At 70.8% G+C, this 57,517-nt stretch carries 53 protein-coding genes, 3 rRNA genes and 1 riboswitch (2 of these 57 running past the window's edge); of the genes, 49 read left to right on the forward strand and 7 right to left on the reverse strand.

Annotation, left to right across the window (positions count from 1 at the left end; all coding sequences use genetic code 11):
• The 14 genes from coaBC to JNK12_24380 all read left to right on the forward strand — a co-directional run.
• A protein-coding gene (gene coaBC / locus JNK12_24315; protein ID MBL8779073.1) for a bifunctional phosphopantothenoylcysteine decarboxylase/phosphopantothenate--cysteine ligase CoaBC crosses the window boundary here: on the forward strand, positions 1-492 show its end. 738 nt of this gene lie to the left of the window's left edge; the window shows 492 of its 1,230 coding nt (coding positions 739-1,230); the start codon falls outside the window, past its left edge; the stop codon is at positions 490-492.
• Positions 493-504: 12 nt separating this feature from the next.
• Positions 505-1,707: a methionine adenosyltransferase gene (locus JNK12_24320; GenBank protein MBL8779074.1), complete on the forward strand. Its 1,203-nt coding sequence runs from the start codon at positions 505-507 to the stop codon at positions 1,705-1,707.
• Positions 1,708-2,075: 368 nt separating this feature from the next.
• Complete coding sequence (locus JNK12_24325) at positions 2,076-3,797, forward strand: hypothetical protein (protein MBL8779075.1); 1,722 nt, start codon at positions 2,076-2,078, stop codon at positions 3,795-3,797.
• Positions 3,798-3,917: 120 nt separating this feature from the next.
• The gene (rsmD, locus tag JNK12_24330) at positions 3,918-4,472 is read left to right on the forward strand and encodes a 16S rRNA (guanine(966)-N(2))-methyltransferase RsmD (protein ID MBL8779076.1); all 555 of its coding nucleotides are present in this window, start codon (positions 3,918-3,920) and stop codon (positions 4,470-4,472) included.
• 6 nt (positions 4,473-4,478) lie between these two features.
• Positions 4,479-5,021 (forward strand): peptide deformylase, encoded by a 543-nt coding sequence (gene def / locus JNK12_24335; GenBank protein ID MBL8779077.1) that lies wholly within the window; start codon positions 4,479-4,481, stop codon positions 5,019-5,021.
• Between the two features lie 25 nt (positions 5,022-5,046).
• A complete protein-coding gene (gene fmt, locus JNK12_24340) occupies positions 5,047-5,958 on the forward strand; it encodes a methionyl-tRNA formyltransferase (protein MBL8779078.1) in 912 nt (303 codons plus the stop codon).
• Positions 5,959-6,052: 94 nt separating this feature from the next.
• Positions 6,053-6,541 carry a MogA/MoaB family molybdenum cofactor biosynthesis protein gene (locus JNK12_24345; protein MBL8779079.1) on the forward strand — a complete coding sequence of 163 codons (489 nt, stop codon included), beginning with the start codon at positions 6,053-6,055 and terminating at the stop codon, positions 6,539-6,541.
• Positions 6,542-6,628: 87 nt separating this feature from the next.
• Positions 6,629-6,757, forward strand: a riboswitch (FMN riboswitch).
• A gap of 91 nt (positions 6,758-6,848) precedes the next feature.
• A complete protein-coding gene (gene ribD, locus JNK12_24350; protein ID MBL8779080.1) occupies positions 6,849-7,823 on the forward strand; it encodes a bifunctional diaminohydroxyphosphoribosylaminopyrimidine deaminase/5-amino-6-(5-phosphoribosylamino)uracil reductase RibD in 975 nt (324 codons plus the stop codon).
• On the forward strand, positions 7,823-8,464 hold the full coding sequence (locus JNK12_24355) for a riboflavin synthase (GenBank protein ID MBL8779081.1): 642 nt from the start codon (positions 7,823-7,825) through the stop codon (positions 8,462-8,464). The genes ribD and JNK12_24355 overlap by 1 nt, the downstream gene beginning before the upstream one ends.
• Positions 8,464-9,693 (forward strand): bifunctional 3,4-dihydroxy-2-butanone-4-phosphate synthase/GTP cyclohydrolase II, encoded by a 1,230-nt coding sequence (locus JNK12_24360; GenBank protein ID MBL8779082.1) that lies wholly within the window; start codon positions 8,464-8,466, stop codon positions 9,691-9,693. Before JNK12_24355 ends, JNK12_24360 begins: the two co-directional genes overlap by 1 nt.
• A gap of 39 nt (positions 9,694-9,732) precedes the next feature.
• On the forward strand, positions 9,733-10,203 hold the full coding sequence (locus JNK12_24365) for a 6,7-dimethyl-8-ribityllumazine synthase (GenBank protein ID MBL8779083.1): 471 nt from the start codon (positions 9,733-9,735) through the stop codon (positions 10,201-10,203).
• Between the two features lie 11 nt (positions 10,204-10,214).
• Positions 10,215-10,430 (forward strand): cold shock domain-containing protein, encoded by a 216-nt coding sequence (locus tag JNK12_24370; protein MBL8779084.1) that lies wholly within the window; start codon positions 10,215-10,217, stop codon positions 10,428-10,430.
• A gap of 25 nt (positions 10,431-10,455) precedes the next feature.
• Positions 10,456-10,947 carry a GNAT family N-acetyltransferase gene (locus tag JNK12_24375; GenBank protein ID MBL8779085.1) on the forward strand — a complete coding sequence of 164 codons (492 nt, stop codon included), beginning with the start codon at positions 10,456-10,458 and terminating at the stop codon, positions 10,945-10,947.
• 37 nt (positions 10,948-10,984) lie between these two features.
• Complete coding sequence (locus tag JNK12_24380; protein ID MBL8779086.1) at positions 10,985-13,120, forward strand: sulfatase-like hydrolase/transferase; 2,136 nt, start codon at positions 10,985-10,987, stop codon at positions 13,118-13,120.
• A gap of 1 nt (position 13,121) precedes the next feature.
• Here JNK12_24380 and JNK12_24385 read toward each other — a convergent pair whose 3' ends face one another.
• Entirely contained in the window at positions 13,122-13,577 is a 456-nt protein-coding gene (locus tag JNK12_24385) for a hypothetical protein (GenBank protein MBL8779087.1), read from the reverse strand.
• Positions 13,546-14,049 carry a hypothetical protein gene (locus JNK12_24390; protein ID MBL8779088.1) on the reverse strand — a complete coding sequence of 168 codons (504 nt, stop codon included), beginning with the start codon at positions 14,047-14,049 and terminating at the stop codon, positions 13,546-13,548. Before JNK12_24390 ends, JNK12_24385 begins: the two co-directional genes overlap by 32 nt.
• A 318-nt stretch (positions 14,050-14,367) precedes the next feature.
• Between JNK12_24390 and JNK12_24395 the strand changes: the two genes are divergently transcribed.
• The 17 genes from JNK12_24395 (at position 14,368) to JNK12_24475 (ending at position 30,630) form a co-directional block, all read left to right on the forward strand.
• Positions 14,368-15,018: a translation initiation factor IF-3 gene (locus tag JNK12_24395; GenBank protein MBL8779089.1), complete on the forward strand. Its 651-nt coding sequence runs from the start codon at positions 14,368-14,370 to the stop codon at positions 15,016-15,018.
• Between the two features lie 26 nt (positions 15,019-15,044).
• The gene (gene rpmI, locus JNK12_24400; GenBank protein MBL8779090.1) at positions 15,045-15,239 is read left to right on the forward strand and encodes a 50S ribosomal protein L35; all 195 of its coding nucleotides are present in this window, start codon (positions 15,045-15,047) and stop codon (positions 15,237-15,239) included.
• A gap of 58 nt (positions 15,240-15,297) precedes the next feature.
• The gene (gene rplT / locus JNK12_24405) at positions 15,298-15,663 is read left to right on the forward strand and encodes a 50S ribosomal protein L20 (GenBank protein MBL8779091.1); all 366 of its coding nucleotides are present in this window, start codon (positions 15,298-15,300) and stop codon (positions 15,661-15,663) included.
• 58 nt (positions 15,664-15,721) lie between these two features.
• Positions 15,722-16,561 carry an RNA methyltransferase gene (locus tag JNK12_24410; GenBank protein ID MBL8779092.1) on the forward strand — a complete coding sequence of 280 codons (840 nt, stop codon included), beginning with the start codon at positions 15,722-15,724 and terminating at the stop codon, positions 16,559-16,561.
• An 82-nt stretch (positions 16,562-16,643) separates the two neighbouring features.
• Positions 16,644-17,675, forward strand: a complete 1,032-nt coding sequence (gene pheS / locus JNK12_24415; GenBank protein ID MBL8779093.1) for a phenylalanine--tRNA ligase subunit alpha — start codon at positions 16,644-16,646, stop codon at positions 17,673-17,675.
• 115 nt (positions 17,676-17,790) lie between these two features.
• Positions 17,791-20,157, forward strand: a complete 2,367-nt coding sequence (locus JNK12_24420) for a phenylalanine--tRNA ligase subunit beta (protein MBL8779094.1) — start codon at positions 17,791-17,793, stop codon at positions 20,155-20,157.
• 113 nt (positions 20,158-20,270) lie between these two features.
• On the forward strand, positions 20,271-21,287 hold the full coding sequence (locus JNK12_24425) for an N-acetyl-gamma-glutamyl-phosphate reductase (protein MBL8779095.1): 1,017 nt from the start codon (positions 20,271-20,273) through the stop codon (positions 21,285-21,287).
• A gap of 40 nt (positions 21,288-21,327) precedes the next feature.
• On the forward strand, positions 21,328-22,494 hold the full coding sequence (argJ, locus tag JNK12_24430) for a bifunctional glutamate N-acetyltransferase/amino-acid acetyltransferase ArgJ (GenBank protein MBL8779096.1): 1,167 nt from the start codon (positions 21,328-21,330) through the stop codon (positions 22,492-22,494).
• Positions 22,491-23,402 (forward strand): acetylglutamate kinase, encoded by a 912-nt coding sequence (gene argB / locus JNK12_24435; protein MBL8779097.1) that lies wholly within the window; start codon positions 22,491-22,493, stop codon positions 23,400-23,402. Before argJ ends, argB begins: the two co-directional genes overlap by 4 nt.
• 17 nt (positions 23,403-23,419) lie before the next feature.
• Entirely contained in the window at positions 23,420-24,544 is a 1,125-nt protein-coding gene (locus JNK12_24440) for an acetylornithine/succinylornithine family transaminase (GenBank protein ID MBL8779098.1), read from the forward strand.
• 97 nt (positions 24,545-24,641) lie between these two features.
• Positions 24,642-25,556, forward strand: coding sequence for an ornithine carbamoyltransferase (gene argF, locus JNK12_24445; protein ID MBL8779099.1), 915 nt, complete (start codon positions 24,642-24,644; stop codon positions 25,554-25,556).
• A 2-nt stretch (positions 25,557-25,558) separates the two neighbouring features.
• Positions 25,559-26,041, forward strand: a complete 483-nt coding sequence (gene argR / locus JNK12_24450) for an arginine repressor (protein MBL8779100.1) — start codon at positions 25,559-25,561, stop codon at positions 26,039-26,041.
• A gap of 115 nt (positions 26,042-26,156) precedes the next feature.
• Positions 26,157-27,359: an argininosuccinate synthase gene (locus JNK12_24455; protein MBL8779101.1), complete on the forward strand. Its 1,203-nt coding sequence runs from the start codon at positions 26,157-26,159 to the stop codon at positions 27,357-27,359.
• Entirely contained in the window at positions 27,359-28,741 is a 1,383-nt protein-coding gene (gene argH / locus JNK12_24460; GenBank protein ID MBL8779102.1) for an argininosuccinate lyase, read from the forward strand. The genes JNK12_24455 and argH overlap by 1 nt, the downstream gene beginning before the upstream one ends.
• 4 nt (positions 28,742-28,745) lie before the next feature.
• Positions 28,746-29,261 carry a GNAT family N-acetyltransferase gene (locus tag JNK12_24465; GenBank protein MBL8779103.1) on the forward strand — a complete coding sequence of 172 codons (516 nt, stop codon included), beginning with the start codon at positions 28,746-28,748 and terminating at the stop codon, positions 29,259-29,261.
• Positions 29,262-29,263: 2 nt separating this feature from the next.
• The gene (locus JNK12_24470; protein ID MBL8779104.1) at positions 29,264-29,878 is read left to right on the forward strand and encodes a DNA-3-methyladenine glycosylase; all 615 of its coding nucleotides are present in this window, start codon (positions 29,264-29,266) and stop codon (positions 29,876-29,878) included.
• A gap of 68 nt (positions 29,879-29,946) precedes the next feature.
• Positions 29,947-30,630 carry a DUF2071 domain-containing protein gene (locus JNK12_24475; GenBank protein MBL8779105.1) on the forward strand — a complete coding sequence of 228 codons (684 nt, stop codon included), beginning with the start codon at positions 29,947-29,949 and terminating at the stop codon, positions 30,628-30,630.
• 8 nt (positions 30,631-30,638) lie between these two features.
• Here the strand turns inward: JNK12_24475 and JNK12_24480 are convergent, their stop codons facing one another.
• Both JNK12_24480 and JNK12_24485 read right to left on the reverse strand, forming a co-directional pair.
• Positions 30,639-31,580, reverse strand: coding sequence for an LLM class F420-dependent oxidoreductase (locus JNK12_24480; protein MBL8779106.1), 942 nt, complete (start codon positions 31,578-31,580; stop codon positions 30,639-30,641).
• 49 nt (positions 31,581-31,629) lie between these two features.
• Complete coding sequence (locus JNK12_24485; GenBank protein ID MBL8779107.1) at positions 31,630-32,181, reverse strand: hypothetical protein; 552 nt, start codon at positions 32,179-32,181, stop codon at positions 31,630-31,632.
• A gap of 93 nt (positions 32,182-32,274) precedes the next feature.
• Between JNK12_24485 and JNK12_24490 the strand changes: the two genes are divergently transcribed.
• From JNK12_24490 to JNK12_24510, 5 genes are all read left to right on the forward strand, one after another.
• Entirely contained in the window at positions 32,275-33,543 is a 1,269-nt protein-coding gene (locus JNK12_24490; GenBank protein MBL8779108.1) for a tyrosine--tRNA ligase, read from the forward strand.
• Positions 33,544-33,949: 406 nt separating this feature from the next.
• Positions 33,950-35,476, forward strand: a 16S ribosomal RNA gene (locus JNK12_24495).
• A gap of 245 nt (positions 35,477-35,721) precedes the next feature.
• Positions 35,722-38,789, forward strand: a 23S ribosomal RNA gene (locus JNK12_24500).
• Positions 38,790-38,886: 97 nt separating this feature from the next.
• Positions 38,887-39,003: ribosomal RNA gene (gene rrf, locus JNK12_24505) — 5S ribosomal RNA — on the forward strand.
• The 16S, 23S and 5S rRNA genes sit together here, the layout of an rRNA operon.
• Positions 39,004-39,564: 561 nt before the next feature.
• Positions 39,565-40,470: a tetratricopeptide repeat protein gene (locus JNK12_24510; protein MBL8779109.1), complete on the forward strand. Its 906-nt coding sequence runs from the start codon at positions 39,565-39,567 to the stop codon at positions 40,468-40,470.
• A 12-nt stretch (positions 40,471-40,482) separates the two neighbouring features.
• On the opposite strand, the gene JNK12_24515 is transcribed toward JNK12_24510, so the two are convergent.
• The gene (locus JNK12_24515; protein ID MBL8779110.1) at positions 40,483-40,848 is read right to left on the reverse strand and encodes a single-stranded DNA-binding protein; all 366 of its coding nucleotides are present in this window, start codon (positions 40,846-40,848) and stop codon (positions 40,483-40,485) included.
• A gap of 249 nt (positions 40,849-41,097) precedes the next feature.
• Here JNK12_24515 and JNK12_24520 point away from each other — a divergent pair, with 249 nt between their 5' ends.
• The 3 genes from JNK12_24520 to JNK12_24530 all read left to right on the forward strand — a co-directional run bounded on the left by JNK12_24520 (position 41,098) and on the right by JNK12_24530 (position 45,203).
• Positions 41,098-42,153, forward strand: coding sequence for a class I fructose-bisphosphate aldolase (locus JNK12_24520; protein ID MBL8779111.1), 1,056 nt, complete (start codon positions 41,098-41,100; stop codon positions 42,151-42,153).
• Between the two features lie 178 nt (positions 42,154-42,331).
• On the forward strand, positions 42,332-44,125 hold the full coding sequence (locus tag JNK12_24525) for a 2-oxoacid:acceptor oxidoreductase subunit alpha (protein MBL8779112.1): 1,794 nt from the start codon (positions 42,332-42,334) through the stop codon (positions 44,123-44,125).
• A 61-nt stretch (positions 44,126-44,186) separates the two neighbouring features.
• Positions 44,187-45,203 (forward strand): 2-oxoacid:ferredoxin oxidoreductase subunit beta, encoded by a 1,017-nt coding sequence (locus JNK12_24530; GenBank protein MBL8779113.1) that lies wholly within the window; start codon positions 44,187-44,189, stop codon positions 45,201-45,203.
• Between the two features lie 45 nt (positions 45,204-45,248).
• On the opposite strand, the gene JNK12_24535 is transcribed toward JNK12_24530, so the two are convergent.
• Together JNK12_24535 and JNK12_24540 are read right to left on the reverse strand one after the other, a co-directional pair.
• On the reverse strand, positions 45,249-46,910 hold the full coding sequence (locus tag JNK12_24535) for a hypothetical protein (protein ID MBL8779114.1): 1,662 nt from the start codon (positions 46,908-46,910) through the stop codon (positions 45,249-45,251).
• 54 nt (positions 46,911-46,964) lie between these two features.
• A complete protein-coding gene (locus JNK12_24540) occupies positions 46,965-48,206 on the reverse strand; it encodes a DUF1015 domain-containing protein (protein ID MBL8779115.1) in 1,242 nt (413 codons plus the stop codon).
• Between the two features lie 27 nt (positions 48,207-48,233).
• Here JNK12_24540 and JNK12_24545 point away from each other — a divergent pair, with 27 nt between their 5' ends.
• From JNK12_24545 to JNK12_24590, 10 genes are all read left to right on the forward strand, one after another.
• The gene (locus JNK12_24545; GenBank protein ID MBL8779116.1) at positions 48,234-49,004 is read left to right on the forward strand and encodes an HAD-IIA family hydrolase; all 771 of its coding nucleotides are present in this window, start codon (positions 48,234-48,236) and stop codon (positions 49,002-49,004) included.
• 115 nt (positions 49,005-49,119) lie between these two features.
• Complete coding sequence (locus JNK12_24550) at positions 49,120-50,148, forward strand: hypothetical protein (GenBank protein ID MBL8779117.1); 1,029 nt, start codon at positions 49,120-49,122, stop codon at positions 50,146-50,148.
• Complete coding sequence (locus JNK12_24555) at positions 50,148-50,639, forward strand: inorganic diphosphatase (GenBank protein ID MBL8779118.1); 492 nt, start codon at positions 50,148-50,150, stop codon at positions 50,637-50,639. Before JNK12_24550 ends, JNK12_24555 begins: the two co-directional genes overlap by 1 nt.
• A 54-nt stretch (positions 50,640-50,693) precedes the next feature.
• Positions 50,694-51,182 carry a hypothetical protein gene (locus JNK12_24560; GenBank protein ID MBL8779119.1) on the forward strand — a complete coding sequence of 163 codons (489 nt, stop codon included), beginning with the start codon at positions 50,694-50,696 and terminating at the stop codon, positions 51,180-51,182.
• 42 nt (positions 51,183-51,224) lie between these two features.
• Positions 51,225-52,028, forward strand: a complete 804-nt coding sequence (locus JNK12_24565) for a TlyA family RNA methyltransferase (GenBank protein MBL8779120.1) — start codon at positions 51,225-51,227, stop codon at positions 52,026-52,028.
• 1 nt (position 52,029) lies between these two features.
• Entirely contained in the window at positions 52,030-52,893 is an 864-nt protein-coding gene (locus JNK12_24570; GenBank protein ID MBL8779121.1) for an NAD(+)/NADH kinase, read from the forward strand.
• Positions 52,894-52,921: 28 nt separating this feature from the next.
• Positions 52,922-54,511 (forward strand): DNA repair protein RecN, encoded by a 1,590-nt coding sequence (recN, locus tag JNK12_24575; GenBank protein ID MBL8779122.1) that lies wholly within the window; start codon positions 52,922-52,924, stop codon positions 54,509-54,511.
• Between the two features lie 7 nt (positions 54,512-54,518).
• Positions 54,519-55,370 carry a hypothetical protein gene (locus tag JNK12_24580; protein ID MBL8779123.1) on the forward strand — a complete coding sequence of 284 codons (852 nt, stop codon included), beginning with the start codon at positions 54,519-54,521 and terminating at the stop codon, positions 55,368-55,370.
• Between the two features lie 71 nt (positions 55,371-55,441).
• The gene (locus tag JNK12_24585; GenBank protein MBL8779124.1) at positions 55,442-56,617 is read left to right on the forward strand and encodes a hypothetical protein; all 1,176 of its coding nucleotides are present in this window, start codon (positions 55,442-55,444) and stop codon (positions 56,615-56,617) included.
• A gap of 1 nt (position 56,618) precedes the next feature.
• Positions 56,619-57,517: the 5' portion of a copper transporter gene (locus tag JNK12_24590; protein MBL8779125.1), read on the forward strand. 34 nt of this gene lie beyond the right edge of the window; 899 of the gene's 933 nt are visible here — the first part of the coding sequence; its start codon is at positions 56,619-56,621; its stop codon lies off the right edge, out of view.

A 57,517-nucleotide genomic window follows, 5' to 3' on the forward strand; every position in this document is an offset into this window, starting at 1 on the left:
GTGACCGTCGAGACCGCGGCGGAGATGGAGCAGGCCGTGCTCACCCGCAGCGACGCCGCCGACATCGTGGTCATGGCCGCGGCAGTGGCCGACTTCCGCCCGGCCGTCCGCCAGGATCAGAAGATCAAGAAGGCCGGCGGCACGCCCGAGATCGTCCTCGAGCCGACCCCGGACATCCTCGCCGCCCTGGGTCGGCGCAAGCGCCCCGGGCAGACCCTGGTCGGCTTCGCGGCCGAGACCCAGGACCTGCGGGCGAACGCCGGCGCCAAGCTGGCGGCCAAAGGGGCCGACCTCATCGTCGCCAACGACGTCTCCGCACCCGCGGTCGGGTTCGAACACGACACCAACCAGGTGCTAATCATGTCGGGTTCGGGAATCGAGCGGGACGTCCCTCTGAGCGACAAGCGGGCGGTCGCGCGAGCGGTGCTCGACGCCGTCGTCTCGACCCGAGACACCTCGTCTCCAGATCTTCCACCCACCCCCACCACCTAGGGAGCGACACACGTGACCAGCTGGACCTTCACCTCGGAATCGGTCACCGAGGGGCACCCCGACAAGATGGCCGACCAGATCTCCGACGCCATCCTCGACGCCATGCTGGCGCAGGACCCGGCCAGCCGTGTCGCCTGTGAGACCCTCGTGACCACCGGCCTCGCCGTCGTCGCCGGTGAGATCACCACCGACGCCTACGTCGACATCCCCCGCGTCGTGCGCGAGACCATCAACGGCATCGGCTACGACCGCGAGTCGTTCGGCTACGACGGCAACACCTGCGGCGTCATGGTGTCCATCGACGAGCAGTCCCAGGACATCGCCCAGGGCGTGGACGACTCCGAGGAGGTCCGCTCGGGCCAGTCCGGCGAGGAGGACCAGCTGGACAAGCAGGGCGCCGGCGACCAGGGGATGATGTTCGGCTACGCGTGCGACGAGACCGACGTGCTCATGCCGCTGCCCATCCACGTGGCGCACCGCATGGCCGAGCGCCTCGCCGAGGTGCGCAAGGCCGGGACCATCCCGTACCTGCGCCCCGACGGCAAGACCCAGGTCACCTTCGACTACGAGGACGGCAAGCCCGTCCGCCTGCGCACCGTGCTGGTGTCCACCCAGCACAACGACGGCATCGACCGTGACTCGATGATCCGCCCCGACCTCATCGAGCACGTGATCCGCCCCGTCATCCCCGAGCAGTTCGCGGGCGACGACTACGAGGTCTTCGTCAACCCGACCGGCCGCTTCGTCATCGGCGGCCCCGTGGGCGATGCCGGCCTCACCGGCCGCAAGATCATCGTCGACACCTACGGCGGCATGGGTCGCCACGGCGGCGGCGCCTTCTCGGGCAAGGACCCCAGCAAGGTCGACCGCTCGGCCGCCTACGCCGCCCGCTGGGTGGCGAAGAACGTGGTCGCCTCCGGCGCCGCCACCCGCTGCGAGGTCCAGGTGGCCTACGCCATCGGTGTGGCCCACCCCATGTCGATCATGGTGGAGACCTTCGGCACCGAGACCGTGGACCGGGCCAAGATCGAGCCCGCCGTGCGCGAGGTGTTCGACCTGCGCCCCGCCGCCATCCTGCGTGACCTCGACCTGCGCCGGCCGATCTACCAGCAGACCGCGGCCTACGGGCACTTCGGTCGCTCGGGCGACGGCGACGGCTTCACCTGGGAGCGGACCGACCGGGTGGACGCCCTGAAGTCCGCCCTCGGCCTCTGACGGCCGGAGACACACCGACACCGCCCCCCGGGGCGGAACCACCGGCGCGGCGCGTCCCTCGGGGCGCGCCCGCCGCGCGCCCGGGGCTGGACGCGCTCGAGCTGGACCTGGGCCTCGAGTCGGGCGAGGCCCGGCCCGGCCCGCCGCGCCCCCGGTCGAAGCCGTCGGCCGCGGCGCCCGCCCCCGACGAGCCCGAGCTGGACCTCGGACTCGGGCCCGGTGGTGGGGCGCCGCACTCGGGCCCCGCGGGCCCCGAGGACGCGATCGAGCGTGAGAACGAGGCCGCGGGCGAGCACGAGCCCGCGGCCGACCCATCGCAGGAGGCGCTGCCGGTCGAGGCCCCACGGCCGCAGGCCGAGCATCCGGTGGTGGTGCGCGTCCTGCCCGACGTGCCCGCCATCGAGCGGGAGTTCGACTACCTCGTCCCCGATCGCCTGCTCCCGCCCGCCGGGCGAGTCGAGGTCGGCGACCTGGTGCGCATCGATCTCCACGGCCGGCGGGTGGGCGGTTGGGTCACCGCGGTCGACGTCGAACCGCCCTCCGGCGTGACCCTGCGCCCCCTCGCCAAGGTGTCAGGGCGGGGCCCGAACGCCGAGATGATCGATCTGGCCGGGTGGGGGGCGTGGCGCTGGGCCGGTCGGCGGGTGCCGTTCCTACGTACGGCGTCGCCCGAACGGGTGGTGGCCCGGATCCCGGCGGCGCCGGCGCGGGGCACGCCCGTGCCGATCGTCGCCGACGACCTCGCGCTCGACGCGTTCACCCACGAGCGCGCCGTCGTCCGCCTGCCCCCCTCCGCTGACCACTTCCCCTTCGTCCTCGCCGCGGCCGCCCAGGGCAACGCGCTGGTGCTGACGCCGGCGTTGGCGGCGGCGCGTGCGCTCGGCGTGCGCCTCCGGCGCTCCGGGGTGTCGGTGGCCCTCCTGCCCCGGGACTGGGCCGTGGCCGCCGGCGGCGCCACCGTCGTGGGCGCACGGGCGGCGGCGTGGGCACCGATGCGTGACCTCACCGCCGTCCTCGTCCTCGACGAGCACGACGAGGGCTACCAGGAGGAGCGCACGCCCACGTGGCACGCCCGGGACGTCGCCATCGAGCGCGCCCGGCGCGCCGGGGTGCCGTGCGTGCTGGTGTCGCCCTGCCCGACGCTGGAGGCCCAGGCCTGGGGCGACCTGCTCCCACCGTCACGCCAGGCCGAGCGCTCCGGCTGGCCCGTGGTGGACGTGGTCGACCGACGCGAGGAGGATCCCGGGCGGGCCGGCCTGTACTCCCCGCTGCTCGTCGAGCGCCTTCGGGCCGGCGGGCGGGTGGTCTGCGTCCTGAACCGGGTCGGGCGGGCTCGCCTGTTGGCCTGCGTGCGCTGCGGCGAGCTGGCCCGCTGCGAGCGGTGCGGTTCGTCCACCGCCGAGGACGAGGTCGGCACCCTCACCTGTCGCCACTGCGCCTTGGAGCGCCCGACGGTGTGCCTCGCCTGCCACGCCACGAGCTTCAAGAACCTCCGGGCGGGCATCGCCCGCGCCCGCGAGGAGCTCGAGGCGCTCGCCGGTGAGCCCGTGGTCGAGGTGAGTGCCAAGACCGCCGGGGAGGACCTGCCCACAGCACGGGTCTTCGTCGGCACCGAGGCCGTCCTCCACCAGGTGCCCGACGCCGCCGTCGTGGCCTTCCTCGACCTCGACCAGGAGCTCCTGGCCCCCCGCTATCGGGCGGCCGAGCAGGCCATGGCCCTGTTGGCCCGGGCCGCGCGCCTCCTCGGTGGTCGGGCCGACGGCGGCCGCCTCGTGCTCCAGACCCGCCTGCCCCAGCACGAAGTGGTCACCGCCGCCCTGCACGCCGACCCGGGTCGCGTGGCCACGGCCGACCGTGAGCGACGGCGGGCGTTGGCCAACCCGCCCTTCTCGGCCGCTGCCACGGTCTCGGGTGTCGCCGCCGAGGCCTACGTCGAAGCGCTGGGCACGCCGCCCGGGGTCGATGTGCTCGGCCCCCGCGACGGTGAGTGGCTGCTGCGCGCCCCCGACCACCGCACCCTCTGCGACGCCCTCTCGGCGACCCCGCGCCCGCCCGGGCGCCTCCGCCTCGCCGTCGACCCCCTCCGCTGACGCTCCCCACCCCTCGTTCCGGGACCACCGTGGTGTCGTGGGGAGCACCAGCGTGGTCCCGGAGGGGAGGGGTGAGGGGGCCGGTTCGACGGGGGCGCCGTCGTCCGACAGCATGCGGGCATGCGCGTCGTGGCCGGCTCAGCCCGGGGGATCCGCCTCGAGGGACCACCGTCGGAGGGGACCCGCCCGATCAGCGACCGGGCCAAGGAGGCGCTGTTCAACATCTTCGGCCGCGACGTCCGCGACGCCCGCTTCCTCGACCTGTTCGCCGGCACGGGGGGCGTGGGCATCGAGGCGTTGAGCCGCGGCGCGGCCGAGGCGGTACTGGTCGAGCAGGACCGGGCCGTGGTCGACGTGATCAAGGCCAACCTGGCCAAGACCCGCCTCGCCGACCGGGCCGTGATCGAGCGGGCCGACGTGTTCGCCTGGCTCGATCGCCCGGTCAGCGCCCCGTTCGACCTGGTGTTCTCCGGGCCCCCGCAGTGGCACGACCTCTGGGGGAAGTCCCTGGCCGCGATCGACGAGCGCAGCGCCACCCTTTTGGCGGAAGGGGCCTGTGTGGTCCTCCAGCTCGATCCCCGGGAAGAGGACGACGAGCCGGAGCTGGCGCACCTCGAGCTGCTCGACGTCCGCCGCTATGGCAACGTGGCCCTGCGCTTCTACTCGGTAGCCTGAGGACGTATGCCTCCCTACGCCATCCGCGTGTTCGGTGATCCCGTCCTCACCCAGCGCGCCGCCGAGGTCGACGACATCAACGGCGCCCTCGTCCGCCTCGCCGACGACATGTTGACCACGATGTACGACGCGCCGGGCCTCGGCCTCGCCGCCCCCCAGGTGGGTGTGCAGAAGCGGCTGTTCGTCTACGACGCCGGCGACGGGCCCGCCGTCCTGGTCAACCCGGTCATCTCCGAGAGCAGCGGCGAATGGGCCTACGAGGAGGGTTGCCTGTCGGTGCCCGGGCTCTCGTGGGAGATCATCCGCCCCAAGGAGATCCACCTCACCGGCTACGACCTCGACGGCAACGAGGTCTCCTTCGAGGCCGACGAGCTGTTGTCACGCCTGTTCCAGCACGAGCTCGACCACCTCGACGGCGTGCTCCTCCTCGAGCACCTCGACGACGACCAGCGCAAGGCCGCCAAGAAGGCACTCCGCGAGGCGGCCATGGCCCGAGACGCCGCGCCGCCTCCCGCCGCGGCCTCCCGTGGCGGGCTCCGACTCTCCTGAGTCGCCGCCGGTCCCTGGCTCTTCCATGACGCCACCGCCGATCCCGCCCGATCCACGGCGCCTCGTCTACCTCGGCACGCCGGCGTTGGCCGTGCCCCCGCTGCAGGCGCTGGTCGACGACGGCCGTGACGTCGCCCTCGTGGTCACCCGGCCCGACAAGCGGCGGGAGAGAGGCGGCGACCTCCAGCCCAGTCCGGTCAAGGCCGCGGCCCTCGAGCTGGGCATCCCCGTGAGCCACGACGTCGACGACATCCTGACCGTCGGCGCAGAGCTGGGCGTGGTCGTGGCCTTCGGCGAGATCCTGAAGGACCACGTGATCGACGCAGTCCCGCTCGTGAACCTGCACTTCTCGCTGCTGCCGCGCTGGCGGGGCGCGGCGCCGGTCGAGCGGGCCATCCTCGCCGGCGACGAGCACACCGGCGTGTGTCTCATGGAAGTCGTCTCCGAGCTCGACGCCGGCGCCGTGTACGCCCGAACCGAGTGCTGGGTGCACCCCGACGTCACCCTGGACGAGCTGCGCGACGAACTGGTCGACCTCGGCTCCTCGCTGCTGCTGGACGCCCTGGCCGAAGGCTTCGGCGAGCCCCGTCTCCAGGAGGGCGAGGTCACCTACGCCAGGAAGATCCGGCCGGAGGAGCGCGAGATCGACTGGTCCCGTCCGGCGGTCGAGATCCACCGCCAGGTGCGGGTCGGCGGGGCGTGGACGACGTACCGGGGCAAGCGCCTCAAGATCCACCGCACCCGCCTCGTCGAGTCGCCCCCGGCGCCGGCCGTGGCCGTGGGGGACGTCGAGCACGCCGGCGGCGAGGTCCTCGTCGGTGCCGGCGACGGCCCGCTCGCCGTGGTCGAGGTGCAGCCCGAGGGCAAGGGCCACCAGCCCGCCGAGGCGTGGTTCAACGGGGCCCACTGGACCGACGTCGACCGCCTCGGCCAGTGACCATCCGTTCTGGCCGCGAGATCTCGGCCGTGACAACAGAGGGTCGCGGCCAGAACGTCGGATCCGGCCGGCGTGCGCGCCGTACGGTGAGGTGATGAGCTTGGAGGACGACGACGCCGCACTGCCCGCCAAGGTGCTGACGGTGTCCGACGGCGTCGTCGCCGGCACCAGGGAGGACAAGTCGGGTGATGCGCTGGCGGTGCACCTCGCCGCCCACGGCTACGAGGTGATCGAGCGCCGGGTCACCGAGGACGGCATCGAGCCCGTGGCGGCGGCGCTGCGCGACCTCACCGACGGCTTCGCCGGCCTGGTGGTCACCACCGGCGGCACCGGCTTCGGCCCCCGTGACCTCACCCCCGAGGGCACGCTCCAGGTGCTGGAGCGCGAGGCGCCCGGCCTGGCCGAGGCCATGCGTCTCGTCAGCCCCCTCGGCCGGCTCTCGCGAGCCGTCGCCGGGACGGTGGGGGAGAGCCTCGTGCTCAACACACCCGGGTCCACCAAGGGCTGCATCGAGACCCTCGACGCCGTCCTCGACGTCGTCCCTCACGCCCTCCGCCTCCTCGCCGGCCACCGCGAGCACTGACGCCCTGACCGACGGCGCCGGTAGCGTCGGGACGTCGGGTTGACCGAACGGTCCGGCAAAATTAGAATCGGTTCTAAATTTGAAGACAACCCCTCGCGGGGTTTTGGGTGAAAGTCCCGACCGGCAGTACAGCCTGCGAACCCTGGCCCTCGGGCCCGGGCCGATCCGGGGAAGTTCCGGAGCCGACGGTCACAGTCCGGATGGGAGCGAGGGTGCCACCACGCCAGGACCTCTGGCGCGCGCACCCTTGCCTGCGCACGCTGAGGAGCACCAACGAGTGGACGGCACGTCGGAGGACGAGGCGGTGATGGCACGAGCCGTGACGCTCGCGTCCGCCGTGCGCGTCTCCACGTCGCCCAACCCGTGGGTGGGCTGCGTGCTCTCCGCCGCCGACGGCAGCACCTTCGAGGGCGCCACCCAGCCGCCCGGTGGACCCCACGCCGAGCGCGTCGCCCTCGACGCGGCGGGGGAGATGGCCCGAGGCGCCACCGTGCACTGCACCCTCGAGCCGTGCTCTCACCAGGGGCGCACCGGCCCGTGCGCCGACGCCCTGATCGAGGCCGGCGTGGCCAGGGTGGTCTTCGCACTGGAGGACCCGGACCCGAAGGTGGCCGGCCGGGGGGCGCAGAAGCTGCGTGACGCCGGCGTCGAGGTGGTCGAGGGCGTGGGCCGGGAGCTCGTGGCCGAGCAGCTCGCCCCCTACGTCAAGCACCGCACCACGGGCCGCCCGTGGGTGGTCCTGAAGCTGGCGGCCTCCGCCGACGGCGGCACCGCCGCCCCCGACGGCACCAGCCAGTGGATCACCGGCCCCGAGGCCCGCGCTGACGCCCACGCCTTGCGGGCCGAGAGCGACGCGATCATCGTGGGCGCCGGCACCGTACGGGCCGACGACCCGTCGCTCACCGTGCGTGACGCCGAGGGAGTGGACCCCCTGCGGGTGGTGCTCGGCCGGGCCCCCGAGGGGGCGAAGGTGCTTCCCGCGCTCGAGCTCGACGGCCCCCTCACCGAGGTGCTCGACGAGCTGGGGGAGCGCGGCGTGCTCCAGGCCATGGTCGAGGGTGGGGCGTCGGTGGCCGGCCAGTTCCACCGCGAAGGCCTGGTCGACCGGTACGTGCTGTACCTGGCGCCGGCGCTCTTCGGGGGCGATGACGCCCGCGGCCTGTTCGCCGGGCCGGGCGCCGCCACCATCGACGACGTGTGGCGGGGCGAGGTCCGCTCGGTGCGCCAGGTCGGCGCCGACGTGCGCCTCGAGCTCGCCCCCCTCCGAGAGGAAGCCGACTGATGTTCACCGGGATCGTGGAAGAGCTGGGGAGGGTGGAATCGGTCCAGCCGAGCCCCGACGGGGTGCGCATCCGTATCGCCGCTGGCGGGGTGCTGGAAGGCGCCGGCCTCGGCGACTCCACCGCGGTCAACGGCTGTTGCCTCACCATCGTGGCCCTCGACCCCGCGGACCCGCCCACGTGGTGGGAGGCCGACGTCAGCGACGAGACCCTCAAGCGCACCAGCGTCGGCGGACTGAAGGCCGGCGACCCGGTCAACCTAGAGCGCCCCGTGCGGCTGATGGACCGCCTCGGCGGTCACCTGGTGCAGGGCCACGTCGACGCGGTCGGCGAGGTCGTGGCTCCCGTCCCCGACCTGCGGGTGCGCATGCCCGCCCACCTGCTCCGCTACGTGATCGAGAAGGGGTCCATCACCGTCGACGGCGTCAGCCTCACGGTGGTCGAGCCCCTCGAGGACGGCTTCTCCGTGGCCGTCATCCCCCACACCGCCGAGGTCACCACCCTCGGCGCCCGCCAGCCCGGCGACCTCGTCAACCTCGAGGTCGACGTCATCGCCAAGTACACCGAGCGCCTGCTCACCCATGACGCCGAACCCGGCGCCGCTTTCGACATCCCCCTCGCAACCCCCGCACAGGAGGCCTGATGGCCGAGCACAAGAACCCCTTCAACACCGTCGACGAGGCGGTGCAGGCCATCGCCCGCGGCGAGATCGTGGTCGTGGTCGACGACGAGGACCGCGAGAACGAGGGCGACCTCATCATGGCGGCCGAGCACGCCACGCCCGAGAAGATCGCCTTCTTCGTGCGCCACACGTCCGGTCTGATCTGCGTGCCCATGACGGGCGAGCGTCTCGACGAGCTCGACATCCCCCTCATGGTCAGCCACAACACCGAGGCCCAGCGCACCGCCTTCACCTACAGCGTCGACGTGCGCCAGGGCACCAGCACGGGCATCTCGGCCGCCGACCGGTCGGCCACCATCCAGTCCCTCATCGACCCGGCCACCCGCCCGGCCGATCTCGCCCGCCCGGGCCACATCTTCCCGCTGCGCTACTCGGAGGGCGGCGTGCTCAAGCGGGCCGGCCACACCGAGGCCGCAGTGGACCTCGCCCGCATGGCGGGGCTGTACCCCGCCGGCGTGCTGTGCGAGCTCGTGATGGACGACGGGACGATGGCCCGTGTGCCCGACCTGCTCGAGTTCAGCCGTGAGCACGGCCTGAAGATGATCTCGATCGCGGAGCTCATCCGGTACCGCCGCCAGAACGAGAAGCTGGTGAAGCGCACCGCCGAGGCCCGCATCCCCACCGAGTGGGGCGACTTCACCTGCTACGGCTACGAGTCCCTGCTCGACGGCGAGCAGCACGTCGCCATGGTCCGGGGCGCCGTGCAGGGCGAGGACAACGTGCTCGTGCGGGTGCACAGCGAGTGCCTCACCGGTGACATCTTCGGCTCGCTGCGCTGCGACTGCGGCCTCCAGCTCGACGCGGCCATGGCCCGCATCGCCGCGGAGGAACTGGGCGTGCTCGTGTACCTCCGGGGCCACGAGGGCCGGGGCATCGGCATCGGTCACAAGCTGCGGGCCTACTCCCTGCAGGAGGCCGGCCACGACACCGTCGACGCCAACGTGGAGCTGGGCCTGCCCATCGACAACCGGGAGTACGGCATCGGGAGCCAGATCCTGGTCGACCTCGGCATCACCACGATGCGCCTGATGACCAACAACCCTGCCAAGTACGGTGGCCTCGAGGGCTTCGGCCTCGAGGTCGTCGAGCGGGTGCCGTTGGAGTCCATCCCCAACCCCGAGAACATCCACTACCTGCGCACCAAGCGGGAGCGCATGGGCCATCTGCTGGAGGGCCTCGATGATGTCTGACCAGGCACTCCGCCACACCGACCGGAAAGGGTCCCGACGATGACGACCTACAGCGGCAACCTCAACGGCGCCGGGATGCGGATCGCACTCGTGTGCGGGCGCTTCAACGACCTCATCACCGAGCGTCTGCTGGCCGGGGCCCGTGACGGTCTCCTGCGCCACGGCGTGGACGAGGGCTCGATCACCGAGGTCTGGGCCCCGGGGTCGTTCGAGATCCCCCTCGTGGCCAAGCGCCTCGCCGCCTCCGGCGAGGTCGACGCGGTGGTCACGCTCGGTGCGGTGATCCGCGGCGCGACCGGGCACTACGACGTGGTGGCCGGCCAGTGCGCGTCCGGCGTGCAGGCGGCGCAGCTCGAGACGGGGGTGCCCATCGTGTTCGGGGTGCTCACCACCGACACCATCGAGCAGGCCATCGAGCGGGCGGGCACCAAGGCCGGCAACAAGGGCTACGAGTGCGCCGTGACGGCCATCGAGATGGTGGACCTGTTGCGCCAGCTCCCCAAGGCCTGAGCGCACCCGCGATGGCGACGGGCAGCGTGGTCAGCTTCGACGACCCCCGGGGCATCGGCACCGTGGTGGACGACGCCGACGGCCAGGAGCACTTCTTCCACTGCACGGCCATCGCCGACGGCACCCGCACCATCGAGGTGGGCGCCGCCGTCGACTTCGAGGTGGTCCCCGGCCGCATGGGCCGCTGGGAGGCGACCAACCTGCGGCCCGCCGCCCGCGGTGGCTGACACCCGGACCTTCACCATCCGACCGATGGCGGTCGACGACCTCGACGCCGTCATGGATCTGCGTGTCGCCGTGGCCGGCGAGGGTCGGTGGATCGGGGCCGAGCTCCCGCTCGACGAGGAGGGCGACCGTGCCCGCCTGCGTCCGGGGCGGCCGGGCACGGGCAGCTTCGTGGCAGTGGACGGTGGCGGTGCGCTGATCGCCAACCTCGGCATCGAGCTGGCTTCCTACGGCGTCGCCCATCTGGGCATGTGCGTGGCCGACGGGTGGCGGGGCAGGGGAGTGGGGCGCGCGCTGCTCCAGGCCGCCATCGACTGGGCCCAGGACGCCGGCGCCCACAAGCTCGAGCTCCAGATGTGGCCCCACAACGACACCGCCCGCCGGCTCTACGAGGGCATGGGCTTCGTGCAGGAGGGCTACCTGCGCCGCCACTACCCCCGCAAGAACGGCGAGCTGTGGGACGCCGTGGTCATGGGCCTGGTGCTCGACGAGGAGCGTCCCGGGAGCGCGCTCCACTGAAGGAGACCGGCGGTATCCGAGGGGTACGATCGCCGCTGTGGTCGAGATGAGTACCGAGCTCGCCGCCCGATCGTCGAGACGTCCCACGCTCGCCCACCTGGTCACCCACAACGGTGCCCAGCTGTTGGGGCTCGCCGCCCTCGCCGTGGCGCAGCCTCTGCTGGACCTGCTGGGTCGCAACCCCACGTACTTCGTGGCGACCGGGCTCGGCAACGGCGAGATCCTGGCACTGGCCCTGCTGCTCACGCTCGGTCTCCCTGCGCTGTTGCTCCTGGCCGAGCTGGTGGTCTTCGCGATCGACGAGCGGGCCGGACACCTCGTGCACCTCGGGCTCGTCGGGCTGCTCGGTGCGCTGCTGGGCGCCGGCCTCGCCCGTCACGTCGCGGCCGGGTCGGACGTGGTGACGATGGCAATGGCCCTGGCGGTGGGCGGGGCCGTCATCGTGGGGCTGCGGCGTTCGCCGTCCCTCGCCCTCGGTCTGCGCTACCTCGCCCTCGCGCCCCTTCTGGTGCTGGGTGCGTTCCTGTTCGCCTCCGAGACCTCGTCGCTGCTCTTCGGTCACGAAGCCGAGGCCGCGACGTCGGTGACGGTGGGATCGCCGGCGCCGGTCGTGCTGCTCCAGCTCGACGAACTCCCCCTCGCCTCGATCATGCGCTCCGACGGCACCATCAACGAGGCGCGCTTCCCCGGCTTCGCCCGGCTCGCGGCCGAGAGCACCTGGTACCGCAACGCCTCCACGGTCTCGTCGGGCACGAACCGCAGCGTGCCGGCCACCCTCAGCGGAATCGTGCCGGAGGCCGAGCTGCCCACCTCGGCGGAGTACCCGGACAACCTGTTCACGCTGCTGGGCGGCAGCTACGAGTTCGACGTCCACGAGACCGTCGCCCGCCTCTGCCCGCAGTCGCTGTGCCCGACGACGGCGTCGACCCCCGCAGCAGCCGGGCTCGGGGACGCCCTGGCCGACACCGCGCTCGTGTTCGGCCACGTGGTGCTCCCGCCGGGCCTGCGGTCCTCGCTGGCGCCCGTCGATCGATCGTGGGGCGACTTCCTCGATCGTGAGGCGGTGGTCGCGGAGACCGACGGTGCTGCCGTTCCCGGCGCGGTGGACGAGAACGCCGCTGACCCCCAGGCGCAGGGCCGCGACCTCGATGCCTGGATCGAGCGGTTCCCGGCCGACGCCGAGCGCACGCTGTCCTATGCGCACGTCCTCCTGCCCCACACCCCGTGGCTCATGACCGCGAGCGGCCTGCCCCTCACCGACCCCGGTCCCGAGCCCGGCATCGACGACACGGGGCGGTGGTCCGCCGACCCGGTGCTGGTCCGCGAGGGGCTGCGCATGCACCTGATGCAGGTGCAGTACGTCGACGGGCGCATCGAGGCGCTGATGGATCGCCTCCAGGCGCTCGGCACCTGGGACGACACCCTGGTCGTGGTGGTGGCCGATCACGGTGAGGCGTTCACCCCGGGCCAGCCCGGACGGGTGCCCGTGGAGGGCACCGAAGCCGAGATCTTCTCCGTCCCGCTGTTCGTCAAGTACCCGGGTCAGGGCGCCGGCGAGGTGAACGACATCAACGCGCTGACCATCGACGTGCTCCCCACCATCGTGGACGCCCTCGAGATCGACACCGACTGGTCGTTCGACGGGCAGTCGCTCCTCGATCCGGCCGAGCGGCGCGACGACAAGGCGGTTGCTCCCAACGAGCTGTTGCGACCCGTCTACGTGGACAGCGTGTTCCCGGTGTCCGCCCGGAACGAGACCTGGCTCCCCGGTCTCCTCGACGAGCGTGGGTTGGCCCCGGTGGAGCCCTACACCGACCTCGTCGGCCAGCCGGTCGACGTGCTCGACGTGCGTGGCGACTCGGGCGTGCGCTGGCAGACGTTCGAGCCGGTCGAGGACCACACCGCCGATTCCACGACGATCCCGCTCGTCCAGGTCGGCACGGTGCTCGACGTCGAGGGCCCGCTGCCCACCGCGGGGCTCTTCGTGGTGAACGGTCAGGTCGCCGGGGTCGCCCTCGCCTTCGTGTGCGAGGGGACCACCTGCACGTTCCGCGGCCTGCTCGACGAGGCGGCGCTGGCCCCGAGGGACAACCAGATGGACCTGCTGCTCCCGGATCCCGACGCGCCGGGAGCCTTCCGGCGAGCGCAGTACGAGCGCATGGCCGGCCGCTGACTCACCGCGCCCGGAAGGCCTCCAGGGCCTCGGCGTACGAGGCGAGGCGATCGGCGGCCTCCATGGCGAGGTCGACCGAGCCCAGGTCCGGGGCCTCCCACACCTCGGAGACCCGCCGCCAGTGCTCGGGGCGGCCGCCCACGAACCCGCCGGCCACCGGGTCGGCGCCGAGCTCGGCCCGCCAGGTCCCCTCGCCCGCCACGAGCGCGGCGAGGACGGCGTCGTTGCGGACGGCGTCGCGGTGCTCGGCGTGGAACCCCACCTCGACGTCGCGGCCCTGGAGCCACTGCACCTCGTAGTGTTCCTTGGGCTCGTCGAACCACACCTTGACGCTCCACCCCGACGCCTTCATCGAGGCGCCATCGAGCAGGTCGGGCACGATCTCGGCCACGGCCTCGAAGAAGGGCCGTCCGTCGGCGAAGACGTCAGGCGTCGGGGGCCTCCGCCTCGCCGTCACCTGCGCTGCCCTGCACCTGGACGAAGGCGAGCTGGATCTGGCTGAGCATGGCCCGGAGCTCGGCGCCCTGATCACCCAACTGGTCACCCACGGCACCGAGCAGGCCGGCGAGTGCGTCGATGGCCAGCTTGGCTTCCGGCAGGTGCGGCGGCGGGTGCTGGAGGTGCAGGGCGGCCAGCTCGAACAGGCCCGCGGCGTGGTTGGCGATCTGCATCTCGACGGGCGACTCGACCACCTGGCGCTGGATCTCCGCCCGCTGGAGCATCGCCTGGAGGTAGTTGTCCCGCTCCTCGTCGGTGAGCTCGGCGAAGGCGGCCTGGAACTCGTCGCGCTGGTCCTCGGGGATGCTCGAGAGGATCGCGGCGAGCAGGTCGGCCGGGTCGATGTCGCCGTCGGGGTCGGCCGCCGGGGCCTGCTGCGGGGCCTCCCGGTCGACCGGGACCTCGCCGCCTGGTGTCCAGAGACTGCTCATCGGGTGGTCCCACCTGTCCTGATCGGGGTCATGGCTGGTAGTGTAGGACCGCAACTGAATCGGAAAGCGGGGCCCTTCGGGTCCCCACCCGGCCACCGATGGTGCGCCCGGGTCGATGCAACCTCCCCCCACCGGCTCGCCGGTGGGTCGGCGGACGTCGGCTTTCCCGGCGTCCGCCTTTCGTGCTTTTCACCTCCCGGTGGCGAGGACCGAGGCGCCGCCACCGGCAGCACCGTCCTTCCCAGCCCCCATCTCAAGGAGTTGCGCATTGAGCAGTGATCGGCCATAGCTGCGCCCCCGGCCAACAACGAGCCTCGGATCAACGAGAAGATCCGGGCCCGTGAGGTACGACTCGTAGCCCCCGACGGCGAGCAGATCGGCATCAAGCCCCTGCCCGAAGCCCTGCAGATGGCCCGTGGCCTCGACCTCGACCTGGTGGAGGTGGCCGACAAGGCCAACCCGCCGGTCTGTCGGATCATGGACTACGGCAAGTACAAGTACGAGGCCGCCCAGCGCGCCAAGGAATCCCGCCGCAACAGCACGAACGTCGTGGTCAAGGAGATGAAGTACCGGCCCAAGATCGGTGCCGGCGACTTCGAGACCAAGACTCGCAAGGTGGAGCACTTCCTCGACGAGGGCCACAAGGTCAAGGTCACGATCATGTTCCGCGGTCGGGAGATGCAACACCCCGAGCTCGGCAAGCGGATCCTCGACAACGTCGCCGAGGCGGTGGCCCACACGGGGCGCGTCGAGGTGGTGCCGAAGGTCGACGGTCGCAACATGACCATGGTCCTCGTGCCCGACCGCAAGGCCCAGCAGGCCCATGCGGCCGCCATCGAGTCCGGCGTCGAACCCGGAGCCGAGCCCCAGGCCCAGCAGCCCGCCGCCGATCCCCCCTCCAGCGCACCCACCCCTTCCCCCACCGCCGAGGTGGCCACCGCGGCCGAACCGCCGGCCGAGCCCACCTAGGTCCCGACCCCACCGGAGACGACGACATGCCCAAGATGAAGACCCACAGCGGCGCGAAGAAGCGCTTCAAGGTGACCGGGTCCGGCAAGATCATGCGCCGCAAGGCGTACCGGGCCCACATCCTCGAGAAGAAGTCGTCCCGGCGCACCCGCCGCCTGGCCGGCGAGACCGAGCTCACCGCAGGCGACCGCGCCAAGGTCAAGCGCCAACTCGGCATCTGAGCCCCGCCGGCGTCTCCGCCGGTCTCACCTTCCCCCCGACGTCTCGAAAGGAACCCCGATGGCCAGAGTCAAGCGCGCCGTCCATTCCAAGAAGCACCGCCGCGCCACGCTGGAGCGGGCCAAGGGCTACTACGGCAACAAGAGCCGTAGCTACCGTGCCGCCAACGAGCAGGTCATGCACTCGCTGCAGTACGCCTACCGCGATCGGCGGGCACGCAAGGGCGAGTTCCGCAAGCTCTGGATCCAGCGCATCAACGCCGCCTGCCGCGAGAACGGCACCAGCTACAGCCGTTTCATCTCCGGCCTGCGCCTCGCCGAGGTGGAGGTCGACCGCAAGGTCCTGGCCGACCTCGCCGTCACCGACGCCGCCGCGTTCAGCGCGCTGGTGAAGGTGGCCGACGAGGCCAGCGCCGCGGCCGACTGATCACGCGCTGCCGGCGAGCGGGCGTCCCGATCCGCACCGGCCCCGAGGTCGGAAGGTCGTGACGCCGCTCGCCGCCCGCAACCCCCGCGTGCAGCGGGTGCGTCGGCTGGCTCGCCGCCGTCGCGAGCGTGTCGACGAGCGGGCCTTCGTCCTCGAGGGCCCACACGTCGTCGAGGCGGCGCTGGCGGCGGGCATCGAACTCGAGGCCGTGTTCCACGAGGCCGCCGCCGTCGACCTCGCGGACCGCGCCCGGGCGCTGGGCGTCGCCGTCCACGAGCTCGAGCCCGGGACCCTGGCCCGCGTCACCGACGCCGTGACCCCTCAGCCGGTGATCGCGGTGGCCCCCTGGTGCGATGCGCCCCTCGGCGCCGTGCTGGGCGCGGCCTGTCCCGACGGGGGCGCGGAGCGGCCCGTGGTGGTCCTGCTCGACGTGCGCGACCCCGGCAACGCCGGCACCTTGTTGCGCACGGCCGAGGCGTCCGGTGCCGCCGGCGTGGTGGTCGCGGGTCAGAGCGTCGACGTCTTCAACCCGAAGTGCGTGCGCGCCTCCGCCGGGGCGCTGTTCCATCTCCCGGTGGCGCTCGCCGGCGACGTCGCCTCGGCGCTCGCAGCCCTGCACGAGGGCGGCCTGCGCACCATCGGCACGGCCGCGGACGGCCCGATCGACTACGACCACTGCGACCTCACCGGCCCGGTGGCGCTCCTCTTGGGCAACGAGGCGGCGGGACTTCCCGCCGGCGTGCAGGCCGCGGTCGACCAGGTGGTGGCCATCCCCATCGAGGGCCGGGCCGAGTCGCTGAACGTGGCTGCGGCAGGCGCCGTTCTGTGCTTCGAGGCCGCCCGCCAGCGCCGGGCCGGCGGCGCAAACCCGTCGTCCGTGGCGACGGGTCACCCCTAGCCTTGGCGCCGATGACCGCCCACCGGGTGCCGCTCACTATCGTCGGTGCTCCCCGTCCCCAGGAGGCCCTCCGCACGTGTCGATGATCGAGCAGCTCGCACGGATCGTCGACGACGCCGAGGCACGCGCGGCCTCAGTCGGCACCCTGGCCGAGCTCGACGCGCTCGGTTCCGAGCTGTTGGGCAAGCGGTCGGCGCTCGGCGAGCTGAAGAAGGGGCTGCGAGACCTCGACGAGGAGGAACGTCGCGCCGTCGGTCGGGCCTTCAACGAGGCCAGCGCCCGGGTGCAGGCGGCCCTCGACGCCCGACGCAACGCCCTCGAGGCGGCGGAGCGCCTCCTTCGCCTCGAGGCCGAGCGCCTCGATCTGACCGAGACCATCGCCGAGCGCTCGCTCGGCCACCTCCATCTCGTGACCCAGACCCACGACCGCCTCGAGGACGTGTTCGTGGGCATGGGCTTCACCGTGGCCGAGGGCCCTGAGGTCGAGACCGACTGGTACAACTTCCAGGCCCTCAACATCCCCGAGTCGCACCCGGCGCGGAGCATGTGGGACACGCTCTACGTGGACCTCGGCCCGCCCGAGAGCACCGTGTTGCGCACCCACACCTCACCGGTGCAGATCCGGGTGATGGAGGGCGGCCCCCCGCCGATCTACTCGATCATGCCCGGCCGGGTGTACCGCCGGGACACCGCCGACGCCAGCCACATGCCGGTCTTCCACCAGATCGAGGGGCTCGTGGTCGACAAGGGCATCACCTTCGCCGACCTCGCCGGCACCCTCGAGGCGTTCACCACGGCCTACTTCGGCGGCGCCATCCACTCACGGCTGCGCCCGTCGTACTTCCCGTTCACCGAACCGTCTGCCGAGTACGACATCAACTGCCTGTTCTGCCTCGGCGAGGGCTGCCAGACGTGCGGCCGCACCGGCTGGATGGAGCTCGGGGGCTGCGGCATGGTCCACCCCAACGTGTTCGCCAACGTGGGCTACGACCCCGAGGAGTGGTCGGGCTTCGCCTTCGGCTTCGGCACCGACCGCCTGTCCATGAACCGCCACGGGATCAACGACATCCGTGAGCTGTTCACCAACGACATCCGCTTCCTGAGCCAGTTCTGAAGGTGCATCACATTGGCTCCTCGTCCCTCGGAGCGCCTTCGGCCTCCGATCAGAGCGCTCGTCGCTGCTCCGCTTCGCTCCGCAACGTCACCGAACCGGTCAAGTAGGTCTTGAGATGAGGGTTTTGCTGTCCTGGCTCCGTGAGTTCGCGCCCCTCGAGGGCGACCCCGTCGCGCTCGGCGAGGTGATGAGCGACCTCGGCATGGCCGTCGAGTCCATCGAGCACCTGGGGGAGGGGCTCGACGGCATCGTCGTGGCGCGGGTCCTCGACCTGCGCAAGCACCCGGACGCCGACAAGATCCAGCTCGTCGACGTGGATGCGGGCGACGGAGAGGCCCTCCAGATCTGCTGCGGCGCGTTCAACATGGCCGTCGGCGACCTCGTGCCGCTCGCCACCCTCGGCACGGTCATGCCCAACGGCATGGAGATCGCCCGGCGCAAGCTGCGGGGCGAGTGGTCGAACGGCATGTTGTGCTCCGCGGCCGAGATCGGTCTCGGCGGCGACGCCGGCGGCATCCTCGTCCTCTCCGACGGCCTGGTGCCGGGCACCCCGCTGCGCGACGCCCTTGGCGTCGAGGCCGACGTGCTCTACGACCTCGAGATCAACCCCAACCGGCCCGATGCCATGTCCGTGGCCGGCGTGGCTCGGGATCTCGCCGCCCGCCTCGGCGCCCCCTTCACCCTGCCCACGCCCGTGTTCGCCGAGTCGGGCGCGTCGGCGGAGGGCATCGCCCGGGTCGAGATCGTCGACGCCGACCGCTGCGGTCGCTTCGGGGCCCGCGTCCTGCGCGACATCACCGTCGGCACCTCGCCGCAGTGGCTGGCCAACCGGCTCACCGCCCTCGGCATGCGCCCCATCAACAGCATCGTGGACCTCTCGAATTACGTGATGCTCGAGCTGGGCCACCCGAACCACACCTACGACCTCGACCTCGTGGCCGGCGGCACCCTGCGGGTGCGGGCCGCGCGCGACGGCGAGCGCATCGTCACCCTCGACGACGTGGAGCGGTCCGTCATCGCCGAGGACACCCTCATCACCGATGGCGACGACGTGCCCATCGGCATCGCCGGCGTCATGGGCGGCGCCTCCACCGAGATCTCGGCCTCGACCACCTCGGTGCTGCTCGAGATGGCGTGGTGGCCGTCGATGATGATCGCCCGCACGTCGAAGCGCCTCCGCCTGCGCTCCGAGGCGTCCATGCGCTACGAGCGGGGGCTCGACCCCTTCGGCATCGACCTGGCCCTGGACCGCTTCTGCGAGCTCGCCACCCAGGCCGGCGCCACGGTGGCGCCGGGCTTCATCGACGAGCGGGGCGACCTTCCCGCGGTGGCGCCCATCCGGGTGCGCACGCCGCGCGTCAACGCCATCCTCGGCACCGACCTCACCACCGAGCAGATCGCGGGCTACCTGCGCCCCATCGGCTTCGACGTGGCTCCCGCCGAGGGCGACGCCCAGCCCGTGACGTCGCCCGGCTTCCGGCCCGACGTGGCCACCGAGATCGACGTCATCGAAGAGGTGGCCCGCCACCACTCGTACGCCGCCATCCCGCGGCGGCGCCCGCCGGGCGTCCACACGGGCGGGCTGACCGAGCGCCAGCGTGAGCGTCGCCAGCTCCGTCACGTGCTCGCCGGCCTGGGCATCAGCGAGGCGCTCCCGCTGCCCTTCCTCGCTCCGGACGACCTCGTGCGGGCCGGCCTGGACGGCCCCCGGGTCACGGTGACCAACCCGCTCGCCGCCGAGGAGTCCATCCTGCGCCCGTCGCTGCGCCCGGGGCTGCTCGGCGCGCTGGCCTACAACACCCGCCATCGCAACCGCGGTGTGTCGCTGTTCGAGATCGGCCACGTCTTCGGGGTACCCCCCGAAGGCCAGCAGCTGCCCGACGAGCGCGAGGTGCTCGCCGTGATCCTCGGCGAGGCGGAGGCGCCGGCCGCGGTCGAGGTGTGGCGCCTGGTCGCCGAGGCCCTGGGCTTCGCCGACGCCGCCCTCGACCCCGAAGGCATCGAGGCATCCTCCGCCGGCCTGCACCCGACCCGCACGGCCCACGTCGTCGTCGCCGGCCAGCGCGTGGGCCTCGTCGGCGAGATCGACCCCGGGGTGGTGGCGGACTACGACCTCGGTGAGCGGGTGGCGTGGCTCGAGGTGGACCTCGACGCCCTCTTGGCCCTGCCCCACGGTGAGCGCCGGTACCGCGAGGTCAGCCGGTATCCGTCGAGCGACATCGACCTGGCCTTCGAGGTCGACGAGGCCGTCCCCGCGGGCGCCGTCGAAGCCACCTTGCGGGACGCGGGCGGCGACCTGCTCGCCGATGTCCGGCTCTTCGACGTCTACCGGGGCGCAGGTCTCGCCGAAGGCCGCCGCAGCCTCGCCTACGCCCTGCGCTTCCAGGCGCCGGACCGCACCCTCACCGATGCCGAGGTGGGGGAGGCCCGCACCCGTCTGATCGAAGCGGTCGAGACGGCGCACGGCGCCACCCTTCGCTGAGGCGCGCCCCCTCGGCCCGCGGACGCCTGCGGCACCTGTCCCGTGGCGCACGGAATGACTTTGCATAGAAATGCGTGACTTCGTATGCTCTTGCGAATGGCCACAGGTGCACCATGAGCAAGGTCGGGATCATCGGGGCGTCCGGGTACACCGGCGCCGAGCTGCTGCGCCTGTGCGCCGGCCACCCCGAGCTCGAGCTGGTGCTCGCCACGGGTGACAGTCAGGCCGGCATCGCGGTCGCCGATCTCTACCCGAGCCTCGCGGCCGCCTATGGCGACCTCGTCTTCGCTCCCTATGACGCCGCCGGGGTCGAGGGGCTCGACCTCGTCTTCCTGGGCCTGCCCCACGGCGCCTCCCAGGCACTGGTGCCCGACCTGCTCGACCGGGTGCCCCACGTCGTCGACCTCGCCGCCGACTTCCGCCTGAAGGACCCGGCGCTGTACCCGCAGTGGTACGGCGATGCCCACGCTGCTCCTGAGTTGCTCGAGCGCTTCGTCTACGGGCTCCCCGAGGTCTACCGGGACGAGCTCGCAGGCGCCGCCGCGGTGGCGGTCCCGGGCTGCTATCCCACCGCCGCCAACCTCGCACTCGGGCCGCTCGTGCGCTCGGGCCTCGTGGCGCCCACCGGCATCGTGGTCGATGCTGCCAGCGGGGTGTCCGGCGCCGGACGGCCGCCGAAGCCCAACACCACGTTCTGCACGGTGGACGAGGACTTCACCGCCTACGGCCTGCTGGGCCACCGCCACACACCCGAGATGGAGATGGTGTTCGGCACCGAGGTGCTGTTCACCCCGCACCTCGCGCCGATGAACCGGGGGATCCTGGCCACCTGCTACGCCCGGCCGGTGGCACCCACGTCCACCGAGGCCGTGCTCGCCGCGCTCCACGAGGCCTACGCCGACGAGCCCTTCGTGGTGGTCAGCGAGCGGTCGCCGTCCACCAAGGCGACCCTCGGGTCGAACACCGCCCATGTCACCGCCCGGGCCGACGAGCGCACCGGCTGGGTCGTCACCCTCTGCGCCATCGACAACCTGGTCAAGGGCGCCTCGGGCCAGGCCGTGCAGTGCGCCAACCTCGCCCTTGGCCTCCCGGAAGCCACCGGCCTGCCCACCGCGGGGCTCTACCCGTGACCCCGCTCGCCATCCGCATCCCCCCGATCGAGGAGTTCTCATGAGCGTCACCGCGGCCGCAGGCTTCGTCGCCGCCGGCATCCACGGCGGGGTCAAGGAGGACCCCGAGGCCCTCGACCTCGCCCTGGTGGCCACCGAGGACGGCCAGCCCGTGGCGGCCGCCGGTGTGTTCACGCCCAACAAGATGACCGCGGCTCCCGTCCAGCTCTGCCAGGCCCACCTGCGCCAGGCCCAGGGCCAGGCCGCCGCCGTGCTGCTCAACAGCGGCAACGCCAACGCCGCCACCGGCGAGGCGGGCCACGCCGACGCGGAGGAGCTGGTTGGCCGTCTGGCCGCCGAGCTGGGCTGCGCGCCCCACCACGTGCTCATGTGCTCGACCGGCCTCATCGGCAACCGCCTGCCCGTCGAGGCCATGGCCGCGTCGCTTCCCACCCTCGCTTCGGCCCGGAGCCCGCAGGGTGCGGCAGACGCCGCCGAGGCCATCATGACCACCGACACCCACCGCAAGGAGACCGTCGTCCAGGGCGACGGCTGGGTGGTCGGGGGCATGGCCAAGGGCGCGGCGATGCTCTCGCCCAAGATGGCCACGATGCTGGCGGTGCTCACCACCGACGCCGCGGTCGACGCGGCCGGGCTCCAGGCCGCACTCCACGAGGGCGTGGCCCACTCCTTCAACGCGCTGAGCGTCGACGGTTGCCAGAGCACCAACGACACCGTGTTGCTCCTCGCCAGCGGGCGCGCCGGCGCCCCCGAGCCGGGGGCCTTCCGGGATGCCGTCGCGGCCGCCTGCCTCCACCTCGCCGAGCAGATGGCGGGTGACGCCGAGGGGGCCACCAAGCTGGTACGGGTGCACGTCACCGGCGCCGCCTCCGACGACGACGCGGAGGAGGCGGCCCGCCGCATCGCCGACAGCGCCCTGTGCAAGTGCTCCTGGTACGGCGAGGACCCCTACTGGGGCCGTCTCGCCAGCGAGGCCGGCAGCGCCGGCGTGCACTTCGACCAGGCCCTCCTGTCGGTCTGCTACGGCGGGGTGATGGTGGCCCGCCACGGCGTGGAGATCGAGCACGACAGCGGTGCCGTCGCCGACCACATGGCCGAGCCCGAGCTCGACGTCACCGTCGACCTGGGCGTCGGCGCCGGCCGCTTCACCATCCTGACCAACGACCTCACCCATGCCTACGTCGACGAGAACATGGGCACGTCGTGACCGGGGTCGCCGACCCCTCCCGCATCACCGACCCGGCCCAGATCGCCGGCGTCCTCGTCGAGGCCCTGCCCTACATCACCCGCCTCTCCGGGCAGATCGTGGTGGTGAAGTACGGCGGCAACGCGATGGTCGAGGAATCCTTGGCGCGCCAGTTCGCCGAGGATGTCGTGCTCCTGCAGCGGGTCGGAGCGAAGCCGGTCATCGTGCACGGCGGCGGCCCGCAGATCGGCGACCTGCTGGCCCGCCTCGGCAAGGAGTCGGTGTTCCACGACGGCCTGCGGGTCACCGACGCGGAGACCCTCGAGGTCGCCCGGATGGTGCTCGAGGGCAAGATCAACAGCGAGATCGTGGCCGGCATCAACGTGCACGGGCCCCTTGCGGTCGGGCTGTCGGGCGGCGACGCCAGCCTCATCCAGGCCTCGGCCCGCAACCCCGCCCTCGGCTTCGTGGGCGACGTGGCCGCGGTCAACCCCACCATCGTCGAGCGCCTGCTCGCCGAGGACCTCATCCCGGTCATCTCCACGATCGGGACCGACGCCGGCGGTCAGGCCTACAACATCAACGCCGACACCGGCGCCGGCGCGGTGGCCGAAGCGCTCGGTGCCCACAAGGTCATCTACCTCACCGACGTCGAGGGCCTGCGCCTGGACGCCGACGACCCGAGCACCCTGGTCAGCGAGATCACCACCGCCGACCTCCAGCGCCTCGTCGACGACGGGGTGATGAGCGGCGGGATGATCCCCAAGATCGCCGCCTGCATCCACGCCGTCGAGCACGGTGTCGGGTCGGCCCACATCCTCGATGGCCGGGTGCCCCACGTGGTGCTCCTCGAGCTGTTCACCGACGCCGGCATCGGGACGATGGTCACCGGGCCCCAGGCCGGCGCCACGACCGGAGACACGCCATGACCACCCCCTCGCCGCTCATGACCACCTACCCGCCGGCGCAGGTCACCTTCGTGCGCGGGGCCGGCACCGAGCTGTGGGACGACACCGACAAGCGCTACCTCGACTTCCTCGGAGGGCTCGCCGTCGTCTCGCTCGGCCACGCCCACCCGGTCGTGGCCGACGCGCTCTGCGAACAGGCCCGCACCCTGCTCCACGTGTCGAACCTCTTCGCCACCGTGCCGGGTCGCCAGGCGGCGGCTGCCCTCGATCGTCTCCTCGGCGGTGGCGGGAAGGTGTTCTTCGCCAACTCGGGCGCCGAGGCCAACGAGGCCGCCATCAAGCTGGCCCGCAAGTGGGGCGGGCACGGTCGCCACGGCGTGGTGAGTGCCTACGGCTCGTTCCACGGCCGCACCCTGGCCACCCTCCACGCCACCGGCCAGCCCGAGAAGCACGAGACGTTCCAACCCCTCCCCGAGGGGTTCCGCCACGTGGCCTGGGGTGACCTCGAGGACCTCGAGCGCGCCATCGACCCGACCGTCGCGGCGGTCCTGCTCGAGCCCGTGCAGGGTGAGGGGGGCGTGAACGTCGCCGAGGCGGACTACTTCCAGGGTGTCCGGGCCCTCTGCGACGAGCGGGGCCTCCTCTTCATGGTCGACGAGGTGCAGACCGGCCTGGGGCGCACCGGCCGCTGGTTCGGCCACCAGCACTTCGACGTGCTCCCCGACGTGGTGACCATGGCCAAGGCCCTCGGCAACGGGGTGCCCATCGGGGCCTGTTGGGCACGCGAGGAGGTGGCCGACGCGTTCCAGCCCGGCGACCACGCGACCACCTACGGCGGCCAGCCCCTCGCCGCCTCCGCCGCCCGCGCGGTGCTGGCAGTGATGGAGGCCGAGGACGTCCCGTCCCGGGCGCGCGACGCCGGCGCCCACCTCACCGAGCGGCTGCTCGCCCTCGACGCGGTCACCGACGTACGGGGCCTCGGCCTGCTGTTGGCGGCCGAGCTCGACGGGCGCGACGCCCGCCAGGTGGCCGCCGACTGCCTCGCCGCCGGCCTGGTGGTCAACGGGGTGACGCCCACCGCATTGCGCTTCGCCCCGCCGCTGCTCGTCACCCACGACGAGATCGACGAAGCGGTCTCGATCCTCTCGGAGGTCCTGTCGTGAGATCGACGTTGCGCAGCGGAGCGGAGCAGCGGGCAGTCCTCGACTCGGATCCCGAAGGGGTGACGCCGAAGGCGGCACGAAGCCAGCAGGTCCTGTCATGACCCGCCACTTCTTGGAGATCGACGACCTGACCCCGGTCGAGCTCACGACGGTGCTCGACCTGGCCGAGGACCCGGCGCCGCCGCAGGTGCTGGCGGGCAAGGGCATGGCCCTGCTGTTCGAGAAGCCCTCCCTGCGCACGCGCAACTCCACCGAGATGGCCGTCGTGCAGCTCGGCGGCCACCCCATCACCATCCACGCCGACGAGGTCGGCCTCGACACCCGGGAGACCACCGAGGACGTCGCCCGTACCCTGGCCGGCTACCACGCGGCCATCGGGGCGCGGGTGTTCGCCCACTCCAAGGTGGAGCGCATGGCCGCGGTGTCGGGCGTGCCGATCGTCAACCTGCTCTCCGACGAGGCCCATCCGCTCCAGGCGTTGGCCGACCTGCTCACGATCCGCCAGGAGTTCGGCGCTCTCGAGGGGCGCACCCTCGCCTATGTCGGCGACGCCAACAACGTGGCCCGGTCCATCGCCATCGCCGCGCTGATGATGGGCATGGAGGTGCGCCTCGGGTGCCCGCCCGGCTACCGTTTCGGCCCCGTCGACCTCGACCGCATCCGCACCGCCGGGGGCGAGCCCACCGTGCACGACCGGGCGGAGGAAGCGGTCGAAGGCGCCGACGTCGTCTGTACCGACGTGTGGGCGTCGATGGGTCAGGAGGAGCAGGCCGAGAAGCGGCGGCGGGACTTCGAGGGCTGGACCCTGGACACCGCGGTCGTCGAGCGGCTCGCGCCCGCCGGCGTCTTCTTGCACTGCCTTCCCGCGCATCGGGGCGAGGAGGCCTCCGCCGACGTCGTCGACGGGCCCCGGAGCCGGATCTGGCGCGAGGCCGAGAACCGGATGCACACCGCTCGGGGCCTGTTGGCCTGGCTTCTGACCGTGCAGGACGGGCCGGGTGGGCGAGCGTGACCGTGAGCGAGCCGGCACGGCTGTCCAAGACGCAACGCCAGCACCGCATCGCGGGCCTGCTCGAGCAGGCGGCGGTGACCAACCAGGCCCAGCTCGTGGAGTTGCTGGCCGAAGACGGCGTCGTGGCCACCCAGGCCACGGTGTCGCGTGACCTCGACGACCTCGGTGCCATCAAGGTGCGCGTGCGGGGCGGCGAGTCGGTCTACGCGATCCCCGAGCTCCCGAAGGACCAGGTCGCCCCCGAGGACCACCTGCGCCGGGTCTTCGGTGACTGGGTGGTCGAAGTGGCCAGTTCGGCCAACATCGTGGTGCTGCGCACGCCGCCGGGCTCGGCCCACGTCGTCGCCTCGGCCCTCGACCGCTCCAACCTGGACGAGGTGCTGGGTACGGTGGCGGGCGACGACACCCTCATGGTGGTGGTGGGGGAGTCCACGACGGGCGCGGCGGTCGCCGACCGCCTCCGCGACCTGGCCGGCCTGCAGTGAGTCGCCTGCCAGGCAGGACGCACGGCGTGCGAGCGGTTCGAGAGGCTGCGAAGCGGAGCGGAGCAGCGAAGTCGACGAGAGTCGGATCCCGAAGGGGCACCGACGAAGGAGGTGCATGGTGAGGAGAGTGGTGTTGGCCTACAGCGGTGGACTGGACACGTCGGTGGCCGTCCGCTGGATGATCGAGGAGCTGGGCGTCGAGGTGGTGTGCCTCGCCGCCGATGTCGGCCAGGGAGGTGACTGGGACGCGGTGCGCGAGCGCGCCCTCGCGGCCGGGGCCGTGGAGGCGGTCGTCGCCGACGTGCGCGAGGAGTTCGCGGAGGACTACGTGGCGCCGGCCCTGAAGGCCAACGCCATGTACGAGGGGCGATACCCGCTGGTGTCGGCGCTCTCGCGGCCGGTCATCGTGAAGCACCTGGTGGCGGCTGCCCGCTACCACGGCGCCGACGCGGTGGCTCACGGTTGTACCGGCAAGGGCAACGACCAGGTGCGCTTCGAGGTGTCGACGCGCGCTCTCGCCCCGGACCTCGACGTCCTTGCGCCCGTGCGCTCGTGGGGCATGACCCGTGAGGACTCGATCCTCTACGCCTACCGCCACGAGATCCCCATCGTGGCGACGAAGGAGAAGGTGTACTCGATCGACGACAACCTGTGGGGCCGTGCCATCGAGTGCGGCGAGATGGAGGACCCGTGGCGGGTGCCGCCGCAGGGGGTGTGGTCGATGACGGTCCCCACCGAGACCGAGCCCCGTGACCTCGAGATCGGCTTCGAGGAGGGCATCCCGGCCTCGGTCGACGGGCAGCCCATGGGCCTGGTCGAGCTGATCGACCACGTCAACAAGGTGGTGGGCTCGTACGGCTGGGGTCGCATCGACATGGTCGAGAACCGCCGGGTCGGCATCAAGAGCCGGGAGACCTACGAGTGCCCGGCTGCCTTGGCGTTGATCCTGGCCCACGCCGACCTCGAGTCCATCACCCTCGAGCGCGACCTCTCCCGGGAGAAGGCCCGCCTCGAGTCCCGGTACGCCGAGCTGATCTACGACGGCCTGTGGTTCTCGCCGCTCAAGGACGCGTTCGACGCCTTCATCGACGAGAGCCAGCGCAAGGTCACCGGCGAGGTGCGCCTGCGCCTCGAGCCGGGCAACTGCTACGTCAACGGCCGGCGCAGCCCCCACAGCCTCTACGACTACGGCCTGGCCACCTACGACGCCGACGACAGCTTCCGCCACGAGGACTCGGCGGGCTTCGTGCGCCTCTGGGGCCTCGGTCTCGAGACCTGGAGCGCCCGTCAGGGCCCCGGGTCCGAGGCCAAGCTCTGATGACGCTCTGGCACGGCCGCTTCGCGGGCGGACCCGCCGAGGAGCTGCTGGCCTACACGGTCAGCCTGCCCTTCGATCGCCGCCTGGCGGCGGACGACCTCGTGGGCTCGCGCGTCCACGTCAAGGGTCTCGTCCGGGCCGGGATCCTCGACGGCGACGAGGCCTCGGCCGTTCTGGGAGCCCTCGACACGGTCGAGGAGGAGCTGGCCGACGGCTCGTTCGCCTTCGTGGCCTCCGACGAGGACATCCACACCGCCGTCGAGCGGCGGGTCACCGAGTTGGCGGGGCCCGCCGGCGCCAAGCTGCACACCGGCCGCAGCCGCAACGACCAGGTGGCCACCGACCTGCGCCTGTTCACCAAGCGGGAGCTCGGGGCGGTGGCCGAGCGTGTGCTGGTGCTCCAGCACACGCTCTTGGCCCGGGCGGAGGCGGCCGGCGACGAGTACCTCCCCGGCTACACCCACCTCCAGCGGGCCCAGCCCGTCACCCTCGCCCACCACCTGCTGGCCCACGGTTGGGCCCTCGCCCGTGACGTCGACCGCCTGCTCGACGCCCGGCGCCGCCTCGACGTCTCCCCGTTGGGCGCTGGGGCCCTGGCCGGTTCGTCGCTCGACCTCGACCCCACCGGCGTGGCCCTGGACCTCGGGTTCGACCGCGCCTTCGACAACTCGCTCGACGCGGTCAGCGACCGCGACTTCGTGGCGGAATCGCTCTTCGCGCTGGCCATGATCGGCCTGCACCTGTCCCGCGTCGGCGAGGAGATCGTGCTCTGGACGTCCGAGGAGTTCGGCTTCGCCCGCCTCGACGACGCCTACGCCACTGGCTCGTCGATGTTGCCCCAGAAGAAGAACCCCGACATCGCCGAGCTGGCCCGTGGCAAGGCCGGCCGCCTCGTGGGCAACCTGACCGGCCTTCTGGTGACCCTCAAGGGCCTGCCCCTCGCCTACAACCGGGACCTCCAGGAGGACAAGGAGCCGCTGTTCGACTCGCTCGACCAGGTGTCGCTCGGGCTCTCGGCGGTCGACGGCCTCGTGGCCACCCTCACCTGGGACCACGAGCGCATGCGGGCCGCGGCCGACAGCCCCACCTCGTCGGCCACCGACCTCGCCGAGCTGCTGGTGAGCCGGGGCATGCCCTTCCGCGACGCCCATGCCGTCGTCGGCGGCCTGGTGCGGGAGTCCCTCGACGGCGGCGCCGCCCTCGTCGACCTGGTGACCGCCCACCCCGACCTGGGGCCCGAGGCGGCAGGACTGCTCGCTCCCGGGGTGGCGGCGTCACGCCGCACGACCCCCGGCGGCGCCGGCCCGGTGCCGGTGGCCGCCCAGATCGAGCGCTTCCGCGCCCGTCTCGACGCCGACGCCGAGCGCCTCGCGGAGGCCTGACCCGGTGGGCGACCGCGCGCCGCTCGTGGCCCGTGCCGCCACCCTCGACGACGTCGACGAGCTCCTGCGCCTCCGCCAGGTGATGTTCGACTCGATGGGCGTCGTGGCGCGTGACCCCGCCTGGGTCGAGTCCTGCCGCGACCACCTCGTCGAACTGCTCGGGACCGAGGCGCTCTACGGCGCCGTGGTCGACCATCCGGACGGCGGCGGCGCGATCGCCTCGGGCCTCGTCGAGTTCCACGTCCGCATCCCTGGCAGCCAGAACGTGCTCGGCCGCACCGCGTACATCAGCTCCATCGCGACCGACGAGGGCTTCCGCCGGCGGGGCGCGGCCCGGTCGATCATGGTGCACCTGCTCGACGAGATCCGTCGCCGTGGCGTCGAGGTTATCGACCTCCACGCCACGTCGGTGGGTGAGGGTCTCTACCGCGACCTCGGCTTCGCCCCCCGGGCGCAACCCGAGCTGCGCCTCAACCTCGAGCTCGGCGTCCACCCCGAGCTCGACGGCGCCTCGAGCTGACCGTGCGGGCCCGGAGGCTGCCCCGGGGCTTCTACCGGCGCGACAGCCGGGTGGTGGCACCCGAGCTCCTGGGGAAGCTCCTCGTCCGCCGCCGCGACGGCGCCGCGCCGCGAGTCGCCCGCATCGTCGAGGTGGAGGCGTACGCCGGCGCCGAGGACCCCGGCAGCCACGGCTACCGGGGCGAAACCCCCCGCACCCGCACGATGTTCGGCCGGGCCGGGCACCTGTACGTGTACTTCACCTATGGCATGCACTGGTGCGCGAACGCCGTGTGCGGCGAGGTGGGGGAGTCCTCCGCGGTCCTGCTGCGTGCCGCCGCCCCCCTCGAGGGCCTGGACGAGATGCGGGCCGATCGGGGGGCCGCGGCCAAGCGGGACCGGGACCTGTGCAGCGGGCCGGCCAAGCTCTGCCAGGCCTTCGGCATCGACCGCGCCTTCGATGGTGCCGATCTCGTGGCCGGCGACCTCGGCGTGCGCATCCTCGACGACGGCACGCCGCCACCCGAAGCCCCCGTGGTCACCCGGCGCATCGGCCTCAGCGCCGGCGTCGAGCACGAGTGGCGGTGGCTGGTGGCCGGTGACCCCAACGTGTCGGGACCGCGTAACGTCGGCCCGTGACCTTCGGCGGGACGGAGCGGCCGCCGGCGCGGTGGTGCCACGCTGCGACAGAGCTGGATCAGTTCGCGATGGTGTCGTACCGCGTGGATCCCGAGCGGCTCTCGGCGGTGCTGCCCGAAGGCGTCGAGGCCGACACCTTCGCCTTCGACGACGGCGACTCGGCCGCGCTGGTGTCGGCCGTCCCGTTCCTGGACCGGGACTTCCACTTCCGGTTCTTCCCGCTCGTGAAGGTGTCCTGCGGGCAGGTCAACTACCGCGCCTACGTCACCTTCCGGGGCGAACGGGGGGTCTGGTTCTTCGGGACGTCGCTAGACAGCGTGTTCGTGGCCCTCCCCAAGCGGGCGTGGCAGATGCCGTGGCACCGCGACCGGATCTCCATTGCCGGGACGTGGGACTCCGACGAGTGCCGCTCGTGGTCGTTCGAGGCGAAGGGGTGGGGTGAGGGGTCCTGTCGGCTGTCCGCCACCGGCGCCCCGCTCGAGCGGCTCGACGGCTTCCGCGACCTCGACCAGACCCTGGAGCTGCTGACCCACCCGATGGTGGGTTGGTACCAACGCCGCCGCGGTGGCCTCGGGAGGTACTCGGTCTGGCACGACGTGCTGGCGGTGCGACCGTGCGTGGTGCACGAGGCCCGCTTCGCCGTGTTCGAGCGTCTCGGCCTCATCGAGCCCGGCGCGACGCCCCACAGCGCCGTGGTGGCCCGCACCGTGCACTTCGACGTCCACACGCCACCCACCCGCGTCGGCGCCTGAGGCGCGCCTCACGCGAAGGCGTCGGCGAACAGCTCGCCGGCGGCGCGGATGGCGTCCGGGTCGGCGAGCGGCATGTTGAAGATGAACTCCTCGACCCCGGCCTCGGCGAGCTCGTGGAGCTGGGCGACGATCTCCTCGGGTTGGCCGAGGTTGCTCGTCGTCAGGGCGTCGGGGCCGGCCGCCCGGGCAAGGAAGTTCTGGAGCTCGCCGGTCTGCTGCGCCGAGCCGGTGATCACCAGGGTGGCCAGACGGGTGACCCGGATCTCGCCGGGGTCGCGGCCCACCTCGGCACAGTGGCGGTGCAGCACCTCGAGCTTGTGGCGGATCATGGCGGGGTCACCGTGGAGGTTGCAGGCATCGGTGTGCTGCGCCACGAGGCGCAGGGTCCGCTTCTCGCCGCCGCCCCCGACCATGATCCTGGGGCCGCCGGCCTGGACGGGACGCGGGAGGTTCCGGGCGTCCTCGGTGCGGAAGTGGTCGCCCTCGAAGGTCACGTGATCCCGCTCGAACATGGCCCGACAGATCTCCAGCGCCTCCTCGAGGCGGTCCATGCGCTCGCCGACAGCCGGGAACTCGAAGCCGTACCCGGTGTGCTCGACGTCGTGCCACGCCGCGCCGAGCCCGAGGACGGCCCGGCCCTTGCTGATGACGTCGAGGGTGGTGACGATCTTGGCCAGCATGGCCGGGTTCCGGTACGTGACGCCGGTGACGAGTGCGCCCAGCTGCGCCCGTTCGGTGCGGGCCGCCAGCGCACCGAGGAGGGTGTACGCCTCGAGCATGGGTTGGTCGGCGCCGCCGAGGGCGGGCAGTTGGTAGAAGTGGTCCATCACCCAGAGCGAGCGGAAGCCGCTCTCCTCGCCGGCGACCGCCCGGGCCACCACTTGATCGAAGAGCTGGTCGTCGGGAACGCCGAAGCCGAAGTTGGGGAGCTGCAGTCCGAAGCTGGGCATGCGCCCATCCTCGCCGATCGGCGGGCCCCGGAGCCGGGAACCCGTGCGCTCAGAGGTCGAGCGGGGTGGCGCAGCTCTCCATGGCGTTGACCTCGGCGAAGTTGTCGATGGTTGCGGTGATGGACCGCCCCCCGCGCCCCGTGAACTGCGCGGGCTCGGTGGAGCCGGCCTCGAGGTCGGCGACGTAACGCTCACGATCGCCGAGGTGGATGCGCCAGTCGTCGATCCAGAGCGCCGTGATGCGTTCGTCGCGTCCCCCGTCGGTGGGTGCGACCTCGGCGAGGTCGTCCACCATGGCCTCGAGCAGGACGTTGGCCTGGGCCACGGTGACGGCGCGCTCCTCCGGTGACCTGGCGTCCTGGGCCGCGGGGAGCTCGGCGAGGTCGTCGCGGGTGGCTGCACAGATCGACTCGGCCTCGGCCGCGAACCGGTCGTCGTCGAGCAGGTCCGGTGGGTCCTTCCTCGCCAGGCCCGAGAACGCGTACACCCACATGGCCACGAGGACGATCACCACGACCGTGGCGGCGACGCGGCCGGGGGTGATGCGCCGGTCGTCGTCCGACGTGCGGGGCGGAGGCGCAGTGTCGACCGTGGGATCCACCATGCCAGGGTCCCCGTCGCGCCCCGCGGTTGTCCAGTCGCAGGGCGGGCAACCGGCTTGATGGGCGGGTGCGCCGACGACGACAGTGGCGTGGTGAGCGCCAACGCCCTGCTCGACGACCTGGCGGCCCGTGGGCTGATCCACGACACCACCGACCGCGACCGCCTGGCGGCCCGTCTCGCCGAAGGCCCGATGGTCGTCTACGCGGGGTTCGACCCCACGGCCGACAGCCTCCACGTCGGGAACCTCGTGCCCCTGCTGCTGCTGCGCCGCTTCCGCGACGCCGGTCACGAGTGCATCGCGCTGGCCGGCGGCGCCACGGGCATGATCGGCGATCCGAGCGGGCGCTCGGAGGAGCGCAACCTGCTCGACGAGGGCACCCTGGCGGCGAACCTGGCGGGCATCAAGCCCCAGCTCGTCCAGATCCTCGGCGAGGGCGCACGGTTCGTGGACAACTACACCTGGACCCGCGACGTCACCCTGCTCGACTTCCTCCGGGACGTCGGCAAACACGTCACCGTGAACCAGATGGTGGCCAAGGACTCGATCCGGTCCCGGATGGAGGGCACCGACGGCATCTCCTACACGGAGTTCACCTACACGCTCCTGCAGGCCTTCGACTACCTCCATCTGCACGAGGTGCACGGCTGCGAGCTCCAGGTCGGTGGGTCCGACCAGTGGGGCAACATCACCGCCGGGATCGACCTCATCCGGCGTCGCACCGGCGACCACGTCCACGGGCTGACCGTCCCGCTCGTCACCCGGGCCGATGGCCAGAAGTTCGGCAAGAGCGTGGACGGCGCCGTGTGGCTGTCCGCCACGCGCACGTCGCCCTACCGCTTCTACCAGTACTGGATGCAGATCGCCGACGCCGACGTCGAGCGATTCCTCCTCCAGCTCACCCTGCTCCCCGTCGACGAGGCCAAGGCCATCGCTGCCGAGCACGCCGCCGCGCCCCAGCGGCGGGAGGGTCAACGGGCCCTCGCCCGGGCGCTGACCACCATGCTCCACGGCCCTGACGCCTGTGAGGGGGCCGAGCAGGCCTCCGCGGTCCTCTTCGGCGGCGCCGCCGGCCAGCTCGCCGGCGCCGCACTCGACACCGTCGCCGCCGAGGTGCCCACCACCGAGCTGGCCAGGGCGGACGTGGTGGGGGCCGATCTCGTCGACCTGCTGGTCGCCACGGGTCTCGCTTCCTCCCGCGGCGATGCGCGCCGCTCCCTCGACCAGCGGGGGATCAGCGTCAACAACGCCAAGGTCGAGCCCGGCTTCGTGCCGAGCGAGGACGACCTCCTGGAGGGTCGCGCGGTGCTGCTGCGCAAGGGCAAGAGCACCTATCACCTGATTTCTTTGCTCTCGGGTTGACGTCTCGGAGTGGGACCGGTAAGTTGACCCTCCGGTTCGGGCAGCACTCACCACGGTGAGCGGCCCCGCCCCACCAGCGGCACCAACGACTCCCCAGCACGACCGAGGAGGCGAGTGCCCACGAGCAGCCAGGCAAGCCAGTTTCGGCACGCCTGGCCGGCGCTCCTTGAAAACGGAATAGAGGACGAAAAAGCTAGTGCGGGCGATCACGCCGCGACACTGGGCCATCCGGCTCGGTCGGTCGACGTGACCGTTCATAAAAAACACAAGCACCTAATAACGGACAAAGTAAGTCAGTCTGTTCTGGTGCCAGTCGACCGACGGGCTAGCCAGCCCCGACGTCGGCTCTCCCGATCAACGACCAGCCGGCCACGGAGTCAAACCCGAGGCGGGGCAGTCAACGATCTCGACGGAGAGTTTGATCCTGGCTCAGGACGAACGCTGGCGGCGTGCCTAACACATGCAAGTCGAGCGGGGTCCAACCAGTGGCAACACTGGGGACGACCTAGCGGCGAACGGGTGAGTAACACGTGAGGAACCTGCCCCGAAGACCGGGATAACCCGAGGAAACTCGAGCTAATACCGGATACCCCCACGAGATCGCATGGTCTTGTGAGGAAATGTCTTTTCGCTTCGGGAGGGCCTCGCGGCCTATCAGCTAGTTGGCGGGGTAACGGCCCACCAAGGCATCGACGGGTAGCTGGTCTGAGAGGACGATCAGCCACACTGGGACTGAGACACGGCCCAGACTCCTACGGGAGGCAGCAGTGGGGAATCTTGCGCAATGGGCGAAAGCCTGACGCAGCAACGCCGCGTGGGGGACGAAGGCTCTCGGGTTGTAAACCCCTTTCAGGAGGGACGAAATTGACGGTACCTCCAGAAGAAGCCCCGGCCAACTACGTGCCAGCAGCCGCGGTAACACGTAGGGGGCGAGCGTTGTCCGGATTTATTGGGCGTAAAGAGCTCGTAGGTGGCTCGGTAAGTCGGGTGTGAAATTTCGAGGCTCAACCTCGAGACGCCACCTGATACTGCTGTGGCTTGAGTCCGGTAGGGGAGCGTGGAATTCCTGGTGTAGCGGTGAAATGCGCAGATATCAGGAGGAACACCAGCGGCGAAGGCGGCGCTCTGGGCCGGTACTGACACTGAGGAGCGAAAGCGTGGGGATCAAACAGGATTAGATACCCTGGTAGTCCACGCCGTAAACGTTGGGCACTAGGTGTGGGGTTCTATCAACGGACTCCGTGCCGAAGCTAACGCATTAAGTGCCCCGCCTGGGGAGTACGGCCGCAAGGCTAAAACTCAAAGGAATTGACGGGGGCCCGCACAAGCGGCGGAGCATGTTGCTTAATTCGAGGCAACGCGAAGAACCTTACCTGGGTTTGACATGTAGGGAAAAGCCATAGAGATATGGTGTCCTTTTGGGCCCTACACAGGTGGTGCATGGCTGTCGTCAGCTCGTGTCGTGAGATGTTGGGTTAAGTCCCGCAACGAGCGCAACCCTTATCCTATGTTGCCAGCGCGTAATGGCGGGGACTCGTGGGAGACTGCCGGGGTCAACTCGGAGGAAGGTGGGGACGACGTCAAGTCATCATGCCCCTTATATCCAGGGCTGCAAACATGCTACAATGGCCGGTACAAAGGGCTGCTATACCGCGAGGTTGAGCGAATCCCATAAAGCCGGTCTCAGTTCGGATTGGAGTCTGCAACTCGACTCCATGAAGTCGGAGTCGCTAGTAATCCCGGATCAGCAACGCCGGGGTGAATACGTTCCCGGGCCTTGTACACACCGCCCGTCACACCACGAAAGTCGGCAACACCCGAAGCCAGTGGCCCAACCCCTTTGGGGAGGGAGCTGTCGAAGGTGGGGTCGGCGATTGGGGTGAAGTCGTAACAAGGTAGCCGTACCGGAAGGTGCGGCTGGATCACCTCCTTTCTAAGGAGTTACAACGTCCCTCGGGTTTCTCGAGGGGCTACTCCCAGTTGATGCACTAGCTACTCGTTCTCGAAGCCGCCGGCCCGGTGGTAGATGTACTTCTCCTGGGCCGACCGGTGGACGGATCGTCGTCCTCTATTCCGTTTTGAGGGAGTGCCCTCGATGCCCCGGCCTCGTGCCGGGGCACCGTTGTGCTCCCACGAAGCCCCTTGAGAATTGCATAGCGAGCACGAGCATCTTTGTTCTTCCAAGCTACAAAGAGCCAACGGTGGATGCCTTGGCGTCTACTACCGAAGAAAGACGTGGGTGGCTGCGAAAAGCCACGGGGAGCTGCCGACCAAGCTTTGATCCGTGGATGTCTGAATGGGGAAACCCGGCACCCGTCATGGGGTGTCACTCCGGTCTGAACACATAGGACCGGTAGAGGGAACCGGGTGAACTGAAACATCTAAGTAACCCGAGGAAATGAAAGCAACAGCGACTCCCTGAGTAGCGGCGAGCGAAACGGGAAGAGCCCAAACCGAAGTGGTGTAATAGCCTGGTGGCGTTGCCACTTCGGGGTAGCGGGACCCGATGGACGGAGCACCAGATCCGTCACAGAGTTACCAATCCGATGTCTAGTGGAAGCGTTCAGGAACGGCGCGCCACAGAAGGTAAGAGCCCTGTACACGAAAGGCAATCGGACTCTGATCGGTGTTCCCAAGTAGCGCCGGAACCGTGAAAGTCGGCGTGAATCTGCGAGGACCACCTCGTAAGGCTAAGTATACGTAGACGACCGATAGCGAACTAGTACCGTGAGGGAAAGGTGAAAAGCACCCCGGGAGGGGAGTGAAATAGTACCTGAAACCGTTGGTTTACAATCAGTCAAAGCGTCGTCAGGACTCCGTCCTGGCCGCGATGGCGTGCCTTTTGAAGAATGAGCCAGCGAGTTGTGGTACGCGGCAAGGTTAACCAGTGATGGGAAGCCGGAGCGAAAGCGAGTCTGAATAGGGCGTTTAGTCGTGTGCTGCAGACCCGAAGCCGAGTGATCTATCCATGAGCAGGGTGAAGCGGGGGTAAGACCCCGTGGAGGCCCGAACCCACCTAGGTGGAAAACTGGGGGGATGACTTGTGGATAGGGGTGAAAGGCCAAGCAAACTCGGTGATAGCTGGTTCTCCCCGAAATGCATTTAGGTGCAGCGTCGGGTGTTCAGCAGCGGAGGTAGAGCACTGGATGGGTTAGGGGGCCTACAAGCTTACCGACCCCAACCAAACTCCGAATACCGTTGCTCCACAGCCCGGCAGTGAGACCATGGGGGATGAGCTTCATGGTCGAGAGGGAAACAGCCCAGACCGCCGGCTAAGGCCCCTAATTCTGGACTAAGTGGTAAACGATGTGGGATTGCACAGACAGCCAGGAGGTTGGCTTAGAAGCAGCCACCCTTGAAAGAGTGCGTAACAGCTCACTGGTCGAGTGATCCTGCGCGGACAATGTAACGGGGCTCAAGTCCAGAGCCGAAGCCGCGGATCCATGCTTTGCATGGATGGTAGGGGAGCGTTGATCTCGGAGCGAAGCGGCGGTGTGAACCGTCGTGGACCGTGGTCAAGTGAGAATGCTGGCATGAGTAGCGAGAGAGGGGTGAGAAACCCCTCCGCCGAAAGCCCAAGGGTTCCTGGGGAAGGCTAATCCTCCCAGGGTAAGTCGGGAGCTAAGGCGAGGCCGAAAGGCGTAGTCGATGCACAACTGGTTGATATTCCAGTACCACCACGTGCGCGCCCAAGCCAACTCTTTGGTGTTAGGGGCTGTCTGCCTTCGGGTAGACGAACCGAACCACCGTTGACGCGGCTAGCAATGAGGGGACGCAGGAGGGTAGGTGAACCCAGGCGATGGTTGTCCTGGGGTAAGCGTGTAGGGAGAGGCCTAGGTAAATCCGGGCCTCATTCATCCTGAGACGCGATGCCGAGCCGATACAGGCGAAGTCACTAATCCCATGCTGCCGAGAAAAGCCTCTAGCGAGCTCACGTGGTGCCCGTACCCCAAACCAACACAGGTGGGCAGGTAGAGAATACCAAGGCGATCGGGAGAACTATGGTTAAGGAACTCGGCAAAATACATCCGTAACTTCGGGAGAAGGATGACCCCATTAGGGTGACGGACCTCGCGTCCCGAGCTCGAAGGGGTGGCAGATACTAGGGGAAAGCGACTGTTTACTAAAAACACAGCAGCGTGCTAAGCCGCAAGGCGACGTATACGCTGTGACGCCTGCCCGGTGCCGGAAGGTTACGGGGAAGGGTTAGCCCTCGGGCGAAGCTCTGAACCTAAGCCCCGGTAAACGGCGGCCGTAACTATAACGGTCCTAAGGTAGCGAAATTCCTTGTCGGGTAAGTTCCGACCTGCACGAATGGCGTAACGACTTTCCTACTGTCTCAACCATAGGCCCGGCGAAATTGAAGTACGAGTAAAGATGCTCGTTAGCTGCAGAAGGACGGAAAGACCCCGTGGACCTTTACTACAGCCTGATATTGGGTTTTGGTATGTGTTGTGTAGGATAGGTGGGAGACTTGGAAGCGTCGGCGCCAGCCGGCGTGGAGTCATCCTTGAAATACCACCCTGCACATGCCGGAACTCTAACCTAGATCCGTTATCCGGATTGGGGACAGTGGCAGGTGGGTAGTTTGACTGGGGCGGTCGCCTCCTAAAGAGTAACGGAGGCGCCCAAAGGTTCCCTCAGGCTGGTTGGCAATCAGCCGTCGAGTGCAATGGCACAAGGGAGCTTGACTGCGAGACATACACGTCGAGCAGGTGCGAAAGCAGGGCATAGTGATCCGGCGGTTGCGTGTGGAAGCGCCGTCGCTCAACGGATAAAAGGTACCCCGGGGATAACAGGCTCATCTTCCCCAAGAGTCCATATCGACGGGAAGGTTTGGCACCTCGATGTCGGCTCATCGCATCCTGGGGCCGTAGCAGGTCCCAAGGGTTGGGCTGTTCGCCCATTAAAGCGGTACGCGAGCTGGGTTTAGAACGTCGTGAGACAGTTCGGTCCCTATCCTCTGCAGCCGGAGGGAATTTGAGGAAAGCTGTCCCTAGTACGAGAGGACCGGGACGGACGCAGCTCTCGTGTGCCAGTTGTCCTGCCAAGGGCACGGCTGGTTAGCGACCTGCGGAAGGGATAAGCGCTGAAAGCATCTAAGTGCGAAGCCCGTTCCTAGATGAGATTCCCCACTGGGTTAACCAGGTAAGGCCCGTGACCAGACGATCACGTTGATAGGCCGGAGGTGTACGCACAGCAATGTGTTCAGCCGACCGGTACTAATCGGCCGAGGGCTTGGATTTACGATGATGTTCGTGCTCGCTATGGAGTTCTGCAAGGGCAGTTCCTTGCAGGGGAGAGCGCCGCCGATGGGCGAGCTGCTCCCCGTTGACAACAAGTTTCGGTGGCGATGGCGGTGGGGTCACACCCGTTCCCATGCCGAACACGGAAGTTAAGCCCACCAGCGCCGATGGTACTTGGGGAGAGATCCCCTGGGAGAGTAGGTCGCCGCCGGATTTCTCAGAAGAAGGCCCCGCCAAGGCGGGGCCTTCTTCGCGTCTGGCCTCGGGTGGATGCGCCATGGCGGGGGCCTCGAGCTCCTCCGGTACGCTGCCGCCCATGCCTGGGCCCTCCGACTCCTCTTCGCGCGCCAAGGGACGGCCCAGCGGGTCCCGTCCGAAGGCGCCGGGAGGCCCTTCAAAGGGGTCGGGTGCGGGCTCGGGCCCGAAGCGCTCGGGGGCGCCGGCGAGCCGAGGCGGCGGGTCCGGCCGTTCGAGCGGGGGTGGCGCCGGTGGGAGCACCCGGCGGCCCGGTGGTCCGAGTTCGAGCTCGAGCGGTGGCCGCGCCGGAGGTAGCGCAGGGCGCAGCGGTGGGTCCGGCAGCTCGTCGAGCCGATCGGGCGGTCCGTCCTCCCGTGGAGCCGGCGGATCGTCGGGGCCGAAGCGACCGGGTTCGTCGGGGCCCAAGCGGTCAGGGCCGCCGGGCAGGGGGAAGCCCGGAGCGAAGGCGGGCGGCAAGGGCGGCGCCCCTCGGCGCTCGTCGGCGCGCGACCGCGACCTGCCCGAGGGTCAAGGTGAGGTGTACCGCAAGGGCTGGGGGAGCTTGGCCCGCAAGGGCGCGGCGCGTATCGCCCCGCTCGAGGGCGTGGGTGACAGCGCCTCCGCGGAGTGGCGCAAGGCGGTGCAGGAGGCGCGCGACAAGGACCTCGGTCGTGACTTCTCCCCGGAGGAATGGGTGCGGGTCGACGACGTCCGCGACGAGGCGTCTGGCGCCGTCGAGCGGGGTCGTCAGAAGAGTCAGAAGAAGGACGGCACCCAGAAGACGTCGAGCCGTAGTGACCGGACGGTGCCCGGCACCCCGATCGCCGATCAGCGCGACGAGTTGGGCAAGGCCGTCGGGGCGCGCCAGGCCGAGAAGCTGGCGAAGGTGGTGCGGGACGCGGCCCGGGCGTTCGATCGTGAGCGCTACGGGGACAGCCGCAAGCTGCTGGCTCCGGTGACGGAACGGGTGCCCACGTTCGCTCCGGCGCGAGAGCTGCTGGGTGTCACCTACTACCGGATGGGGCGATGGAAGCAGGCCGTCCGCGAACTCGAGGCCTTCCGGGATCTCACCGGCTCGACCGAGCAGCATCCCGTGCTCGCCGACTGCTACCGGGCGTTGGGCAAGTGGAAGCAGGTGGACGAGCTCTGGCTCGAGCTGCGCGAGGCGTCGCCCAGCGCCGAGCTGGTGACCGAGGGCCGCATCGTGACCGCCGGTGCCCTGGCCGACCAGGGCAAGCTCCGGCCCGCGATCTCCCTGCTGGGCGAGAAGGGCTGGAAGCTGCCGAAGGTCGCCAAGGAGCACCATCTGCGGCGGGCCTATGCCCTCGCGGATCTCTACGAGCGGGCGGGCGACGTGGCCCACGCCCGTGACCTGTTCGGCCGCATCGTGGCGGCGGACCCCGACTTCGGTGATGTGAGCGAGCGCCTCCGCGCCCTGAACTGACCGTCCTCACGCTCAGGCGGAGCGGGACTCGGGCTGGAGCTCGTCGCCGGCACCCGCGAGCGCACGCTCGACCACGGTGCGACTGCGCTTGGCGTGGCGGGCGTTGACCACGGCGTCGGCCACGACCTCGGTGCGGCTCTGCGTGGCCGTGCCGACGCGGAAGAAGCGCTGGCGGACCCGACCGACGACCACGAGCTCGTCGCCCTCGGCGAAGGCCACCGCGGCGGCGGGCGGGTCGTGCCACACGACGGGGACGGGCTCGGCCCGTTCGCCGGGCCGGCCGGCGACGAGCTCGTACCCGACCACCAGGTCGCCGGACGCCAGCGTGCGGGACTCGGGGGCGCGACGGAGGTGGCCGCGCAGGATGGTGAGGTTCATCTTCGCTCCTTGAGGAGGCACGCCCGCGTGTGACGCGGACGTTGCGGGTCGAGGGGGGAAGGTGACCTGCGGTGTCGTGGTCACCCTACGCAGGGGGACCGACAGTCATCGTCGCCACGGGAAACGGGACCATCGCCCCTGGCCGCACCGATGCGGGTGCGCCATGGTCGAGGCACCGCCAATGTGATCGCGGGCACCGGGACGAATACCCTTGCCCGCAGGACGCCACACGAGGAGCGCATCGAGACGATGGACATCACGAGCTTGCTGGGTGACGAGGCCGAAGGGCTGCTGACGCACGAGTCGAAGGGCATCCCCAAGGAGGACCTCCAGCTGCCGGGGCCGGACTTCATCGACCGGGTCATGGCGCAGACCGACCGGTCTCCCCAGGTGCTCCGCAACCTCCAGTCCCTCTACGACCACGGCCGCCTGGCCGGCAGCGGGCACGTGTCGATCCTGCCGGTGGACCAGGGCATCGAGCACTCGGCCGCGGCGTCGTTCGCGCCCAACCCCAAGTACTTCGACCCGAAGAACATCGTCGAGCTGGCCATCGAGGGCGGCTGCAACGCCGTGGCCAGCACCTTCGGCGTGCTCGCCGCGGTGTCGCGGAGCTACGCCCACAAGATCCCCTTCATCGTCAAGATCAACCACAACGAGCTCCTCACGCTCCCCAACAAGTTCGACCAGGTGATGTTCGGCAGTGTCGAGCAGGCCTTCGACCTGGGGGCCGCCGGCGTCGGCGCCACCATCTACTTCGGCTCCGACGAGGCGACCCGCCAGCTCCAGGAGACCGCCGAGGCCTTCGCCCGCGCCCACGAGCTCGGCATGTTCACCGTCCTGTGGTGCTACCTGCGCAACTCCGGCTTCAAGAAGGACGGCGTGGACTACCACGCGTCCGCCGACCTCACGGCGCAGGCCAACCACCTCGGCGTCACCATCGAGGCCGACATCATCAAGCAGAAGCTGCCCGAGAACAACGGCGGCTACACCGCCATGGGCAGCGGCTACGGCAAGACCAGCAAGCTGGTCTACGAGAACCTGACCACCGATCACCCGATCGACCTCTGCCGCTGGCAGGTGGCCAACTGCTACATGGGCCGCATCGGCCTCATCAACTCGGGCGGCGCCTCCTCCGGTTCCACGGACCTGGCCGAGGCCGTGCGCACCGCGGTGATCAACAAGCGCGCCGGCGGCCTGGGCCTCATCAGCGGCCGCAAGGCGTTCCAGCGGCCGATGGCCGAGGGCGTCGAGCTCCTCAACGCAATCCAGGACGTCTACCTCGACGACAGCATCACCGTCGCCTGAGGCCGGCCGAACCAGACCGAACGGCCGACAGGTCCCCCTAGCCTGGGGGGACCGATCACACCTCGGGGCCACGAGCCCCCACAGAGGAGCACGGGTGGCAGACACCGCTGAGCACGTCCACGACCAGCAGACCCTCGATCGCGTCATCATCCGCTTCGCCGGCGACTCCGGCGACGGCATGCAGCTGACCGGCGACCGCTTCACCAGCGCCAGCGCGCTCTTCGGCAACGACCTGGCCACGCTGCCGGTGTTCCCCGCCGAGATCCGGGCACCTGCGGGCACCCTCGCGGGCGTCTCTGCGTTCCAGGTACACATCTCCGATCACCCCATCACCACCCCGGGTGACGCCCCGAGCGTGCTCATCGCCATGAACCCGGCGGCCCTGCGCAGCGAGCTGCACACGCTCGAGCCCGGTGGCGTCATCATCGTCAACACCGACGCCTTCGAGGCCCGCAACCTGGCCAAGGCCGGCTACGACGTCAGCCCCCTAGACGACGACAGCCTCAAGGGCTACACCGTCTACGAGGTCCCGATGACGAGCCTCACCAAGCAGGCCTGCGCCGACCTCGACGTGAAGCCGAGAGACGCCGAGCGCTCGAAGAACTTCTTCGCCCTCGGGGTCATCTCGTGGATGTACACGCGGCCCATGGAGCCCACGCTCGAGTGGATCGGCGCCAAGTTCGCGGGCAAGCCCAACGTCGCCGCGGCCAACACCGCCGCCTTCAAGGCCGGGCACGCGTTCGGTGAGACCGCGGAGCTCTTCGAGAGCACCTACCAGGTGAAGCCCGCCTCCCTCGATCCCGGCACCTACACGAGCATCACGGGCAACACCGCCCTGGCGTGGGGCCTCGTGGCCGCCAGCCGCCAGGCCGAGCTGCCCCTGTTCCTCGGCTCGTACCCCATCACCCCGGCCTCGGACATCCTCCACGAGCTGTCCAAGCACAAGAACTTCGGTGTGCGCACCCTGCAGGCCGAGGACGAGATCGCCGGCATCGGCTCGGCACTCGGCGCCGCGTTCGGGGGCCACCTCGCGGTCACCACCACCAGCGGCCCGGGCGTGGCCCTCAAGTCCGAGACCATGGGCCTGGCGGTCAGCCTCGAGCTCCCGTTGCTCATCATCAACATCCAGCGCGGGGGGCCCTCCACCGGCCTGCCCACCAAGACCGAGGCCGCCGACCTGCTCATGGCCATGTTCGGGCGCCACGGCGAGTCACCCATACCGATCGTCGCGTCCAAGAGCCCGGCCGACTGCTTCGACGTCGCCATCGAGGCGGCCCGCCTCGCCCTGAAGTACCGCACCCCGGTGATGGTGCTGTCCGACGGCTACCTGGCCAACAGCTCCGAGCCGTGGCGCCTGCCCGACGTGGAGTCCCTGCCCGACCTGCGCACGACGTTCGCCACCGAGCCCAACCACGTCGACGACGAAGGCAATCCCGAGTTCTGGCCCTACCTGCGCGACCCCGACACCCTGGCCCGCGCCTGGGCCATCCCGGGCACCCCGGGGCTGATGCACCGCATCGGTGGCATCGAGAAGCAGGACGGCACCGGCAACATCTCCTACGACCCCGCCAACCACGAGCGCATGGTCGAGCTGCGGGCGGCCAAGGTCGCCGGCATCGCCAACGACATTCCCGACCTCGTGGTCGAGGGTGACGTGGACGACGCCGAGCTGCTGGTGCTCGGCTGGGGCTCCACCTGGGGGGCCATCGACGGCGCCGTCAACCGCGCCCGCAACGGTGGGCTCAAGGTGGCCAGTGCCCACCTCACCCACCTCAACCCCTTCCCGTCCAACCTGGGCGACGTGGTCAAGCGCTACCCGCGGGTGATCATCCCCGAGATGAACCTCGGGCAGCTGTCGCTCCTGATCCGCGGCCAGTTCCTCGTCGACGCCAAGTCGATCAGCAAGGTACGGGGTGAGCCCTTCACCGCCGGCGAGCTGGAGCAGGCCATCCGCGAGGAGATCGCCCGATGAGCCCGAGGGACGAGGGCGTGGCCCGAGCGGCCCGTGAACGTAGTGAACAGGAGCGGGCAGTATGAGCAACGTCGAGATCACCACCAAGAAGGACTGGTCCAGCGACCAGGAGGTCCGCTGGTGCCCAGGGTGTGGGGACTACTCCATCCTCACCGCGGTGCAGATGCTCATGCCCGACCTCGGCGTCGCCCGGGAGAACACGGTGTTCGTGTCCGGCATCGGCTGTGCGGCGCGCTTCCCGTACTACATGAACACCTACGGGATGCACTCGATCCACGGCCGGGCGCCCGCCATCGCCACGGGTCTCGCCATGGCCCGCCCCGACCTCGACGTGTGGGTCATCGGCGGCGACGGGGACAACCTCTCCATCGGCGGCAACCACCTCATCCACGCCCTGCGCCGCAACGTGAACATCACCATTCTGATGTTCAACAACCAGATCTACGGTCTGACCAAGGGCCAGTACTCGCCCACCAGCGAGATCGGCAAGGTCACCAAGTCGACCCCGTTCGGGTCGCTGGACACGCCGTTCAACCCCATCAGCGTGGCCCTCGGGGCCGAGGCCACCTTCGTGGCCCGCACCCACGACATGGACCGGGCCCACATGATCGAGACGTTCCGCCGGGCTCACGACCACAAGGGCGCGGCGTTCGTGGAGATCTACCAGAACTGCAACGTCTTCAATGACGGCGCCTTCGAGGACATCACCAAGAAGGACAACCGGGAGTCGATGCTCATCCCGCTGGTGCACGGCGAGCCCATCCGCTTCGGCCCCGACGGGTCGCTCGGCGTGGTGCTCAGCTCGCAGGGCAAGGCCTCGATCGCCGAGGTGGCCGACGTGGGCGAGGACGCCATCCTCGTGCATGACGAGTCACGCGACCACCCCGACCTCGCCTTCACCCTGTCCCGCCTGGCCCGGGGGCCGCACGAGCCCACGCCCATCGGCGTCTTCCGCGCCGTCGAGCACCCGGAGTACGGCTCGGCCGTGTCCGAGCAGCTGGCGGCGGCGCAGGCGGCGAAGGGCCCCGGCGACCTCGCCGCCCTCCTCCGCAGCGGCGCCACCTGGGACGTGGCGTAACACCGCGGGCGATCGCCACGCACGGCAGCTTCTGCCCGGTGGCGTTCAGGGGATCTCGACGGCGCCGGCCTCGCAGTGGTCGCCCTGGGGGCGAGGCTCGCCTCGCTGATCGGTGGCCGTGGAGCACTTGTCGATCGGGATGATGCTGAGCCAGTCGTTCGACGGCCGCTGCGTGAGGGTGGGTCCGCCGTTGTCGGTCAGGGCGGCCAGGCCGAGATCGGGGAGGCCGACCTCGTCTCCGGGCCCCGGCCCGACGCCACAGGCGGTTCCGTCCTCCTGCGCCACGTTGTAGCCGAGCGAGACCACCGAGCCGGCCACGGCGCAGGCGGACCCGCCGACCCCCTGCCCGATCACCGAGTGCTCGATCTCCACGGGACCGGCCGCATGCAGGTTCGCGGCGGAGGGCCCCTGGTTGTCGGTGATCGTGGCGTGGCGGAGCGTCGTGGTGCCGAGACTCGACACTCCCGCCCCCTCCCCAGAGTCGACGAGATTCCCCGTGATGGTGCTGTTGGTCACCTGAAGGCTCGTCTCGGAGCGGATGCCGGCCACCTCTCCTGCATCGAGTGCCTGGTTGCCCGACACGGTGGAGTCGACCAACGTGACGGCGCGGCCGAGGATCGCGGCGCCGTAGGCACGGCTACTCGACCCCGGCGGGTAGGTCCACGGGTTCAACACGTTGTCGGCAATCGTCGACCGCTCGACGGTGATCGTCTCGCCCTCGATGCCTGCGCCACCCCCTCCAGCGACACCGCAGGTGTTCGGATCAGCCCGGTTGCCCCGAACGATCGCGTCGGAGAGGTGCACCGTCGTGGCTGAGATCCCGCCTCCGCTGCCGCGCGGGGCGTAGTTGTCCGAGATGACGGACCCCCCGGTGACCGTCACGTCGTCCGCCTTGAGCCCGCCGCCTCCCCAGCCGAAGCAGCTGGCCCCGCCCGACTGGTTGCCCTCCACCACGCTCCCGTTCTCCACGGTGATGGCGTCGCGAGCCCCCACGCCACCCGCGTATCCGCCCAGGTTGTCGTGCACCCAGGTGTCACTTAGGGTGACCGAGCGCCCGTACACGCCGCCTCCCTCGCCCCCTTCGTTTCGGCCGATCTCCGAGCTGATGAGGTTCACCGCGCCGGATGACGACAGCGCGCCACCTTCGACCCACGGGCCATTGCCGTCGTTGAATCGGAACGCGACGTTGTCGGTGAGCGTCACCTTGGTGGCCGTCACGTCCCCCTCCGCAAGGACGGCAGCGCCCGAGAGCAAGCCGCGTTGCTCATAGTTGTCGAGGCGGCCGCCGCGTATGGTCACGGCCCGTAGCTCCAGCAGACCGGTGCCGACGTGGTGCAGGATGCGCGTCGGGCACCTCGTTCCGCCGACGATGGTCGCGCCGCGACCACGCAGGGTCAGCCCACCGGTCCGGTCCCGATGGTCGAGGTCGCCGTCGCGGTTCGAGTTGGCGTTGTTCGGGTTGGTGTCGCAACGGGTGAGCCGATAGGTAGCGGCCCTGGCGAGGACGATGACGTCGTCACCCCTGTTGGCGTTGGCCAGATCGATGGCCTCGCGGAGCGACAGGACGCCGTCGGCGCTGCTCACCACGTCGGCCGTGGTGGTCACCACGATGGCGGCGTTCGCGGCCGATGTCGGGCGCGCCGGGGTCAGCACCGACATGGCCAGGAAGCCGACCAGCGCCGCAGCGCGCGTCCCTCGTGAGCCCACCTTGAGTCCATTGTCGCGCTGGGCTCGCCCGCCCACCGGATCTGCGGGGCCGCGTCAGTCGAGAGAGCGGAAGACCATGCCGGTGCGGGGCTTGGGGTGAAAGAAGGTCGTCTTGGGGGGCATGCGCTCGCCGCCGTGGGCGATCTGGGTGATCTGCTCGACCGTGGCGGGCCGCAGCAGGACGCCGGCGCTGGCTTGGCCCGACTCGACCGCGGCCACCACGTTGCCCACGCCGTGCTGGTAGCTGAGCTCGTGGGCGGGGAGCCCGGCGAGGGCGACGTCGAGTCGGCTGGAGTCCAGGTCGCGGGCGCCTTCCATGGCCTCGGGGCGTGGGCGCAGCAGCCAGCGGCCCTCGGCGGTCACCAGGCAGAGCGCCCCGGCGTCGACCATCTGTGCGGGCAGGGTGGCGTCGTCGCCGGCGCCGGCCTCGAACACGTCGAACCACGGTGACAGCGCCGCCGGGAGGTCGAGGTCGTCGGGCAGGGCGGCCAGGAGTCGGTGGATGGGCAGCACCGTGAGTTGCTCGTCGGCGAGCTCGACCACGTAGGCCAGGGTGGCGTCGTAGTTCCCGCCCGGCCCGTCGGTCTCCCGGCGCTCCTCGCGGTAGGCGAGCGACGTCTCGAAGCGGTGGTGGCCGTCGGCGATCAGCACCGGAGCCGAGCTCACGGCCTCGGAGATGGCCTGGAGGACGCCGGGCTGGCGCACCTGCCAGAGGCGGTGGTGCACCCCGTCGTCGTCGGTCCAGGCCCAGTCGGGCGGCGCGGTCTGCTCGCACAGGGCGGTGAGGCCCGAGACGGGCGAGAGCCCCCAGATGGGGGAGAGGTTGGCGTGGGTGGCGCGGAGCAGGTCGAGGCGGTCGCTCTTGGCCTTCGGGGTGGTGTGCTCGTGGGGGAGGATGCCGCCCTCGCCGGGGCGGCTGAGGGTGAGGGCGCCGATGACGCCCATGGTCTGGTGCGGGTGCCCGGACTCGTCGAAGAAACCCATGGCGTAGACGTACATGCTGGGCTCGTCGTCGATGACGAGCACCCCCTCGTCGAGCCACTCCTGCCACAGACGCGACGCCAGCTCGTAGGCGTCGACGCCGTCCTCGGGGCGGGGAAGGTCGATGCGCACGGCGTTGTGGGGGTCACGGGCGAGGAACGAGGCCCGGTCGTCCTCGCTCAACACGTCGTAGGGCGGGGCGGTGACGGCGTCGGGGCCGAAGCGGTCGGGGTCGTAGCGCACGCCGAGGAAGGGGGCGAAGGCGGGGCCGGCGGTCGGGGCGTCGGGGGCGTCAGGGGCCGAGGTGGGGGGCACGTCCCTCTTGCTAGCAGACTGTGCCCCATGGCCTGGGTGCTCGACCTCGACGGTGTGGTGTGGCTGGACGACCAGCCCCTGCCGGGTGCCGCCGACGCCGTGGCCCGCCTCCGCTCGGCGGGCGAGCGGGTCGTCTTCGTCACCAACAACTCCTCGGTGCGGGTGGGGGACCAGGAGGCCAAGCTCGCCGGCCAGGGCATCGCGGCGCAGGGCGACGTGGTCACCTCCGCGATGGTGGCGGTCGGCCAGGTCGAGGCGGGGGAGCGGGTGTTCCTGTGCGCCGGACCCGGGGTCGAGGAGGCGGTGCTGGCCCGGGGTGCCGTTCCGGTGCGCGACGGCGACGCCGACGCGGTGATCGTCGGTTTCCACCGGGACTTCGACTACGACGAGATGGACCGGGCCTCCCGAGCGGTGCGCCGTGGCGCCCGGCTGATCGGCACCAACGACGACGCCACCTACCCGACCCCGGAGGGCCTGGTCCCCGGGAACGGGTCGATCCTCGCCGCGGTGGCCACCGCCTCGGGGGTGGTGCCGACGGTCACCGGCAAGCCCTATCCGCCCATGGCCGAGTACGTGCGGGCGCTCGTCGGCCCGGTCGGCGTCGCCGTCGGCGATCGCCCGGACACCGACGGTCGCTTCGCCCGGGCCCTCGGGTTCGAGTGGGTGCTCGTGCTGAGCGGGGTCACGCGTGGCGTCGACCTGCCCGTCGACCCGGTCCCGGATCTCGTTTTCGCCGATCTCGCCGCGGCGGTGGACGCCACCCTCGCCGCCGAACCGTCGGCTCCGGCGGGTCGGTGACGCCGCAGCAGGCGGGCGGCGGTCCGCAGCCGGCGGGGGCGATAGCCGTCGTCGCCGACACCTACCCCATGGTCGACGCGGCCCTTGCCGCCCCGCCATCGGCCACCATGGGGCGATGAGGATCCTCCGGGCGCGTCGCGCCGCTGCGCCGGTCGGGGTGGCCCTCGCCGTCCTCGCGCTGTTGGCCGCGGGATGCGCCGCCGACCTCCCCGAGGCCGACCCCGCCGACGACGGCGCGGACGCCCTCGTGTGGACGGGCGACGAGGTCGACCTCGACGGCGCCGACCTGGCCATCGGCTCGAAGGAGTCGCCCGAGCAGGAGCTCCTGGGCTGGTTGGCGGTCGAGGCCGCCCGGGCCGCCGGCGCCACCGTCCACCAGGAGATCGGGGCGGGCGGCACCGCGGTCGTCCGCCAGGCCCAGCTCAGTGGACTCATCGACGGCTACTGGGAGTACACCGGGACGGGCTGGACGCGCATCCTCCAACAGGGTGACCCGGCAGGGACCTCGACGGAGCTCTACGAGGCGGTGCGCGACCGTGACGCCGAGCGCAACCAGATCGACTGGTTGCCGCCGGCCCCGACGAACAGCGCGTACGCGATCGCCGCATCCCCCGAGACGGTCGACGAGCTCGGCATCCGCACCCTGGCCGACCTCGCCGAGGCCCTCGACGATGCCGACGAGACCGGGCCCAGCCTGTGCGTGGACGAGTCGACCGGGTTCGCCGACGACCCCGACGGCCTGCGCCAGTTCGAGCGGGCGTTCGACGTGCGGGTGACCCCGGGTGCCGAACTGCCCACCGACGAGCTCTACGAGCAGGTGGAGGCCGGGCTCTTCTGCACCTTCGGCCAGGTGCTCAACACCGACCCCCGCCTCGCTGCCGGGGACCTCCAGGTGCTGGAGGACGCCGGCACGTTCACCATCTACAACCCGTCGTTCACCATCCGCCAGGATGTGGCCGAGGACTACCCCGAAGTCGCCGACCTGATCGCCCAGCTCGCCCCGCGCCTCACCGACGAGGTGGTGCGCGACCTGCGGGCGCAGGTGGAGCTGGAAGGGGAGTCGCCGCGGACGGTGGTGCGGCAGTGGTTGCAGGACGAGGGGCTCGCCGAGGTCCCGACCGACGAGGGACAGGAGCAGGGCTGATGGAGATCGAGGTGGTCATCGAGATCCCCCAGGGGTCGCGCAACAAGTACGAGGCCAACCACGAGACGGGTGAGATCTGGCTCGACCGGCACCTGTTCACCGCCGCCCGCTACCCGGTCGACTACGGGTTCTTCCCCAGGACGCTGAGCGAGGACGGCGATCCGCTCGACGCGCTCGTGCTGCTCGACGAGTCGACGTTCCCTGGGTGCCACGTGCTGGCTCGCCCTCTCGGGGTGTTCTGGATGCGTGACGACGCCGGGCCCGATGCGAAGGTGCTCTGCGCCCCCGCCGGTGACCCCCGCTGGGACGCCATCGTCGACCTCGACGACCTGCGCCCCGAGCTCCTCGCCGAGATCTCGCAGTTCTTCGAGATCTACAAGGTGCTCGAGCCGAAGAAGTACGCCGAGGTGCGCGGTTGGGAGGGTCGTGCCGCCGCCGAGGCCGAGATCGCGGCGTCCCAGCGCCGCCACGAGGAGCACGCCGGCCACTGAGTGCCCGGGTGCTAACTGTTGCAAGCGCGTTGACCCCGGTCGTAGGCTGAACCCATGGCACAGACCGATTTCCTCCAGAAGTACGTCGATGGCCTCGTCGAGTTCACGCAGCTGACGCAGCGTCGGGCCGAGGCCATCGTCCGCGATGGTGTGAAGGCGGGCCAGATCCGCCAGGAGCAGGCCCAGGACAAGGTGCAGGAGCTGCTCGACGAGAACCGCAAGCGCAGCGAGAAGCTCGCCCGCAGGATCCGCGCCGAGGTGAAGGACCAGGTCAAGAGCCTGGGCCTGGCCACCAAGACCGAGCTGGGCCGCCTCGAGCGCCAGATCGAGAAGCTGACCAAGGACCTCGAGCGCCAGATCGACAAGATCACCAAGGACGCTCCTGCCGCCGAGAAGGCGCCGGCCGCGAAGAAGACCACGGCGAAGAAGACGGCGGCCAAGAAGGCACCGGCGAAGAAGGCCGCGGCCAAGAAGTCGACCGCCAAGAAGGCCTCGGCGAAGAAGTCGACCGCCAAGAAGGCCGCCGCCACCAAGAGCGCCTGAGGCCGGGCTCCCACGGCGCCCCGCCGCCGGCTCGACGCCGAGCTGGTTCGACGGGGCCTGGCACCGACGCGTCGCCAGGCCCAGGAGCACATCGCCGCCGGGCGGGTCACCGTGGCCGGTGCCCCGGCGGACAAGGCGGCGCGCCTCGTCGCCCCCGACGAGGCGCTCGCCGTCCTGGGCCCACCGCCGCGCTTCGTGGGGCGGGGCGGTGAGAAGGTCGACGCCGCCCTCGAACGGTTCCCCATCGACGTCGAGGGACGTGACGCACTCGATGCCGGGGCGTCGACCGGTGGCTTCACCGATGCCCTTCTGCAGCGCGGAGCCCGCCGCGTGGTGGCCGTCGACGTCGGCCACGGCCAGCTCGATACCCGCCTCCGCGACGACCCGCGGGTGGAGGTGCACGAGCGGACCAATGTCCGCGACCTGCGCGGTCCTGACGACGTGGGCGGGGCGGTCGACCTCGTCACGGCCGACCTGTCGTTCATCTCGTTGCGGACCGTCCTGCCGGCGCTCGTCACCGTGGCCCGTCCCGGCGCCGACCTGATCCTGCTGGTGAAGCCCCAGTTCGAGGCGGGACGTCAGGAGGCCGCACGCGGCAGAGGGGTCATCACCGACCCGGTGGTGTGGCGCCGGGTGCTCGGCGAGGTGAAAGGCGCCGTGATCGACCACGGAGCCGTCATCATGGGGGCCATGGTCTCGCCCCTCACCGGCGCCGACGGGAACGTGGAGTTCCTCCTGTGGGCGCGGACGGCCGCGTCCGGGGACGCACCGCGTCCGATCGTCGACCTCGACCTCGACCTCGACGCCGTCGTCGACGAGGCGGTCGCCCGGCGGGAGGACGGCTGAGGTGGCCGTGGTCGCCCTGTTCGTCCACCACGAGCGGGACGAGGCCGCTCGCACCGCGCGCGGCGCCGCGGCCTGGCTCGAGGCACGAGGTCACGAGGTGCGCCTGCCCCGCGACGACGCCGCCATCGTGGGCCTCGACCCCTTCGGGGTCGACGACCGGGCGCTCGCCGACGGGCTCGACCTCGCGGTCAGCCTCGGCGGGGACGGCACCATCCTGCGCACGGTGGACCTGGTGTCCACCGAGGGAGTGCCCGTGCTCGGGGTGCACATCGGCCAGCTCGGTTACCTCACCGAGATCGAGCCGGAGCACCTCGACGCCGCCCTCGAGCGCATCCTGACCGGCGACCACGACGTGCAGGAGCGCATGCTCCTCGACGTCTCGGTCGAGGCGGCGGGATGGCCCGATCACGGCGGCCCCCACCACCTGGCCCTCAACGAGGCGGTACTCGAGAAGACCCCCTCGGGCCACACCGTGCGCCTCGAGGTGTGGGTGAACGGGGAGTTCTTCACCACCTACGCCACCGACGGGCTCATCGTGGCCACCCCGACGGGCTCCACGGCGTACGCATTCTCGGCGCGGGGGCCGATCGTGGCCCCGACCCACCGGTCGCTCCAGCTCACGCCGGTGTCGCCCCACATGCTGTTCGATCGCACCCTCGTGTTGAACCCCGACGACGAGATCCGCCTCGTCGTCTGCGGTCACCGCACCGCGACGTTGTCGGTCGACGGGCGCAACCTCGGCGAGCTCGTGCCGGGTGACGCCGTCGTCTGCACCGGCTCGGAGCACCGGGCCCGCATGGTCACCTTCGGCGAGCGTGACTTCCACGCCATCCTCAAGGCCAAGTTCGGCCTGGAGGACCGTTGACCGCGGTGCTGGCGGGGGAGGCCCCGTCATGTTGAGCGAGCTCGCGGTCGAGGACCTCGGCGTCATCGAGTCGCTGTCGATCGTGCTCGGCCCCGGCATGACCGCGGTCACCGGGGAGACCGGCGCGGGCAAGACGCTCATCGTGGGCGCGATCGATCTCTTGATGGGTGGACGGGCCGACCCGCAGCTGGTCCGCCCCGGCGCCGACGAGGCCCGGGTCGAGGGCCGCTTCCTGCACGGTGACGACGAGGTGGTCCTCACCCGGGTCATCCCCCGAGAGGGTCGCAGCCGGGCCTACATCGACGGTCGCCTCGCCACCGTCGCCGCGCTGGCTGAGATCGGCGGCGGACTCGTCGACCTGCACGGCCAGCACGCCCACCAGTCACTCCTCGCCCCCTCGGTGCAGCGGCGGGCCCTCGACCGCTACGGCGACGTCGATCTCGGGCCCCTCAAGGCGGCACGGGAGCACCTCGCGGAGATCGAACGGAGCCTCCAGGCCCTCGGCGGCGACGAGCGCGCCCGGGCCCGTGAGATCGACCTGCTGCGCTACCAGGTGGACGAGCTGGCGGCTGCCGGCCTCACCGACGCCGGCGAGGACGACCGTCTCGAGGCCGAGGAGGGTCGGCTCGCCGACGCCGTCGCCCACCGGGAGGCCGCGGCTCTGGCGGTCGAGGAGCTCACCGGTGAAGGCGGCGGTCAGGACGGCCTCGCCGCCGCCCTCGCCGCGGTCGCCGGGCGAGCGCCCTTCGCCGCCGTCGAGGGGCGGCTGCTGGCGGTCCAGGCCGAGCTGAGCGACCTGGCGTCGGAGCTGCGCGACGTGGGGGAGTCCATCGTCGACGATCCCGAGCGGCTCGCCGAGGTGCGGGCCCGCCGGCACCTCCTGCACGAGCTCACCCGCAAGTACGGCGAGTCGCTGGCCGAGGTCATCGCCTACGGCGCCGAGCTCAGCGAGCGTCTCGCCGACCTCGAGGGCTACGAGGAACGGGCCCGAGCGCTCGACCGCCTGCGGAATGAGGCGGTCGCCGCGGTGGACGCCGCCTCCTCCCGGGTGGGTCAGGCCCGTCGTGCGGCGGCCCCGGGTCTGGCCGCGGCCACGCAGTCCCACCTCGCCGCCCTCGCCATGCCGAAGGCGGTCCTGGGGGTGGCGGTCGGCGACGCCGACCCGGGTGACGACGTGGCGTTCACGTTGGCGGCCAATCCCGGTGCCCCGCTGCTGCCGTTGGCCAAGGTCGCGTCCGGTGGCGAGCTGGCCCGCACCATGCTGGCCCTCCGGCTCGTGCTCACCGCAGGTCCACCGGTGCTCGTCTTCGACGAGGTCGATGCGGGCATCGGCGGCGCCGCCGCGCTCGCCGTGGGTCGGTCACTGGCCGAGCTCGGGGCCGATCACCAGGTCTTGGTCGTGACCCACCTGCCCCAGGTGGCCGCGTTCGCCGATGCCCAGGTCGCGGTCAGCAAGGCCGACGACGGCAGCGTGACCACCACCCAGGTGGCGGTGCTCGACGAGGCGGCACGCGTGGTCGAGCTTTCGCGCATGCTGTCGGGCAGTCCCGACAGCGAGGCGGCCCACGGCCACGCCGCCGAGCTGTTGGCCAGCGCCGCCCGCGAGCGCGGGCGTTGACCACCGCGTGACCGTCCTCGCCGCCTTCCTCGTCGGCCTCGTCCTCGGCCTCGCCGGTTGGTGGAGCACGCGTCCCGTTCTGGCCATCCCCGCGCTCGAGCGCACGAATTACCGCGACCACACGCTGCCCACGGCCGGGGGCCTGGTGATCGTCTTGGCCGCCATCGCCGCCCAGGGCGTGGTGGCGCTGGCCGACGCCGCCGGCTGGTCGTTCGACCCCGAGTGGGCCCCGGTGCGCGCGCAGGTGCTCGTGCTGGCGCTCGGCCTCGGGTTCCTCGGCCTGCTCGACGACCTCGCCGGCGCGGGCCAGTCCGGCGGCTTCAAGGGTCACCTCACCTCGCTGGCGCGCGGGCGCCTCACCACCGGCTCGCTCAAGCTCTTCGGCGGCGCTGCTGTCGGTGTGGTGGTGGTGGCCGGGCCCCGAGCGGGGTCGATCGGGCGCATCCTGCTCGACGCCGCCCTGGTGGCGCTGTGCGCCAACCTCGCAAATCTGTTCGATCGTGCGCCGGGACGCACTCTGAAGGTCGCCCTGCTGGGGTTCGCCGTGCTGGTGGCGGCCACCCAGGCGCCCCCGCAGCTGGCGGCCGTGGCCCTCGTCCTGGGGGCGTCGGCTGCGCTCCTGATCCCCGATCTGCGGGAGGAGCTGATGCTCGGCGACGTCGGCGCCAACGTGGTCGGCGGCGCCATGGGCCTCGCCCTCGTGCTGGCGACCGCGCCGGAGGTGCGCACGGTCGCGCTCGTCGTCGTGGCCGCGCTGAACCTCGCCAGCGAGGCGGTTTCGTTCTCCCGGGTCATCGACGCCACCCCGCCCCTGCGGGCGCTCGATCGCGTCGGGCGCCGCCCGAGCGGTACGATGTGACGGTTCTGTTGCGGCAGCGCCGTGGCCCCCGACGACGGGCCGTCGCTGCCCCCACGATGTTGGAGACGTAGATGGCGCGCCGTCTGAGAACTCAGGTGTCCGGTCTCGACGCGCCCATCACCGCCCGCGTGCGGGTCGACCGCCGCACGAAGGACCTGATCAAGCGCCTCGAACCGGGTGAGATCGCCATCATCGACCACGCCGACCTCGATCGCGTGGCCGGCGACGGCCTCGTCGACAAGCGCGCCGGTGCCGTCCTCAACGCGTCGCCGTCGATCTCGGGGCGCTACCCGAACGGCGGCCCGATCCGGGTGGTCGCCGCCGGCATCCCGTTGCTCGACGAGGTCGACCGCTCGCTGCTCGAGCGTCTGAAGGACGGCGACACGGTCACCATCGACGGCGGCGAGGTGCGCATCGGCGAGGAGGTGGTGGCCACCGGCAAGGTCCTCACCCACGACGACGTGGTGGCGCGCATGGAGCACGCTCGCGGCTCGATCGGTGAGGAGCTCGAGCAGTTCGCGGTCAACACCCTCGAGTACATCCGCAACGAGGCCGAGCTCACCTTCGCCCCGCTCGAGATCCCACCCCTCAAGGCGGACTTCCGGGGTCGGCACGCCCTCATCGTCGTCCGGGGCATCGACTACCGCGAGGACCTGCGGGCGTTGCGGCCCTACATCTCCGAATACCGGCCGGTGCTGATCGGCGTCGACGGCGGGGCCGACGCCCTGCTCTCGCACCGGCTGAAGCCCGACGTCATCATCGGCGACTACGACTCGGTGTCGGACCGAGCGCTGCGCTGCGGCGCCGACCTGGTCCATCACGTGCACCCCGACGGGCGCGGGCCCGGTCGCGAGGAGCTCGCCGCCGCCGGTGTGGACTACGAGGAGTTCTGGGTCGAGGGCACCAGCGAGGACGCCGCCATGTTGTTGGCCTACGAGGCCGGCGCCTCCCTCATCGTCGCGGTGGGCACCCACGCCACCATGGTCGAGTTCCTCGACAAGGGGCGCGCCGGCATGTCCTCGACGTTCCTCACCCGGTTGCGCCTCGGCCCCATCCTGGTCGACGCCAAGGGCGTCTCGAAGCTCTACGAAGGCCGCCTGCGCCGCCGCGACCTCGGCCTCTTGATCCTGGCGGTGCTCGCGGTCGTGCTCGTGCTCCTGTCCCTGTCCGATTCCCTCCAGACCATCCTCGATGCGGTGTGGCTCATGCTGCGCAACATGTGGGTCACCCTCACCGGAAACTTCTGACGTGCTCACCTTTCGCTATCACCTGGTCACCATCGTGGCCGTCTTCCTCGCCTTGGCCCTCGGCATCATGGTCGGGTCCACCTTCGTGGGACCGTCGGTGGTCGAGAGCCTCCAGAACCAGGTGGAGGACGTGTCCAAGACGCTCGACGAGCGCAAGGCCGCCAACGACCGCCTGACCGACGAGAACGAGCAGCTCGACGAGTCGCTCACTGACGCCTCCCCCTGGGCGGCGGACAGCCGGCTCGACGGTCGCTCGGTGCTGGTGATGGCCGACCGCGGCGTCAGCGAGGGTGTCGTCGACGACACCGACGAGCTCCTCCAGCAGGCCGGCGCCACGGTGCCCGGCACGGTATGGATCGAGCCCTCCTTCGCCCTCGAGGAAGAGGACGAGCAGGCCGCCATGGCAGAGGCCCTCGGGGTCGAGGTGTCCGACGCGGCCCGCATGCAGCGCCAGGCGTGGCGCCGGGTGCTCCAGGACCTCTCCGAAGGCGCCACGTCCGAGGGCGCCACCACCGCGCTGATCGACGCCGGTTTCCTCAGCTTCTCGCAGCTCGGCGACGGCGCCAACGAGCTCACCGACCTGGCCGACGAGCAGTTCCAGGTGCTGCTCGTGTCGGGCACCGAGTCCGAGCTCCCGTCCACCGATCACCTCGCGGTGATGGCCGACGTGCTCGTCAACCTCGACCAGCCGGGCGTGGTGGCCGAGGAGTACCGCCAGCAGGACGGGGGCCCCGCGCAGGGCGACATCGTCGCCGTCGTGCGCGACGACGCCGAGCGGGCCGCCGCCATCTCCACCGTGGACGACCTCGGTGGCCCGTCCGGCCGCCTGGCCGCGGTGCTCGCCGAGGCCGACCTGAGCCGCGGTGTGGTGGGCCACTACGGCTACGGGGCCGGCGCACA

Source organism: Acidimicrobiales bacterium, from assembly GCA_016794585.1.
Lineage (GTDB): Bacteria > Actinomycetota > Acidimicrobiia > Acidimicrobiales > DATDAH01 > JAEUJM01.

Excerpts from the sequence above, each read along its gene's own strand:
- JNK12_24525 (MBL8779112.1), top strand. The coding sequence starts at position 42,332 with ATGCAGCTGACCGGCGACCGCTTCACCAGCGCCAGCGCGCTCTTCGGC.
- ribD (MBL8779080.1), top strand. The coding sequence starts at position 6,849 with ATGGCACGAGCCGTGACGCTCGCGTCCGCCGTGCGCGTCTCCACGTCG.
- JNK12_24345 (MBL8779079.1), top strand. The coding sequence starts at position 6,053 with ATGAGCTTGGAGGACGACGACGCCGCACTGCCCGCCAAGGTGCTGACG.
- JNK12_24455 (MBL8779101.1), top strand. The coding sequence starts at position 26,157 with ATGGTGAGGAGAGTGGTGTTGGCCTACAGCGGTGGACTGGACACGTCG.
- argF (MBL8779099.1), top strand. The coding sequence starts at position 24,642 with ATGACCCGCCACTTCTTGGAGATCGACGACCTGACCCCGGTCGAGCTC.
- JNK12_24365 (MBL8779083.1), top strand. The coding sequence starts at position 9,733 with ATGACGACCTACAGCGGCAACCTCAACGGCGCCGGGATGCGGATCGCA.
- argJ (MBL8779096.1), top strand. The coding sequence starts at position 21,328 with ATGAGCGTCACCGCGGCCGCAGGCTTCGTCGCCGCCGGCATCCACGGC.
- JNK12_24360 (MBL8779082.1), top strand. The coding sequence starts at position 8,464 with ATGGCCGAGCACAAGAACCCCTTCAACACCGTCGACGAGGCGGTGCAG.
- JNK12_24420 (MBL8779094.1), top strand. The coding sequence starts at position 17,791 with ATGAGGGTTTTGCTGTCCTGGCTCCGTGAGTTCGCGCCCCTCGAGGGC.
- JNK12_24555 (MBL8779118.1), top strand. The coding sequence starts at position 50,148 with ATGGAGATCGAGGTGGTCATCGAGATCCCCCAGGGGTCGCGCAACAAG.
- JNK12_24560 (MBL8779119.1), top strand. The coding sequence starts at position 50,694 with ATGGCACAGACCGATTTCCTCCAGAAGTACGTCGATGGCCTCGTCGAG.
- JNK12_24585 (MBL8779124.1), top strand. The coding sequence starts at position 55,442 with ATGGCGCGCCGTCTGAGAACTCAGGTGTCCGGTCTCGACGCGCCCATC.
- recN (MBL8779122.1), top strand. The coding sequence starts at position 52,922 with ATGTTGAGCGAGCTCGCGGTCGAGGACCTCGGCGTCATCGAGTCGCTG.
- JNK12_24390 (MBL8779088.1), bottom strand. The coding sequence starts at position 14,049 with ATGAGCAGTCTCTGGACACCAGGCGGCGAGGTCCCGGTCGACCGGGAG.
- JNK12_24370 (MBL8779084.1), top strand. The coding sequence starts at position 10,215 with ATGGCGACGGGCAGCGTGGTCAGCTTCGACGACCCCCGGGGCATCGGC.
- JNK12_24550 (MBL8779117.1), top strand. The coding sequence starts at position 49,120 with ATGAGGATCCTCCGGGCGCGTCGCGCCGCTGCGCCGGTCGGGGTGGCC.
- JNK12_24515 (MBL8779110.1), bottom strand. The coding sequence starts at position 40,848 with ATGAACCTCACCATCCTGCGCGGCCACCTCCGTCGCGCCCCCGAGTCC.
- pheS (MBL8779093.1), top strand. The coding sequence starts at position 16,644 with ATGATCGAGCAGCTCGCACGGATCGTCGACGACGCCGAGGCACGCGCG.
- JNK12_24520 (MBL8779111.1), top strand. The coding sequence starts at position 41,098 with ATGGACATCACGAGCTTGCTGGGTGACGAGGCCGAAGGGCTGCTGACG.
- fmt (MBL8779078.1), top strand. The coding sequence starts at position 5,047 with ATGACGCCACCGCCGATCCCGCCCGATCCACGGCGCCTCGTCTACCTC.
- rpmI (MBL8779090.1), top strand. The coding sequence starts at position 15,045 with ATGCCCAAGATGAAGACCCACAGCGGCGCGAAGAAGCGCTTCAAGGTG.
- JNK12_24545 (MBL8779116.1), top strand. The coding sequence starts at position 48,234 with ATGGCCTGGGTGCTCGACCTCGACGGTGTGGTGTGGCTGGACGACCAG.
- JNK12_24355 (MBL8779081.1), top strand. The coding sequence starts at position 7,823 with ATGTTCACCGGGATCGTGGAAGAGCTGGGGAGGGTGGAATCGGTCCAG.
- rplT (MBL8779091.1), top strand. The coding sequence starts at position 15,298 with ATGGCCAGAGTCAAGCGCGCCGTCCATTCCAAGAAGCACCGCCGCGCC.
- JNK12_24425 (MBL8779095.1), top strand. The coding sequence starts at position 20,271 with ATGAGCAAGGTCGGGATCATCGGGGCGTCCGGGTACACCGGCGCCGAG.
- JNK12_24530 (MBL8779113.1), top strand. The coding sequence starts at position 44,187 with ATGAGCAACGTCGAGATCACCACCAAGAAGGACTGGTCCAGCGACCAG.
- argH (MBL8779102.1), top strand. The coding sequence starts at position 27,359 with ATGACGCTCTGGCACGGCCGCTTCGCGGGCGGACCCGCCGAGGAGCTG.
- JNK12_24480 (MBL8779106.1), bottom strand. The coding sequence starts at position 31,580 with ATGCCCAGCTTCGGACTGCAGCTCCCCAACTTCGGCTTCGGCGTTCCC.
- JNK12_24475 (MBL8779105.1), top strand. The coding sequence starts at position 29,947 with ATGGTGTCGTACCGCGTGGATCCCGAGCGGCTCTCGGCGGTGCTGCCC.
- JNK12_24375 (MBL8779085.1), top strand. The coding sequence starts at position 10,456 with ATGGCGGTCGACGACCTCGACGCCGTCATGGATCTGCGTGTCGCCGTG.
- rsmD (MBL8779076.1), top strand. The coding sequence starts at position 3,918 with ATGCGCGTCGTGGCCGGCTCAGCCCGGGGGATCCGCCTCGAGGGACCA.
- JNK12_24440 (MBL8779098.1), top strand. The coding sequence starts at position 23,420 with ATGACCACCTACCCGCCGGCGCAGGTCACCTTCGTGCGCGGGGCCGGC.
- def (MBL8779077.1), top strand. The coding sequence starts at position 4,479 with ATGCCTCCCTACGCCATCCGCGTGTTCGGTGATCCCGTCCTCACCCAG.